This is a genomic window from Nocardia sp. 348MFTsu5.1 (genome assembly GCF_000383535.1).
In the GTDB taxonomy this organism is placed as follows: Bacteria; Actinomycetota; Actinomycetes; order Mycobacteriales; family Mycobacteriaceae; genus Williamsia; species Williamsia faeni.
Window position 1 is genome coordinate 1 of sequence record NZ_KB911512.1, and the last position, 57671, is coordinate 57671.

Consider the following 57671-nt stretch of genomic DNA (forward strand, 5'->3'; position numbering starts at 1 on the left):
CGCGGATCAGCGCCGCTACCAATGCCCGGGACCGAGCCGGCCGGCGACCACGTCCAAGGAGTTGCCGGGGCAATCAGGCTGAACGCACCCGCCGCCCCGACCACCCCGCCGGCCTTGAGCATGTTGCGCCTATTGAATTTGTCCATCTCGACTCCCCGTCCCCCGATACCAGAATGTGGCATTGATACGGTTTCCGTATCTTCGTCTCATTGGAGCATCTCTGTGTCGTGATGACAAGCGTGGGTTTCTGTGTCCAATCGGCGCGCCGTTCGCTGCTGAGGTGTTGGTGCGTTTCGGCCTCGGGTCGGGTGCACCCGGCGCCAGATGGCCTGCGGCGAGGCTGCCTTTGGCGCGCACACCTCTCGCATACCTGACGTGGTTTCGCGGGTGATCGTTCATTCATATGACATATATCGAGCAGAGTCTCGTATGGTGATGTGAACGAGATGCGCTACACACAAGCGTATTTAGTTTCATCTGCAACCAATCTTGGGAATTTGCACCATATTCGGGTGTGGTGGTTGCAATGGAAGCCGAAGTATGTGCACTGAGTACGGTGAGCAGAAGGCCACCACCGGAACAAATCATCGAACGAATCTGAGGTCTCGTGCCCCAACAGCAAACGCCCAAGGCCCTCAATTCCAAGGCGTACAGCACTTTCATCAAACTCGGATCCCGCTTGAACGCGCGGGTTTACAAGATGAGCGGGGGCAGGTTCGGATCAAAGTGGCGGCTCGGTGCCGGCTTCAAGAAACCGGTACCGGTCATCCTGCTGACGACCATCGGGCGCAAATCCGGGAAAGCGCGCACCGTCCCACTGCTCTACTTGCGTGACGGCGCCGACGTCGTGGTGGTCGCATCGCAGAGTGGCTTGGCATCGAATCCGGCGTGGTACCTGAACCTGACCGCAAATCCCGATGTCACCATTCAAGAAGGTTCGACCACAACGGTCATGCGGGCCCACGAGGCCACCGACACCGAGCGTGAACGACTGTGGCCGCAACTGGTGGAGATCTACGCCGATTTCGACACCTACCAGAGCTGGACCGACCGAAAGATCCCGGTGATCATCTGCCAACCGAAGTGACCTGTTCACTCCGACCGGCCGGGTCTGCGTCAGAAATCGGTCGCCGATATCACGCCGATAAGCTATTCTGACTACGGATGTTATCAGAATAAGGGGGCGGGCGAATGACGGGAAGCAAGCGCGCGATGTCGCGTACCGAGATGGACCAGATCGATAGCAGATTGTTTGCGCGGTCCCTACTCTCGATGGGACGGACGATGACGACCGCGAATGTGATCATGCAACTCGCCAATCCTGCAGTCGGGTACGGAGTGGCACGCAGCAAGGTAGAGAACGGCCGGCTCGATCGCCATCCGGTCAAGAGAGCACGAACCACGACGTCCTACCTCGCGGTAGCCGCATTGGGCAGCGCCGCAGATCGTCGGCGCTACCGGCAGGCGGTCAATCGCCAGCATGTGCAGGTGCGATCCGACAACGACAGTCCCGTTGAATACAACGCAATGAACCCGGAACTGCAGCTCTGGGTCGCAGCATGCCTCTACTTCGGCTGGGAGGACATCTACGAACGGGTTCACGGCCCGCTTGTCGGTGTCGAGCGGGAAACGTTCTACCAACAGGGGAAAGTCTGCGGAACCACCTTGCAGATGCCTTCGGAACTGTGGCCGAGGAATCGCACGGCGTTCAATGACTACTGGCACCGACAGATCGCGAACATCGAAATCAGCGATGAGGTGCGCGAATTCCTGCTCGGCATTGCCCATTTCGAATACGTTCACCCAGTCATCGCGCAGAGGTATGGGCCCGTCAAGTTTCGTCGCACCATCGGCTATCTACCGCCGGAGTTCAGGAACGCGCTCCGGGTGCCGTGGACAGACGCCGATCAGGCATGGTTCGACGGGTACATTCGGCAACACGTCGAGCGAGAACGACATACGCCACTCTGGTTGTCACAGTTCCCGTTTCGCGCCCTGCTGTGGGACGTACGAGTACGTGCGCGCCTAGGACGCCCACTCGTCTGATAGCCGCGTCATAACCCTGCCGTCCTCGCCTTTGTCGACCGGGGGATCCCGATCCCGAAGCGGAAAGCTACATGGTGTAGCTTATTGCCTATTAGGGTTCGACGGGATGAGGTAGGGGACAGTGCGATGACTCGTGTAGGTCTGACGGCCGACCGTCTCACCTCGGCGGGCGCAGAGTTGGCTGATGAAGTCGGTTTTGAACACGTCACCCTCACCGCCCTGGCCCGTCGATTCGGCGTCAAATCCGCGAGCCTGTATTCGCATGTCCAGAGCACTGATGACCTGAAAACCCGAATAGCGCTTCTTGCTCTCGATGAACTCGCGACGCAGGCGTCGGAGGCGTTGGCGGGTCGTGCGGGTGGAGATGCGCTGATTGCGCTGGGCAGTACCTACCGCACGTACGCTCGAGAACACCCGGGTCGATTTGCTGCGGCCAACCACCGGGTCGATCCGCAGACCGCAGTCACGAGCGCCGGCCCGCAACACAGCCAGATGATGCACGCGATCCTGCGTGGGTACGGGGTACCGGACGAGGATTTCACGCACGCGGTGCGGCTGCTCGGGAGTGTGTTCCAGGGATACGTGACCTTGGAGTTGGCGGGCAGTTTCGACCACAGCGCCCCCGGTCCCGATGAGTCCTGGACCCGGATTCTGGACGTGCTCGACGCGCTGCTGCGGCACTGGCCGACTCCATAGATCATCGGGTTCACCACAATGAAAGCAGAGTCATGTCCCTCTCGAACGTAGGCTTCACCACTCCGATCACCTCGGACATTGTCCGAGGCGCGATTGAATTGGAACGGACAGCGGGCGGCGGCACCCTCATTCACCGCCTTCCGGCGTGGGCTCGTGCTCAAGGCGCTGATTCACAACTGACGATGGCGGAGGCCCAGCCATCGGGCGTGCGACTTGCCTTTCGGACCAGCGCGACGGTGATCGAGCTCGTTGCTCTTCGATCGAGAGTCGTCTACGAGGGTCTGCCGCCGCGTCCTGATGGCGTGATCGAACTCCTCATCGACGGTGTGTTCGTGAGTCGCGCGACCACCAGCGGTGGCGTCTCGAATACCGTCAACATGGCGACGGGTTCCGTTGAGAACCAACAGGGTCCGGCCTGTACGATCACGTTCTCCGAGCTCCCGGCCGATGACAAAATGGTCGAAATATGGTTGCCGCACAACGAGGTGATCGAACTGATCTCGCTGCACTCCGACGCACCACTGGATGCCCTGACTTCGCGTGAAAATCCGGTGTGGCTGCACCACGGAAGCTCGATCAGCCAGGGCTCGAATGCGGTGTACCCCACGGACATCTGGCCGGCGGTAGCCGCCCGCGCCGGCACCGTGGACCTGATCAACCTGGGTTTCGGCGGTAGCGCACTTCTCGACCCGTTCACTGCGCGCACCCTGCGGGACACCCCCGCAGACCTGATCAGTCTCAAACTGGGCATCAACATCGTGAACACCGACGTGATGCGTCTTCGCGCCTTCGTACCGGCCGTGCATGGATTCCTCGACACAATTCGCGAAAAGCATGCTGACACTCCACTTCTCGTGGTCTCACCGATCTATTGCCCGATCCACGAGAACACTCCCGGCCCGGCGTCGTTCGACGTCGACGCTCTCGCCAAAGGATTGGTCCACTTCGTCGCCACGGGACGCCCCGACGAAGTGGCTCAAGGCAAACTGACTCTCGGTGTCATCCGCGACGAACTCGAGCGCCTCGTTCGGCAACGGCAACAAACTGATCCGAACCTGTGGTATCTCGATGGGCGCGCACTATATGGAGAGACGGATTCACAGAAGCACCCACTTCCGGACAACCTGCATCCGGATTCGTTCATCCATTCGCTCATCGCCGAGCGTTTCAACGCCCTCGCCTTCGGCGCAGGCGCACCACTCGATCCGAGTCAGGTCTCAGAGCCGAGTTCATAGCCGGGACCTGACGCGGGTCAGGATGACAATTCGTCGACTGTCAATCGTGGCGGTAGAGAGCCGTGTGGAATCGATGGTCCGACGGCCAGGCGACTGCCCGGTGTGCGGCCGTTGCCCCAGCCGAGTTCTGCTCGGTAGGAGCCGACTTCGGCATCGAGCAAAACAGACCGGTCTTGCAAGGGCGTGGACTCCGGCCACACGAAGAGCGCGTCGGTAGGGCAGTACGCCTCACACATGAAGCATGTTTGGCAATCACTCTGGCGCGCGATCTGCGGAATGCCATCGGGGCCGCGGTCGAACACGTCGGTCGGGCAGGCGTCGATGCATTTGTCGCACCCGATGCAGGCCTGCGCCAGTACTAGTTCGATCATGAGGCTTGTGCCAATGCAGCCGAGTCCGCTGGGCTCGTTGACGTCCACACGCTATCGAGTCCACCCGTGAGGATGTGGTGATGCTGATGCGGATCCAGTCCGGGATGGTCGTCGCGCTTGCTCATCCCTCGAGATTCGGTGCGGGACAGCGCAGAACGGTACATCCATCGTCCGACTGCGGTGATCGCCGCGGCCTGCCGGGAACGAATGCGCTCGATCCCGTCCGTGGGCGCCAGCCCAGACGAGAGGTCGATCCAGAGTTGGTCCAGTTGGTCCGCCGCATCGACCATCCGATCGCCGTGGCGCAGGTAGTTCTTGTCGAACGGGAGAAGTTGGGACTGGGCCGCGGTGATCACCTCATCTGCCTGCAGGGTTCGCTTCCCGGAGGGATGCAGTCCGGCACGGCCGGCGCCAAGGACATCGGCGGTGGCAACCTTTCTGGTTTGGCGGAGTGCGTGGGCGGCCGCACCGGCGCCGGCCCATGTTCCCGACGACATCGCCCACGCCGAGTTGTGGCTGCCCCCACCGGTGAAGCCGCCACAGATGCGTTCCCGGGTGGCCGCGTCGCCGGCCGCATACAGCCCCGGAACAGTGGTGGCGCAGGAGTCGTCGATGACGTTGATGCCGCCGGTGCCGCGGACCGTACCCTCGGCGAGCAGGTCGACCTCGAAACGGTCGGTGAACGGATTGATCCCCTGGCGATCGAACTGCAGGAAGAAGTTGGGCTGACCCCGTCGCATTTTCTGCTGGACGTCTTCGTTGGCCCGGTCCAGTTGCGCAAAGACCTTTTCTTGCAACAGGGTTTCGGCGATCACCGATCGCCCGTTGAGCGACCCGGCCCCCTCGATCACCCGGCCGTCGCCGTGGAAGAAGGTGGCATAGCCGTAGTACGCCGTCTTGGTCACGGTCGATCCGGCGGCGGCAATCCCGTACGCGTTCGAGAACTCCATCCCGGACAGTTCGGCCCCCACCTCTGCGGCCATGAGTGCGCCGTCGCCGGTGTTCACATTGGTGCCGAGAGCTCTGGACAGAAACGCACAACCGCCGCTTGCGAGAACCACTGCACCGGCGAGGATTGTGTAGTCGCGGTTCTCGTGGCGTTGGTATCCGGCCGCGCCACGAACCGAACCGTCAGTTTCGACCAGCAGCTCCAAGGCCGGGGAATGGTCGAAAATCCGAACCCCGGCTCGCTGGATCCAGGCCCGCATGCGTCGCATGTACTCCGGTCCCTGGAGTCCGGAGCGGTCCGGCGCGCCGGTGTTCGGGTCGATGGGGAAGGGGTAACGTCCCTCGGTTCCGATTCGCTTCATGTTCGTGAAAGTCTGTGCCAGAACCCGATCCATCCAATGATGAGAGGCCAGGTGGCCACCGAGCGCTTCGCGGCCGGCCTTCGCGGCGCTGCGCAGGTCGGGGTCAGGGGCGACGTACCAGACGCCGGTTCCGGCCGGTGCGGTCGCACCGCTTGTTCCGCAATAGCCTTTGTCCACCAGGATCACTCCGGCACCGCTCTCACGGGCGTGCAGCGCGGCCCAGGCGGCGGCCGGACCGCCTCCGATCACGAGCACATCGGTGGACAACTCCAGTGGTGTGGACATGTATCTCCTGACAAAGGCCGCTCACCTGATCGGCGACATGGGGTGTTTTGGGAATACTAGGACCGGGATTGCGATGCGGGCATGGTTGTGGTCAGGGTGATTCTGTTCGACCAAGGGCAGGACTCGCGATCGAATCAATTACCGCACAGAGGTTTTAAGGCTGGTACTAGCGGCGGTATTTGGCAGCATGGTCCACCATGAGCCTTCAATCGATCGAGCTAGCCGCCGGCACGAGCATCCCGCAGCTGGGACTGGGCGTTTTCCAGGTGGTACCAGAAGTGACCGAGTCGACTGTCGAGGAGGCGCTGCGCGCCGGATATCGGCATATCGATACGGCGGCGATCTACGGCAACGAAGCCGAAGTCGGCAGGGCTGTCGCAGGATCGGATCTCGACCGCTCAGACATCTTCGTGACAACCAAGCTGTGGAACAGCGAGCAAGGCTTTGAGACCACGCTGGCGGCGTTCGAGAAGAGCCGAGCCGCGCTGGGGCTCGACGTGATCGATCTCTACCTCATCCACTGGCCGACGCCGGAACGCGACAAGTTCGTCGACAGCTGGCGCGCGCTCGAGAAGTTGCAGGCCGACGGCGCTGTGCGAGCGATCGGTGTGTCGAACTTCCGCGTCGTGGATCTGCAGCGGTTGCTCGATGAGGGGCTGTCGACGCCGTCGATCAACCAGGTCGAGTTGCATCCCTATCTCGCCCAACCGGAACTGCGCGAGTTCCACCGGAAGCACGGGATCGTCACCGAAGCCTGGAGTCCGCTGGGCCGGGGCGGCGCAATTCTTGCCGACCCCGTTGTCACGAGTATTGCCGCGGAACTCGATGCCAGTGCGGCGCAGGTGTTGATCGCGTGGCAGCTGGCAATCGGGAATGTCGTCATCCCGCGATCCACCAACGTCTCACGGATTGCCGAGAACCTCGCTGCAGCTGAAATCACCTTGACGACAGACCAATTGAATCTCTTGAACAGCTTGGACCGGGCTGAGCGGATTGGGCCGGACCCCGCCGACCTCAACTGAGGGCGTCAGGTCCGCCGGGTGGCACGACGCCGGTCGCCAGGTTCCGTGCGCTGGTGAATCGGCCGAGTGCTGCTGTCTCCTGGTCCATCAGCGGAAGGGTCGTCGGTACCGTCTCGGCGAGTTGACGACCGACGGCGGCGGATGAGAATGCAGGCTTGAACCAACGCATCAGGCCGACCCAGCGTGGCACGTAAACACGGCGCTTGCGCCGTTCGATCCCGCGAACAAATGCGCCGGCACAGTCTTCCACCGGCACCAGCTTGCTCAGCGGCCCGGGCAAAGAGTCGAGCATCTCGGTGAACGTGGACAGATCTCGCTGAGAGTCACGCACCAGCGGGGTATCGATCCACGACATGTGGGCGCTGCCCACCGCAACACCCTGATGTGCGACTTCTAGCCGCAGGGCGTTGGCAAAGTTCTCGACCCCGGCTTTGCTGGCGGCGTAGGCGGCCATCCCCGGCCCCGCTACGTAGGCGGCCATCGATGACACCACCAGCACGTAGCCCTGTCGTGCGATCAGGTGTGGCAGGGCTGCCCGGACCGTATGGAAAACCCCGGTGACGTTGATGTCGATCACGCGGCGAAACGTCACCGGATCGACGTGCAGCACCGACCCGTAGCTCGCTATTCCGGCGTTGGCCAGGACCGCATCGATCCCTCCGAAAGCATTCACGCCGGTGTCTACGGCGGCCTGCATTGCGGCCAGATCGGTCACGTCCGCGACCGCGGAGATGGCGGCTTTCGGTCCGAGTTCGTCGGCCAGTTGACGGAGCGAATTCTCGTCGACGTCGACGAGGATCACTTTCGCGCCACGAGCGGCCAGCGCGCGGGCGGTGGCGGCGCCGATACCGCTCCCGGCCCCGGTGATGAAAACGACCTTGTTGCGCAGTGTCGCCATGGCTGCATCCTTTGCCGAGGTGGGGGCGATCTCTTGCAGGTGTGGACAGCTAGATCCTAGTAGCCCGCCGGGGTCGGAAAACAGGGAAAACGTCGCAGATCGGTAGATCCGGCATCCTGTAGTTGTGGATGCGTTCTTCGAGTTCGTGGGCAACTACTTCTGGCTGGTGTTCGTGTTCGGTGGCGCCATCGGTGGTGGTCTCAAGGCGATCGGTGCGGCCAATGAGCGTCGCGCCGAGCGCAGACAGGAGCGGTACCGCCTCAAACAGCAGACGAAGCTTGCGGAACTCGAGGCGTCCGGTCAACGGCGGGTGGACGCCGAAGCTGTGCGACGGGACATCGCGAAGAGTCTCGATCAGCACAACCAGACCGATGTGCGCTGGTTCGCCTACGAACTCGATGCGGCGACCTTGCTCGACTTCCCGATGATGATCGACCTGCGTGAACCGCTCACCATCGAGTTCCACCGGGCGAAACGCAGGACCGATTTGTTGCGGCCGGACAGCGTCGATGACCTCGTCGACGACAGTGATCGGCGGCGTGAATATCGCGATGCGGTGCACGCATACGCCACCGCCTTCGATGTGGCCGAGACCGAAGCGAAACGGCGTCGCCGGTCGGGGTTCAGTGACGAGGAGCAGCAGCGTTTGCAGCGGGCGCAACGTCTGCTCCAACTGGCTCAGGATGCCGGCGCGAGCCCGGAGGAACGGCGCAGTGCCTATGCGAGAGCCCGCAAAGAACTCGACGGGCTGATCGTGTTGCCGGCGGCCACCACGCAACAGCTCGAGCAGCGGGTGGCAGGTCAGCTCGAGCGGTGAGGTCCGCCGATCACGATGCGGTGGTCGGGACGCGTTTGCTCAGGAGCCAGGCACCGATGCCCACGGCAGCAAAAACCACGGACACCGTGATGAGGGTCAACACGAACCCTTGGTCGCCGCCACCGTAGACGGCCATCAGGGCAACGCTGACCGCGCTTCCCACGGTGAATCCCAGGTACCGGAGCACCAAGTTGAAAGCCATTGCGCTGCCGGTCTCTTCGCTGGGAATGTGCGGAATGATCAGCACCGCCAGCGAAGAGAAGCTGAATCCGCTTCCCAGACCCCCGATGGTCATCCAGAGCACTGCCCAGGCGACGTGGTTGTGAGCCACGGCCAGACCCACGGTGGAGCACATGAAGATCGCGCAGCCCAACGGCAGCACCAGGTCTGGGCCGAATCTGCTCACCGCAGCCAGCGACAACCGACTGCCGACAACGCTCATCAGAGAGTAGGGCGTCAACATCAGCCCGGCGACGGTGAGCGATTTGTCCAGCCCCCAGTCAGGGTTCTGGACGAGCACGATGACAAGCGTCAGCAGCGTGTACATCGCGATACCACCGCCCGCTGCAACAAGGTTCGGTGCCGCAACCCCGGGCCGGACCGCGAGGCGCAGGTCGACAAGTGGCTGGTCACAGCGCAGCGACCACACGATCCACAGCGTGAACGCGGCGACACCGACGACTGCCAGACCGAGCGTACGAGCGGAGAGCCATCCCCAGGTCTCACCATGGCTGACAGCGAGCAGGAAGGTGCCGGTACCGCTCGACAACAGCAGCGCGCCAATCCAATCCACCGGCATCCGGGTGGAAGCACGCGATGAAGGAATGTATCGGAGGGCCAGGATCAGTGTGATCAGGCTGAGAGATGCACCGAGCCAGTAGGCGGTATGCAACCCCCACAGGTCTGCGACGGTTGCGGTGATCGGATAGCCGAGTCCGGCTCCGGCGACACCGGCCACCGACAATATTGCGATTGCCGGGGCCAACCGCGACACCGCAAACGATTCACGGGCAACTGCCATCGCAAGGGGTACCAGCGCCATGCCGACTCCCTGGAACGTCCGGCCGATCACCAAGGCCACGAAACCCAGTGGCAGAGCGGACAAGACGCAGCCGGCGGTCACGATGAGAAGTCCGACAAGAATCGTCGGACGTCGCCATGAACCGCCACCCAGCCGGCCGAGGACCGGCGTCGAGATGGCTGCCATGAGCAATGTCGCAGTCAGTGTCCACTGGGCCTGGGTGATCTCGATGTCGAACTCGGTGGAGATCTTCGGGACCAGGGGCGCGCCGAGACTGCTGACGATGGACGTGATCGTGGTGACCAGGCTCAGGGTGAACAGCAGGACGCCATACCGGGGCGGTTGGCTGTTCGCGGTCATCAGTGAACGGGACCCACCGAAAGTGTCACCGTGCTGAGTCCCACTGTGCCAACACCGTTCTCAGGATGGCCACCAGCGGCAGCGGCTGATCAAACATCGGGTGATGACCGGCATCCGGGAGGTCGACCACCGTTGCCGGGTTCGCGAACAGGCCAGCGATTTCCTGGGCCATTTCGGGACTGACCATGCCCAGCTCGCACCGGATGTACAGCGACGGGGTCACGATTTGGGTGAGCAGTTCGCGCAGATTCACCATGCGACCGGCTTCGTGCCGTTTGCGGAACATCTCCGGATCGAACTTCCACACCCACCCGGCCTCGGTCTCTTTCACCGATTCTTCGGCGACATGCCGGGCCACGTAGGGCAACAGGGTGTCCTGCCGTGGCTCGGTCCGGAACCGGACGCAGATCTCCTCCTTGTTCGGATGCGCCTTCGGGACGCGCGCGAGCTGCCGGATGATGATCTCCTCCGGCGGTTCGTCGAACAGGGGTGAGTCGATGATGACCAGGCCTGCCGCGGCATCGTTGTGAGTTGCGCCGAGTATCGCGGTCACCCATCCGCCCATGCTGTGCCCGACCACGTAGGGCTTGCCGGAAATCCCGCCGGCCTTGGCCACCTCGATGACCTCGCTCGTCCACTGGTCCATCGGGTACTGCTCGCGGATCTCGCTGTCACCGTGGCCGGAGAGGTCAATCGCGACCACTCGATGCGACGACGCGAGGAGCGGGGCGATGTGGTCCCACCAACCGGAATGAGCCGAGCCACCGTGGACCAGAACGACACCGGGCCTGCCTTCGTCGCCCCAGCAGCGCAGGTGCACGCGCGAGCCGTTGATCTGCACATCGCGGTGTTCGGGCTTGTTGGCCAGCGCGGCGGCAAACCAACGCGGCTCCGTGATCGGGCTGGATGTGTCGGCCGTCATCAGTTACTCCTTCGCCACGCAAATGTTCCCTCAGCCTATCGACCAGCGGAAACCGGTTGTTTGTCGGGACGCAACTTCTTGAAATGGTTGCCTCGGGGCTCAGCTGCGCCCACGATTGATCGATGGCGAGTGATCTCGACAAAGACGAGTGGGATGACAAGGAACGCAACGAGACCCCGACTGAGCGACTCGACCGCAACTGGTTGAGCCTGCTGCAGGAATTGCGTGTGGTGCAGACGGGTATCCAGGTACTCACCGGCTTTCTCCTCACGATTCCGTTCCAGAGCCTCTTCTACGATCAGGACGATTTCTTCCGGACCGTCTACCTGTTGACGCTGTCGGCATCTGTCGGCGCAACCGTGCTGTTGCTGGCACCGGCCTCGATGCACCGCATCCTTTTTCGCAGGCACCGGTTGGCGGAACTGGTGCAGTCCGCGCAACGCTTTGCGCTCGGTGGCCTGATCCTCATCGGGGTGGCGATGACCGGGGTTGTCATGATGGTGTTCGAGCTGGTGGTGGGGCGGATCGCAGGGTCGGTGGCAGGTGGGGTGGCGGCGCTGTCGTTTGTCTACTTCTGGTTTCTCTTTCCGTGGCGGTACCGCCACATCGACTAGTTTTGATCATGACGGTCATGAACCCGCCGAATCCTGGTGTGCGTCACGACCCCGGTGGCATGCTCGATTCATGGCCATCGACTTGCCCACGGCTCGGCGACTGTGGCGGTTCCTCGAACCTGTGCATGCCGTCACCTACTTCTCCGACGAAACCCGTGAGGCGCTCTCGGCGGCCGGGTACCGCGGATTCTGGATGGGCTACTTCGCTGCCCGGGCCGCACCACTCGGACCGGTGGGTCCGGAGATCGTCACGGCGCTGTTCTACAACTTCGCGCCGTCCCACGTAGCGCGGGCCATCCCGGACGCGTGGGACTTCGCCCCTCCGGAGACGGCATTGAAGGTCCGTCAGGATGCCGCGGTGGCGACGCTGTCGCGCATGCTCGGCGACGGGGCCGCCGATGCCGTCGATCGGGCGGTCGCGGTGCTCTACCCGGTGGCGCAGAACGCGGACCTCGGCGGGCGGGCACTGTTTGCCGCCAACGCGGCGTTGCCCTGGCCTGCCGATCGGATCGGTGCCCTTTGGCATGCGGCGACCCTGTTGCGCGAACACCGGGGCGACGGCCATGTGGCAGCTCTGACCACGGCCGGGATCACCGGGCGGGAAGCCGGTGTCCTGCATGCCACCGCGACGGCGATCCCACGGTCGGTTCTCGAAACCAGCCGCCATTACACCGAGGAAGAATGGGAGTCGGTGACGGCAAGGCTGGCAGATCGTGGTCTCCTCGACCTCTCCGGCGCGATCACACCTGCCGGTCGCGCACTCAAGGCGGAGATAGAGAACACCACCGACCGGCTCGCTGCACCCGCGTACGCGCGACTGACCGACAGCGACGTCGACGATCTGACGACGTCATTGATGGAACTCACCACAGCGGTGGTGGCAAGCGGTGAGATCCCGTCGGTGACCCCGATCGGTCGTGGACTAGACGAGGTGGGGTGATCACCACTTACACTCGGCACCATGGGTTTCAATGACGACATCATTGCCGAGTTCCGGACCAACGACGGCAAAGTCGGTGGCAACTTCGAAGGCGCGCCACTGCTGCTGCTGCACCACAAAGGCGTCAAGAGCGGCAAGGACTACGTAACGCCGCTCGTGTATCAGGCGGGGGAGGGCGCCAATTACATCTTCGCCAGCTACGCCGGACACGAGGAGGATCCGCAGTGGTTCCGCAACCTGAAGGCCAACCCGGACACCACCATCGAGATCGGTGGCGACACTGTCGCGGTGACCGCCTCCGAGGTCACCGGTCCTGACCGCGACCGGATCTACGAGCAGCAGCGGTCAGTAATGCCCGGCTTCGCCGACTATGAGAAGCGAACCACCCGGGTGATCCCGGTGGTTGCGCTGACTCCGGCCTGAGGCCCCGGCGTTCATCGGCCGGCGTGCGTCAGGCGGCTGCTTTATAAGGCGGGACCAGGGCGCCGCGGTCGGTGTCGACGATCTCCGCACCGAGCGGGAGCAGTGAGACCGGGATCATCTTGAAGCTGGCGATACCCAGCGGGATGCCGATGATGGTGCAGCACAGAAGGATCCCGAAGAAGATGTGCCCGATGGCCAGCCAGATGCCGGCGAAGATGAGCCAGATGACGTTGCCGATCGCTGATCCGATACCGGCGGTGGGTTTGCGAACAACTGTCCGGCCGAACGGCCACAGGGCATAGGCGGCGATCCGGAACGACGCGATTCCGAAGGGGATGGTGATGATCAGGATGCAGCAGATGATGCCGGCGGCGATGTATCCCAACGCCATCCAGAATCCGCAGAGCACGAGCCAGATGACGTTCAGAATGGTCTTCACTGGGTTCATTGTGCCAAAGTTCCCTGAGTTCTGTTCGGGTGAATAATTTTTCGGGAGTGGGGCGATGAGCCGGGCGGGGGTTCAGACGCCGAGGTAGGCGAGGACAGCCAGTACCCGACGGTTGTCGTCGGCGGAGACCGGCAGGTCGAGTTTGGTGAAGATGCTGTTGGAGTGTTTGCTCACGGCCTTTTCGGTCACGAACATGGCGTCGGCGATCGCCGCATTCGACCGGCCCTCGGCCATCAGCGACAAAACTTCTCGCTCGCGGGTCGACAGCCGATCGAGGGGTCCGTCGGAGTGCTGGCCGGTCAGCAGCTGGGACACCACTTCGGGGTCGAGGACCGTGCCGCCGCCATAGACCTGACGGACCGCATCGATGAACCCGGCAACGTTGGCTACGCGGTCCTTCAGCAGATATCCGACCGCACCTTCACCGCTTTCCAGCAACTCACGAGCGTAGAGCTGCTCGACGTACTGGGACAGCACCAGCACCGGAAAACCGGGGCGCTTACGGCGAATCTTGATGGCGGCCCGCAAGCCCTCGTCGGTGAAAGTCGGGGGCATCCGGACATCGAGGACCGCAAGGTCGACGGATCCGTCGGCGAGTGCGGCATCGAGTTCGGTGGCATTGTCCACGGCGGCAACAACATCCATCTGGTGAGCGGCGAGGATGCGCGACAGTCCATCCCGTAGCAGGGCGTGGTCTTCGCCGATCACGACGCGCATGGCACCTCCATGGAGACGATCGTCGGACCACCGACCGGACTGTGCACATACAACGAGCCGTCGAGGGCCTTCAGCCGCTGGGTGACACCGTGCAATCCCGATCCCGTGGCCACGGCCCCGCCGATCCCGTCGTCACCCACCTCGACTCTGAGCACACCCTCGAAGATACCCATGTAGATCCAGGCGTTCCGGGCGCGGGAGTGTTTGCCGATGTTGGCCAGGGCCTCGGCGACCGCGAAGTACACCGCGTTCTCCATCGCGGCCGGAAGACGTTCATGGACAGCAAGATTCAGGGTGATCGCCATTGGCATGTCGAGCGCGAGGGCTTCGACGGCGGGGCCCACCCCACGATCGGCGAGTACCGGTGGATGGATTCCGCGCACCACCGACCGCAGATCGCCCAGTGCGGCGATCGCAGAAGCCCTGGCCTCCGCCATCAGTTGTTTGGCGGCGTCGGGATCTTTGTCGAGCTGACTCTCGGCCAGGCCGATGGTCATGCCCAGCGCCGCGAGCCGGGCCTGGGCCCCGTCATGCAGATCCCGCTCGACGCGGCGTAGCTCTTCGGCTGCCGAATCGACTGTCGCAGCACGGGATTCGGTCACCTCGTGGACCCGGGCCTCCAAGACCTCGGCGCGGCTACGGTTCAAGATCCCCAGATCCATGGCGGCCCGGGCCTTCATCAGCGGTTCGACAAACGGCAGCAGGATCAGGGTGGCGGCGAAGATCACGCCGACGAGCGAGATCGCGAAGCCGACCGTTGATGCCAGCGCGAGCCATCCGAGATCCCGCCAGCGCAGTGAGTCCGAACTCCACACCGACAGCAGGTGAAAGATCCCGCGGCGGTTGTGGAGAGGTTTGTAGTCGCCAGGCCGCCACGGACGATCCAGTACGCCGGCCGAGATCCGGCGATGGAGGTTGCAGAAGGCACCGACGATCGGGACCTCGACGTACAGGACCAGGGCACCCACGGAGATCAGTACCAGCGGGATCGCGACGATCTGCACGATGAACAGCACCAACGCCACCGGGGCCAGCAGCGTGGTGATCAGGGCGAACATTGCCGCCCGCAACCACCGGACCACAAGCGTGGGTTCCTCGTGGGCGTTCACGGTGTCCTCTCCGACCTCGGCGCTGGTGCCGTGCATCTGGTGTTGCTGTGGTGCAAGAACTCCATGGTGCAGGGCTCCGCGGCAGAAAGCAGTAGTGCTGGGTCTACCTCCATGGTGGACAATTTCGCCGCCGCCCGGGGGCTTATCGCTCCTGACCTGGCCGGCTGCAGCGAACAGGGTGGTAGTTGCCCGGTGTCCACCGGGAAATTCCATCCCGAGGCAGATGCCTCACAGCATCAGGAGCTCGACATGAGACAGATGACGCGAGGGCCACAGGCGGTGGCCCGGTGGAGTGCGCACAATCCTTGGCGCGCAATCGGACTCTGGCTGGCACTGGTGGTGGTCGCAGTGGCGCTCAGTGCGCTGATCCCCACCCAGGAGACCGACGACGCCGACTACCGCGTCGGTCAGTCCGGGACCGCCGACCAGATGATCCATGACGCCGGCCTGGCCGCGCCCGACACCGAGTTCGTGTTGATCACGGGTGATCAGAACGACGCGGTGCTCGCGGCGGCAGAGCTACACGAGTACCTGGCAGGTTCGACGGAGGTCCAGGAGGTGACCGGTCCGGTTCAGTCGCCCGACGGCGCGACCCAGCTCGTGTCGATCTCCCTTCGGGCGCCGCCGGGCGAAGAGGAACCGACCATCGCCGACATCAACGCAGCGGTTTCGTCGGTCAGTGCACAGCATCAGAACCTGCAGTTCGGGCAGACCGGCGACGTCACCCTCGACGAGGCGGTCAGTGAGCGCGTTGCCGACGATCTCGCTTCGGCCGAGGCCATCAGCATCCCGATCACGCTGGGCATCATGCTCTTTGCGTTCGGCGCCCTGATCGCTGCCGGCATTCCGGTGTTGTTGGCCATCACATCCGTGGTCGCGACCATCGGTATCTACGCGCCGATCTCGTATCTGGTGCCCTCCGAAGAAACCGCATCGTCGATGGTGCTGCTGATCGGAATGGCTGTGGGCGTGGACTATTCGCTGTTCTACCTGAAACGAGAACGGGAGGAACGGCGCAAGGGACACGGGACGCTCGACGCGGTCGGTATCGCCGCGGCGACCTCGGGGCACTCGATTCTCGTGTCCGGTGCGGCGGTCATCGCCTCGCTCGCCGGTGTGTACGTGCTCGGAAGCGCGACCTTCAATTCCCTGGCGACCGCCGCCATCATCGTCGTCGCCGTCGCGGTGGTCGGTTCGCTCACGGTGTTGCCGGCCCTGCTGGTCAAGTTCGGACGGTGGGTCGATCGTCCACGGGTACCGCTGCTCTGGCGTCTCAATGCGCGCATCGGTGAGGGCGGGATCAGCTCCCGTATCATCGGGCCGGTTGTCACCAGGCCGGTTGTCGCCCTGGTCGCCGGGCTGGCGGTGATGCTGGCCCTGGCTGTTCCGGCGCTGACGATGAACTTGCGCAGCGCCGGTTTGGAGACGCTGCCGCAGGACATCCCGGCAGTTGCGGTCGCACAGCAGTTGGATGCCGAGTTCCCGTCCGAAGGTTCATCCGCCAACGTCGTTGTCTCCGGCGGTGATCCGGCTGCGATGTCCGCGGCACTGACCGAAGTGGGTGAGGAAGCGACCGGGAGCGGCGCCTGGACCGTCACACAGGAGCCGGTGACCTCGGTATCCGGGACAACTGCAGAACTGCGGCTTGCCAGTACGTTCGAGCAGAACGACGCCCGCGCCGACGACGCGATGCTCGAATTGCGGGACAGTGTGGTTCCCGACAAGGTCGACGGCATCTCCGGTGCCGAGTATGCGGTCGGTGGTCAGATCGCCGAACAGTACGACAGCACCAAGGCGCTGTCGGACGGACTGCCGGTGGTGGTCGCGGTGATCCTGATCCTGACGATGGTGATGCTGGTGGTCACCTTCCGGAGCCCGGTGATCGCATTGGTCTCCACATTCCTGAACCTGTTGTCGGTGGGCGCGGCGTTCGGTGTGCTGGCGCTGGTGTTCCAGCACACCTGGGCCGAGGATCTGCTCGACTTCACATCCAACGGGACCGTCGTCGAGTGGATCCCGATGTTCATGCTGGCGGTGCTCGTCGGGCTGTCCATGGACTACCACGTGTTCGTGCTCGGCCGAATCCGTGAGGGCATCGACAAGGGCCTGCCGCCGAAGGTTGCGGTGCGGGCCGGGGTCACCCAGACGGCCGGCGTCGTCACCAGTGCCGCGCTGGTCATGGTGTCGGTGTTCGCATTGTTCGCTTCGCAGAGCCTGGTCGAGATGAAGCAGATGGGTGTCGGACTGGCCGTGGCCATCCTCCTCGACGCCACCGTGGTTCGGCTGGTGTTGCTGCCGTCGATGCTGGTGCTTCTCGGCAACCGCGCCTGGTGGCCACGTCATACCCGGACCGAGCAGCCGGTGATACCAAATCGGGCGGTCGTACCTGCGACGATGTGACGTGGTGCACAATTGAGGGAGTCGGGGCGGTATCGACCGAAACGGAGGTGACGCGGTGGGTGAGCTGCAGGCACCTGCGCGCGACTTCTGGACCGCATTGGAACCAGGCGAAGACAAGGCCACCAGGCTGAAACAGGTTCGCCGGGCCCACGAACTCTTTGTCCAGACAGGCACGTTGTCCCCGGCCACCGGCCCCACCTCGGTGAGGTCGGTGGTTCGGGATTCGTGGATGCGTTCCGCCAAAGGTGGCGTCAACCCCTCGGGGATGACGGATGACAGCAGCATGTCGTGGAACGACTTCCTCGAGTACCGCAACGGCCATCCGATGGCCGCCGCGTACCCGCTGGTCCGTTCGCTCATGCTCGACGAAGTGTCCGACTCAGGTGTTGTGGTGGCTCTCACCGATGACGTGGGTCGGCTGTTGTGGGTAGAGGGTGACCACAAAGCGAGAGACCAGGCCTGCGACATCAACTTTGTCGAAGGGGCGTTGTGGGCGGAGCAGGTTGCCGGCACCAACGCCCCGGGTCTGGCTCTTGAGGTGGACCACGGCGTGCAGATCTTCGGGGCAGAACATTTTGCGGTGCGGGTGCAGGACTGGAACTGTGTGGCAGCGCCGGTGCACGACCCGGTGACGGGTGCGGTGATCGGCGTCATCGATGTGACCGGTGGCGAGCGGGTGGCCACACCGTTTGCCTTGTCGATGGTGAAGTCGGTGGTCGCCGCGGTGGAGGGTGAACTGCGGATCCGTTCACTCACCGGTGAGTTACCCCGTGCGGCGGCGCCACCGTCCGGTCCGGACCTGACCGTGCTCGACGGTGATCGGTACTTCTGGCGGCCGGTTGGTGGTGGTCCGTCGATGCGACTGTCGCGTCGCCATGCCGAGATCCTGGTGCTCCTCGGTGAATATCCCGGGGGACTGGGTACCGAGCAGGTCGCGACGATGCTCGCCGAAGACGGCATCGATCCTGTGACGGTCCGAGCGGAGATCTCCCGGCTTCGCCGCGACGTCGGGGCCGATGTTGTTGCGTCCCGGCCATATCGATTGACGATGCCCATCGACTCCGACATCGGTCAGGTGCGCCGCATGCTGCGGATCGGCGAGATCGCCCGTGCCATCGAGAAATTCGGTCGCGGTGGACTGCTCAGTGCGTCGATGGCGCCCGGTATCGCCGAGGTCTTCGAGGAACTCAAAGAGGATGTCCGATCGGCAGTCCTGACCTCCGGCAACCCGGAGTTCCTGCGGGCCTGGACCGCGTCGGTACACGGACGCGAAGATCTGTCCGCCTGGCGCCGGTGGGGTCAATCGTTGCCCCCGGGCCATCGGGACGAAGCCCTCGTCCATGGGCGTCTGCGTCTGCTCGATCGCCGCTTCGGTATGTGAACCAACCCCGGCCGGGCGCTTCAAAAGTGTTGTGAACAACGGAATTCGACTTCGGTTGTGCCTTTCGTCCTATTTCGAACCGATGTTCATCGGGCCGTTGATGAGTGTTCGTGTCGAGTTGTCCGACGGCTGCCCAATTCGGCGTTTACTTCTTCTCGCACCCAGTGTGTCGCCAGAGATGTTGGCGGGCACTCAAACACGCACGTTTCGAGTTCTGGCCCGCGCCGGAGCTGACCCGAGGGGAACACACCGCAATGAAGTTCAGGAACAGGCTCGTCGCCGTATCGGTGATGGTGGTCGCATCGATGAGTGTGGCGCTGGGCGCCGCGTACGCCGACCCGGCTCCGGCACCGACCGAGGGCACCAATTGGCAAGCGGTCCGCGATGGATCGTCGGTGATCATCACCACCGACAACGGATCGCTCTCCAAAGAAGGCAATCAACTCGTTCTGCATGACAAGCAGGGCGCGGTGGTCGAGTCGGTACCGCTGACCCTGGCCATCGACGACTTCCAGCGGCCGGTCAACGCGAAGGTGACGCCTGCCTCGGCGACACTGTCGGTGGACGCGAACCCGTTGGCCTTGACCTTTGCTCCGGTCAAACACAATGTGGACCTGGCAGCAGCGGTGGCGAGCGTGAAAGACAACATCACGCTCACCGCTGCGGTCGGTGGATTCCTCGGTGCGGCAACCGGATTGGTCGGCGGATGCCTCTTGGGTGCCGTTGCTGCCGGCGTCGTTTCCGCGCCCGTTGCCCTGCTGTTCGGTGCCGGGCCGCTGGCCGGATGCATCGGCGGCGCGATCCTGCTCGGATCGACCTTCTCACTCGCCGGCACGGCCATCGGCGGGCTCGGTGCGGTCGCCGCCAACGTGGGACCGTTCATCCAGCTGCTCAACGCGCCACCGAAGGCAAAGTAGGCGACCCCTCACACCTGGTTTGCCCTTTCCCGTCAGGTCCGTCCGGAACACCGGGCGGGCCTGGCCTCGCTTTGCAGCGGGCGTGATTAAGCTGCCTCCATGGAACTACTACGCGACGTCGTAATACTTCTGCACATCGTCGGTTTCGCGACCACCTTCGGCGCTTGGGTGACCGAAGCGGTCTCTCGTCGATTCCGGACCACCCGGGTGATGGAATACGGCCTCCTGCTGTCACTGCTCACAGGCCTGGCGCTGGCCGCGCCCTGGCCTGCGGGGATCGACCTCAACTATCCGAAGATCGGGTGCAAACTCGTGATCCTGGTGATACTCGGCGCGGTCCTCGGCATCGGGAATGCGCGCCAGCGTCGAACCGGCGAGCCCGTGCCGCGGCCGATGTTCTACGCGGTAGGCGCGTTGTCCTTGCTGGCAGCGGGTATAGCCGTCATTTGGTGAGTTCTGCGGATCAAGCTGCGATCCACGTCGCGACCTCGGAGGCGAGTGCCAGCGTCGCCGGATCGTCGGTCGCAACGTAGCGATCGGCTGCGGCGTCGTAGGCGGCACCGGCGATCGATCCGTGGTCGGCGCCGAGTTCGATCAGTTCGACCGGCCAGCCGTTCTGCTTGAGCGTCAAGGCGAAATCACGACTCGCGGTGGGCGGAACAACATCGTCACGCAAGCCATGGATCAGCGTGAAGGACGACCGATGTGCGGCGTCGGGTAATTGCTCGGGTAGGTGTTGACCGGTGATCGGATCGGTCGCCATGAACGCACCGGCGAGACAGATCGTACGGAGAACGCGAATGCCGAAGTCGTCGGCGTGGAGAGTCAATCCGGCCGCTGCCAGACCTCCGAGGGACCAACCGACCAGAACCAGGTCAGCCAGACCACCGGGCTTGTCGGCAGCGAAGTGCGCCGACGCGAGCAGGTCGGCTTTGCCGCCGTCCGGGGCGTGCGAGTTCCAATCAGGTGCGACGACATGGAAATCCTGATCTGCCACGCGTGCCGCAAGCGGCCGCACCGCAGCGCGGGCGTCGGTCTGCATCCCGTGCCAGAGCAGCACGGTCTGGTGGCGTGGGTCTCCGAATACGTCCGCCGCGCGGCCCGGAGCATATTCGGTGGTCTTCATGTCCCGAGTCTGCCCGACGAGCCAAAGAACCAAACTCCGAAAAGCCAGAATGATATTCTGACCGAACGTGAGGCGACTGGTGGGAGTGCACATGAATGCTGCGGTAGAAACCCTGACCGGGCGTCGAATCATCGTGACCGGCGGTGCCAGTGGGATGGGTGCCGGACTGGTACGCGCATTGCCGAAACTCGGTGCGTCGGTGGTGTCGTTGGACAGCGCGGCCGAGGCCGGAAGTGTGGTCGCCGCCGACGCGGGAGTGAAATTCATCGAATGCGATGTCAGCAACCCGGTCGAGGTGACCGCTTCGGTGGCGGCTGCCGTCGATCATCTCGGCGGTCTCGATGTCCTGGTCCATTCAGCGGGTATCGCTCCGGGCGCGCCCGCCGGTGAATTGCCGATCGAGCAGTGGAACGCCGCGATGGCCGTCAATGCGACGGGCACCTTCCTGATCAACCAGGCCGTGCTCCCCGCGTTGATCGAAGCCGGTGGCGGCCGGATCATCAACTTCGCATCGGCGGCCGGGATCACCGGCTATCCGGGCAAGGCCGCATATGCCGCATCCAAGGGCGCAGTGGTGGCCTGGACCCGCACGGTTGCGCTGGAATGGGCAACCTACGGGATCACGGTCAATGCCATCGCGCCCGCGATCTGGACGCCGATGTATGACCGCACCCGGGCGTCGATGACTCCAGAACAGCTGGCGGCGCACGACGCGAGCATGGCCAAGACGGTTCCGCTCGGTGGCCGGCTCGGTGATATCGACCGTGACCTGGTGCCGGTGGTTGCGTTCCTGGCCGGTCCGGGTTCGGGCTTCATGACAGGTCAGGTCTATTCGGTGGACGGTGGCAAACTGATGCTGCGCTGACCACCGATCGGTGGTTACGCGACTGACGCCGACCTCGGAGGTCAGGTCAGCAGCAGCATGGTGACGTCGACACCCGCGATGGCGATGGCACCGTAGAAGGGGGCTCGGCCGGATCGGCGCATTGTTGTCAGTGCGATGACGACCACCACGCCCAGGCCGATCCACAGCCACATCACCTGCGAGTTCGCGACGACAGCGATGGCAGTGGCGCCGATGAGCAGGCCGGCCGCGACGCCCGGAATCCGCCGCGCACCCAGCCGGTGGGGAAGGCCCGTGATGCCGGTGGCGGCATCATCGTCGAGGTCGGGCATCACGTTGAGCAGGTGTGCGCCGACGCCGAGCAGTCCGCTGACCGCGATCATCCAGACCGGCGGCAGGTATGTCGGGTCTGCCGTCAGCGTGACAACGACCGGCAGCGAACCAAATGCGACAAAGTAGGGAAGCCAGGACAGGTAGGTCGACTTGAGCCCGGCGTTATAGGCAAGGGCAGAACCGATGCCGAGCACCAGATGTACAGCGGCGGCGGCCAGGCCGCACGCCAGTGAGGCCACTACGCACACAACACCGGCGACCCCGACGGCGACCACTGCGGTCGTCGGGCTCAGGTCGCCGGACGCCAGTGGCTTGTCCGTCCGTCCCACCTGGCGATCCCGCTCCCGGTCGATCAGGTCATTGGTCCAGCCGACGACGAGCTGGCCGCTGAACACGGCGACCATGAGGATGGCAATCGAGCCGATCTCCAGATCTTCGGCGACGCCGACCGCTGCGGTCAGCAGCGTCACCGCAGCCGCCGGGATCGTGTGCCCGGCCACCAGCAATCCGACGGCGGACTTCAGCGGAGACCGCGGATCACGATTGCGGGGACGAGTTGTTCGGCACTGTCCCAGGAACCGTGATTGCCGACAAGTGTGGACTCGAGTGGTTCGGCCACCGAGCGGATCATCGCGGTATCACCGCGGGCAGCGGCCACCACATCTCCGATGCGAACGCGGATGTTGCCGCGGACCGACTGTCCGAACCAGGCCGCGTCGATGGCGTCGTCGCGCCGGAGAACCGTTGCCCGATCGGCGAGCATCGTCTGCCAGGCCTCGTGAACATCTTCTGCCGCACCGTCTTTCGCGTAGACATGCCGGACCCGAGCTTCGCCGGCGATCGCGGTGGTGCCGGCCGTGAGTTCGTTGTGTAGGTCGATGTCGAACCGGCCGGCAGATGTGTCGACCATGCCGTGATCGCCGGTGATGACCAGCACGCGACCCGCCGGGAGTTGCTCGGCGAGCTCTCCGACCATCGCATCGATCAGACGCAACTGCTCGCGCCAGGGCTCTGAACCGGGACCGGTGAGGTGGCCGGCGAGGTCGAGCCCGCCGTAATATGCGTAGCCGAGTGTTGCTGCAGGCGTGCTCATCTCGGCAAGAATCGAGGCCCGCAGATCATCTAGATGCTCGGCGGCGACCACCTTGGCGGCACCACGCAAGGCTGCCCGCGACAATCCGGAGTCGATGTGCAGTCCCGGCACGATCTGCCGCGTGGCGAAACCCTGGGCATGGCATTTCTCGAAAATTGTTGTGGTGGTCTGGAAGTCCTCGGGGACCACCGTTTTGATGAGGCTGTGATCGTGATTGCCGTGCACACACCAGCGCAGGGAATTGAGAATCGGCGCTTCCGGGATGAGCCCCCCGGCACCGGCCCGGAATGTGTATCCCAGGATGCCGTGGGTGCCCGACGGGCGTCCGGTGGCCAGGCTGGTGAGACTGACCGCGGTGGTGGCGGGAAATCCGGCGGCGACGGTCGTGGAGTTGTCCAGGGCGGCGGCATTGAGGTGGGGTGCGTCGTCGGGGTGGGAGGCAACGAGTTCGGCGCCGAGACCGTCGATCAACAGCAGTGTCGCCGACTGCGCCGGCACCATCTTCAGGTGGTTGTCGAGGTCGGCGGCACCGAGGGAGGCCGCCATCGATTCGAGGACGGCCGACAGCGGTGGCAGGCTATGGCGCGGATCCAGATCACTCATCATCGATGACGCTAACCTGTGGCGTCACCGCGCAGGGGGGTATGTGGCTGCCGGACGTCATGGCGTGGCGGCGACAGTCTTTCGCGGCAGGGAGATCAGGGATGCGACCAGGAAGCACAGCGCACCGATGAAGGTGCCGCCCTGGCTGAGGAGCGGCTTGATCGCCTCTCCGGAGGTATCCACGTATGCGCCGATCGCGGAGAAGCCGAAGGCAATCGAGCCGATGGTGTTCAAAACGGTCGCCGACCAGCCGGGTGCGTCGGGTTCGTCGCGGCGCCGGTAGATCTCGGTGGCGAACACCGCCAGCGCCGAGCTGACGAGGAAGGCGATCGACCCGTACACGTCCGGACGCCAGCTGTAGTGGTTCGTGTTGACGATCGAATGCACCACCAGGGCCGCCCCGGTGCTGATGTTGAAGGCGATGGTGCCGAACTGTTGCACCGCGGCCGACAGCCATTCGGAGCGGTGGACCTTTCGTCCGACCCGGGCCGATCGGGCGATGGGTTCGGCGGCAGCACGGAATGGCCCGCATAGCTGGAGCTGGACAAACGCCGCGAACGTGAAGAACCACGAACCGACGAAAAATGAGCTGTTGGCCACCGTCGTTCCGGCCCACTCGGCAAATCCGGGTGCCGAACCCAGTGCGAAGAGCGCCGACCCGATGGCGAAACCCCAGCATTCGGTGCGCTCTGAGTGGCGGATCACGAGTTAGACATTAGCGCCCAACCCCGGATCAGGCGTCCTCTGACCACCGAAGATCCTCATTGCAACTTTGATGCAACGGCCCCGCTCGTAGTGTGTGTTTCAGGTCACAAGGGGCCGACCGCTGCGGGTCGGTCACCGAGAGACATATAAGGCGAAGAGGAGCTCAGAAATGACCGTTTATGCCAATCCCGGAACACCCGGTGCCGTGATGAACTACGAATCACGGTACGAGAATTGGATCGGTGGCCAGTGGACGCCGCCGGTCAAGGGACAGTACTTCGAGAACCCGTCACCGGTGAACGGCAAGACCTTCTGTGAGGTCGCCCGGTCGACGTCCGAAGACATCGACCTTGCTCTCGATGCGGCCCACAAGGCTGCTCCAGGGTGGGGCAAGACGTCGGTCGCCGAGCGTTCACTGGCCCTGCTCCGCATCGCGGACCGGATGGAAGAGAACCTCGAGAAGATCGCCGTTGCCGAGGCCTGGGACAACGGCAAGGCTGTACGCGAGACCCTCGCCGCCGACATTCCGCTCGCGATCGATCACTTCCGCTACTTCGCCGGCGCGCTGCGCGCCCAGCAGGGTTCGCTCTCGCAGATCGACGAAGACACCGTGGCCTACCACTTCCATGAGCCGCTCGGTGTTGTCGGACAGATCATTCCGTGGAACTTCCCGATTCTGATGGCGGTCTGGAAGCTCGCACCCGCACTGGCCGCCGGCAACGCGGTGGTCCTCAAGCCGGCCGAACAGACACCTGCCTCGATTCTGTTCCTCATGGAGCTGATCAAAGATCTGCTCCCCGCCGGAGTCCTGAACGTTGTCAACGGGTTTGGCGTCGAGGCCGGCAAGCCGCTGGCATCGAGCAACCGGATCCGCAAGATCGCGTTCACCGGCGAGACCACCACGGGCCGTCTGATCATGCAGTACGCCTCGGAGAACATCATCCCGGTGACCCTGGAACTGGGCGGCAAGAGCCCCAACATCTTCTTCGCCGATGTGATGGCAGAGGACGACGGCTTCCGTAATCGTGCGCTCGAGGGCTTCACGATGTTCGCCCTCAACCAGGGTGAGGTGTGCACCTGCCCGAGTCGCGCGCTGATCCAGGAGTCGATCTACGACGACTTCATCGACCTCGCGGTGGAACGGACCAAGAAGATCAAGCAGGGCAACCCGCTCGATACCGACACGATGATGGGTGCGCAGGCGTCGAACGATCAGTTCGAGAAGATCACCTCGTACCTCGCGATCGGTAAGGAAGAGGGTGCCAAGGTCCTGACCGGCGGCGAAGCCGTCTCGCTCGATGGCGATCTCGCGGGTGGCTACTACATCCAGCCGACGATCTTCGCCGGAACCAACCGCATGCGGATCTTCCAGGAAGAGATCTTCGGCCCGGTGTTGTCGGTGACGAAGTTCTCCGATTACGCGGACGCGATGTCGATCGCCAACGACACGCTCTACGGCCTCGGTGCCGGTGTGTGGACGCGTGACGGCGCCACCGCCTACCGCGCGGGACGTGAAATCCAGGCCGGCCGGGTGTGGACGAACACCTACCACGACTACCCGGCGCACGCGGCATTCGGTGGCTACAAGCAGTCCGGTATCGGCCGCGAGAACCACCTGATGATGCTCGAGCACTATCAGCAGACCAAGAACCTGCTGGTGGGTTACGCTCAGGATGCCAAGGGCTTCTTCTGATCCAGCTCTATCCTCAAGCGTTACAAGCAATTTCATCAAGAAGGTGAACACAGATGACTCCCGCAGACAGAGTCGTCGCAACTGACTCCGCCGTGGAGCTCTTGACCAAGTTGTCGGAGCTCCACGGCGGCCTCATGATCCACCAGTCCGGTGGATGTTGTGACGGCAGCGCCCCAATGTGTTACCCGGCAGGCGAGTTTCGTGTCGGCAGTCGTGATGTGCTGCTCGGTGAGATCGAACTGCCCGAACTGTTGCCGCCCGTCCGGGTGTGGATCCAAGGCGACCAATACGAACTGTGGAAGCACACCCAGCTGATCCTGGACGTGGTTCCCGGACGTGGCGCCGGGTTCAGTCTCGAAGCGCCGGAAGGTGTTCGTTTCCTCGCTCGCTCGCGGGTTTTCGACGAGGCCGAGAACACCTGGCTCGACGCGTGCCCGCCGCGTCGGGGCGCGGACGTCACCATCGAATAGCAAATCCGGCCCCGTCCGCGGAGGCGAGTAGCCAGGCTCCTTCGGCAGACTGCCTGGTCATGTCATATTCTTCCCCCAGCCGTTCATCGCCGTGGTGGACGCCACCGCAGGCCGGCGACCTTGATTCCCGGCTGCGCTGCCCCGGGAAGGAACGTTGAGAATTGGTACAGGTCGAGCTGTGACCGCGCCCGGACCGACCAGGTTTCGTACCGCGCTCCGAAGTCTGGGCCCTGCCAGCGCCGCCGGTCAGCCGCGCGAGGTTGTTCGCGCCGGGCTCGGGGTGATGATCGGGCTCGGTGTGACCGGTCTGATCTTGCTCAGTCCCGGGGTGGATCTCGAGCTCGGGCTCTACATGATTGCCCCCTTCGCGGCGACCGCTGTGCTGGTGTTCGCGGCGCCCAGCAGCCCACTGGCCCAGCCCTGGTCGGCCGTTGTCGGCAACACACTCTCGGCGGTGGTCGGTGTCGCCGTGACGATGCTGGTCTCCGACGTCACCTTGAGGGTGGCCCTCGCCGGCGGGCTGGCGGTGGCCGCAATGATTCTCGCTCGCGCGGTGCACCCTCCCGCCGGTGCAGTCGCGATGACGGCGGCGTTGTCGCCGGATGCCGTTGATGCTCTGGGATTTCGTTTCGCTCTCGCGCCGGTGGCAGTCGGCACCGTCCTGATCGTGATCTGCGCGGCCCTCTACGGCCGCGCGACCGGTAGGCACTATCCGTTTCGGCAGTTCGATGCCGCTCCGCCACCCTCGGAACGTCTCGGTCTCAGCGAAGACGAACTGGCGGGAATTCTTCAGCATTACCAACAGACCCTCAACCTCGGTGTCGCCGACCTCGCCCGCCTGATCGGTGCCGCCGAACTGCAAGCCGCCACTCACCTGACCGGACCGCTGAACGCGGCCGACATCATGTCGCGCGACCTGGTGACCGTGGGACCCGAGGCCACGCTCGACGAACTCGCGGAACTGTATCGGCTGCACGGGTTCACGTCGTTGCCGGTCGCGGCCGAGAGCGGTGAGTTCCTCGGTGTTGTCTTCCAGATCCACCTGATCGTCCGACTCCAGGATCCACAGGCTCGCGGTGGATTCGGGAAGGCGACACTGTCGTGGGCAGATCGACGTCCACCGGTGGTGAGGGCGAGCGACATCATGGCTGTGAAACCGGCTGTCGCGTCGCCGGCCACCCCGGTCGCCGCACTGTTGCCGTTGCTGTCCCAAAGTGGTTGCCATGCAGTCCCTGTCCTGGACGGCGACCTGATCGTCGGAATCGTCACACAGACCGACCTGATCGCTGCGCTGTCCCGGCAGGCACTGAGGTTGGACCCCGACCTGATCTGAGCGGCCTGCGACTCACTCGACGAGTGAGATGGCCTGTCGTGGGCACTGCCGCACGGCTTCCCGGATCCGTGTTTCGTTCTGCGGGGTCACGTCGGGTGAGCGCACGTGGAGGTCATCTCTCTCGTCGAGGTCGAACACCTCCGGGATGAGGCCCGCACAGATTCCGTTGCTTTCGCACAGGCCGAGATCCACTTCGACCCTCATCGGAGAACCCGGACAGGTACGTTGCTCCATCCCGCGACGTTCTGCATGGTCACCCGCTTGCAGCCGTCCCAGTCAACCGTGTAGCGGGGCATGAAATCGAGCAGCTTGTCCAGGGCGATTGCACTTTCCATGCGAGCCAGCGCGGCACCGAGGCAACTGTGGATCCCGTAGCCGAACGCGAGGTTCTGCGCTTCGGTCCGGTCGCGGTCGATGTCGAACACATCTGGATCTGTGAAGGCCTCGGGGTCGCGATTCGCCGACCCGCCGAGGAGAAACACGGGTTTACCCGCCGGAATTGTTACGCCGTGGAGGTGTACCTCCTGGAGCGAGTAGCGCACGTTGTACTGGGCCGGGGCCTCGTAGCGAAGGAGTTCTTCGACGGCGGCCGGAATCTTGCTGCGATCGGCGAGTAGCAGCTCCCACTGATCGGGGTTCTGCGCGAAGACAACTGCCGCATTGCCGATCAGCTTTGCCACGGTCTCCGCTCCCGCACCGCCCAACAGCGTTGCGAAACTGGCGATCTCGATGTTGTCGAGGCCGGTCATCTCGCCGTCTTCGCGCTCGATCTCGGCACCGACCAGCTTGCTGAGCATGTCGTCCTGCGGGTTGTCGCGGCGCTCCTTGGCCAGGCCGTAGTAGAGCATCGCGGATTCGATGGCCGCCTGCATACCGGCCTCCGACATCTCCACCTGGCCGGGTTCGCGGTGCAGCAGTTCATCGATCCACAGCCGCACCTGCTGGCGGTGTTCGGCCGGGACGCCGAGCATCCGGGTGACGACCTCCACCGGGAACAACACCGAGAAGTCCTGGACGAGGTCGAATCCGTCGGGGTCCACCTGGCCGAGGAAGCGATCGATCTGCTCGGAGACCATCGGCTCGAGGGAGCTGATCGCGCGCGGGGTGAACACCTTGCTCAGCAGCCCGCGCATCTGGCGATGCTCGGGCGGGTCCATCACGATGATCGACTTGTGCTCCGCGATCCCACCGGTACGCACCTGGGCCAGGTCCACTCCGCGCGACGACGAGAAGGTGGCGAAGTCGGTGAGACCCCGCGACACATCCGCGTGGCGGCTGAGCGCGTAGAAGTCGTATTCCTCGCTGTAGTAGACCGGCGCCTCTTCGCGCATCCGCCGGTACACGTCGTACGAGCCGTTGAAGAACTCCTGCGAGAACGGGTCGAATACGAGTTTTGCCTTGGTCATGCATCCTCCTTGGGGCACGAAGCGATCGGCCAACTACCTGGTCACTTCGGCAAAATTTCCGGCCGACTCACCCACCATACCGGTTACCGTAAGCCATACTATAGGTAACTCCCATCCGCCGCGAGTCGGATATCGCCGGATTGGGGATCCTGGGGCCCGACGGGCATCGAATCGTCTGGAGGAGTGCAGTCGAGGGGGTGTTGCCCGGGTCACAGGATGAGGTTACAGTTGTGCTTACAGTGAATGCTTCGAGCGATGGGATTCTGACAAACATGGGTACTGGGCAGCGGAGAGTCATCGTCGTCGGCGCCGGATCGGGGATCGGCGCGGCCACCGCGGCCCATTTCCATGCGCGCGGGGATTACGTTCTCGCAGTGGATGTCAGGCCGAACGAAACCCCGGCGTCGAAACACTTGCAGGTTGATCTGCGCGACCCCGAGGCGATCACGGCGCTGCTGACCGAGATCGGTCCGGGCTGGGATCTCTTGGCGCATGTCGCAGGAGTCCCGGGGACCGCGCCGGCGAACGACGTCTTGCTGGTCAACTACCTGGGCATGCGGTTGATGACCGAGGGCATCCTGCCGCTGATGAACCACGGAGGTGCGATTGTCGCGGTCGCCTCGGTTGCCGCCCTCGGCTGGGAGCAGCGGGCCGGCGACCTCGCCGGGCTGCTCGACGCTACCGATCCCGAGGCAGTGGTGACCTGGCAGGCGGGTCAGGACCCGGCCTATCCGGTGTACAGCACGTCGAAGCAGGCGCTGATCCTGTTCGCCAAACGTATTGCGGGCCCGGCCTGGACGAAATACGGGGTCCGGGTCAATACGGTGAGCCCCGGTCCGACGGACACCCCGATCCTGGTCGACTTCGAGGCGTCGATGGGCAAGGACGTGCTCGACATGGCCAAGGCCGCGGTGGGCAGACATGCCCGGGTGGACGACGTCGTTCCGGTCATCTCCTTCCTCGGGTCGCCGGATGCCGGCTGGATCAACGGGCAGGACCTCCACGTCGATGGCGGGTTCCTGTCGTCGCTCACCGCGGGTACCCCGATCCAGCTGTAGGCGAACCCCGGTTCGGTAGCGGCAGACCAACACATCACCCCAGAGGAAATCCATGACGATCGACAGCCCACCCACGTCGCCGCATCTCTATCACCGACTTGACATCTCGGACGAGAACTTCTGGAAGACCGGTGACTTCCGCACGCGCGATGAGACCTTCGCCCAATTGCGTTCGGAGGAGGGGCTGAGCTGGCATCAGCCGATGTCCGCGGTCTTTCCGCACGAGGAGACCGGCTACTGGGCGCTGACCCGGCACGCCGACATCCGTGAGGTCAGTCAGAACAACGCGGTGTTCGGATCCAGCCTCGGCGTTGCGCTCGATCCCATGCCCGCCGAAATTCAGCGCATGACAACGTATTTCCTCTCGATGGATCCGCCGGATCACACCCGCAACCGGCGCCTGATCAGTTCCGCATTCACTCCGCGACAGGTCAAGCGCATCGAAGGGCAGATCAAGGAGAATGCCCGGCAGGTTGTCGACGACCTACTCGTGGACCTGCGGACCGGCGATCAGCTCGACTTCGTGTCGGCGTGCTCGGCCAAACTTCCGATGAAAACGATCTCGGACATGATCGGCATCGAACCGGAGGATCAAGAGGCGGTCGCCTACGCTGCCGAAAGCCTGTTCAGCAGTAGCGATGACGAGTACGCGTCGTTGGAGGAACGTGCGATGCACGTGATGGGCCAACTCGGCATTCTCCAGAATGCCGGGATCGAGCTCGCCAAACTCCGGCGAGAAGATCCGCGTGAGGACCTCATGACGAACATCGTCAACGCAGAGGTCGACGGACACAAGGTGTCCGACAACGACATCGGATCGTTCATGGTGCTGCTCGGCTCGGCGGGCAACGACACCACCAAGCAGACCACCACGCACGTCTTCAAGGCACTGGTCGAGAACCCCGATCAGCGGGCCTGGCTGCTCGAGGACTTCGACGGCCGAATCAACACCGCCATCGACGAATTCGTCCGTTGGTCCACACCCGTCGTCTCGTTTGCCCGGCACGCCCTGGTCGACACCGAGCTGGCCGGCACCCCGATCGCCGCCGGTGAAAAGCTGGGCATGTTCTACTGCTCGGCGAACCGGGACCAGGACGTGTTCGACCGTCCGCACGAGTTCGACATCACCCGCACCCCGAACCCGCATGTGGGCTTCGGCGGCGGCGGTGCGCACTTCTGCCTGGGCGCGCAACTCGCGAAGATGGAACTGCGCCACCTGTTCTACGAATTGCTCACGCGCGTACCGGACGTCACGCTCGGTGAGCCCGAGTACCTCAACAGCAGTTTCGTACACGGCATCAAGCGGATGCCGGTGAGTCTGGCGTAGCGCCGGCCTCCGTGTGCTGATGAATCACCTATTCGAGGTCGAACCTTGTCGAGACGTTGGGAGATGTCCATGTCGGTCGTGACCGAGCAGCACGGGTCTGTCCTGATCGTGACGCTGGATCGGCCGTCGCGGCACAACGTCGTGGACGTCGAGATGATGGCGGGTATCGGCGGCGCGCTCGCCGATGCCGAATCCGACGATTCGGTCGCCGCCATCGTGATCACCGGCACCGGTGAGCGGATGTTCTGTGCCGGGCTGGATTTGAAGGCGTTTGCCGCGGGTGGTGCACGTCGTCCGGTGGGTGGCCCGGGGCTCGAGGTTCTCCTGGAGCGGACGTACCCGAAGCCCATCGTGGGTGCCGCGAACGGCAGCGCATTCGCCGTCGGCTTCGAACTCCTGCTGGCATGTGATCTCATCGTCGCCGCCGACCACGCCACGTTCGGCATCCCCGAGGTGAAACGCGGTCTCGTGGCCGCGGGCGGAGGAATTTCTCTTCTGCCGCGGCGGATTCCGCTGGCGATCGCGCTGGAGATGGGCTTGACCGGCGAGCCGCTCGATGCCGTGCGAGCGCATTCTCTGGGCCTGGTGAACCGGGTGGTCCCCGCCGAACGGGTCCGGGACGAGGCAGTGGGACTGGCCGAGTCCATCGCGGCGAATGCGCCGCTGGCGGTGCGTTTCACCAAGGAGCACATGTACAGCGCCGTTGCCGGTGATGAATCGGCACGCCGCCGCATGCACGAACTGTCCCAGGATGTGTTCGCGAGCGTCGACGCCAAGGAGGGCGCGCAGGCATTCGTGGAGCGTCGAAAGCCGGTGTGGCGTGGTCAGTGATACCGCAAGAGTGCAACTATCGAAGTTATTCGGAACCATTGACAACATCGACGCCCTGGAGGTTTTCGTATGAGCCCGAGCCAGACAACCGGGTCCGCCCGCGAGGTGACCGCCGCGGATCGCCCGCTCGACGAGCTGGGCTACTACCTCCTGGCCGGTGCCGGAGGCTTGGGGCCCGCGACGCTGGTCGACGAGGCCCGGCAAGGCGAACAATTGGGTCTGGGCACCGCATTCATCTCCGAGCGATGGAATGTCAAGGAGGCCTCGTCGCTCGTCGGTGCGGCTCTGGCCGTGACCGACCGAATGCAGATCGCCACTGCCGCAACAAATCACAACACCCGGCACCCGCTGATCACCGCATCGTGGGGAACCACCATGCACCGGATGTCCGGTGGTCGATTCACATTGGGTATCGGCAGGGGTGTCGCGGCCATGTACGCGGCGTTCGGTGTGCCGGCGGTGACCACCGCACAGATGGAGGACTGGGCGCAGGTCACCCGCAGGCTGTGGCACGGCGAGATCATCCTCAACCATGACGGACCGATTGGTAAGTACCCGGTCCTGTTCCTGGACACAGAGTTCAATGAGGACATCCGATTGGCGATCGTCGCCTTCGGCCCCAACACCCTCAAGCTCGGTGGCCGGGAGTTCGACGACGTCATCCTGCACACCTATTTCACCCCCGAAACCTTGCAGCGGGCCGTCAAAACGGTGAAAGATGCCGCGGAACAGGCGGGACGCGACCCGGCCAGCGTACGGGTGTGGTCGTGCTTCGCCACCGTCGGCGACCATCTCCCCGAAGAGCTGCGCCTGAAGAAGACCGTCGCGCGACTGGGGACCTATCTGCAGGGCTACGGCGATCTGATGGTGTCGACCAATGGCTGGGATCCGGCTGTGCTGGAGCGCTTTCGGGCGGACTCGGTCGTGACGTCCATCCCGGGTTCGATCGATGGCAAGGCCACTGCCGAACAGATCGAGCACATCGCCACACTGATCCCCGACGAATGGCTCGAACCCTCGGCCACCGGGACGTCGCAGCAGTGCGTCGATCGGATCCGCAAAGAGTTCGAGTACGGAGCCGACCGGGTGATCCTGCACGGCGTGACACCCGAGGAACTCGCGCCCATCATCAAGACCTACCGAGAGAGCTGAATTCGGTGACGCGGCCAGAGGATCTACCGTCGTCGACGGTTGCGGGGGTCGGTGACGCCGGACGGGGGTTCGGTGAGAAGCCGCTCGCCCAGACGGCGGTCGCGGCTGCGGCCATCCGGGATCTGATCGGCACGCTGCTCTCGCTCGAGCACGATCACCCGGCGGCAGACGAGGTCATCGCCCGCTGCGCCGAGTGGCAGCGCGAACTGGCGCCCGTGACACCACCGGACAACGCGCCCAGAATCGGGGTGGGTGCCGAGGACCCCACGCGGCGGCTCTATCTCGACCACGCCTTCGACATCGGTTCCTTCAACCCGTGTTTTCCCGAGTACCGGTTCGATCACCTCGATGCCGAAACAGCCTCCGGCACAGTGACGTTCCCGATTCCGTACGAGGGACCACCGGGCCTGGTTCATGGTGGATTCCTGGCTCTGTTCTTCGATTGTGTTACACAGCAACAGAATTGCGCCGCAAGACTGTCGGGCAAAACGCGGTCACTGACCACGACCTACCGGCGTCCGACACCGATTCTGACCGAGTTGACATTCGATATCGTCCGCACGGCGGAGGACCGCAACGTGGTCTCGACCGCTCGGTTGTTGCTTGACGGGGAAGTTCTCTGCCGCGCCGAGGTCGTCACGGTGGCCTTGGCACCCGAACAACTTGCCGGTAGCGCATACGGCAGACGCCGGACAGCGCACCGATGATCAAAAAGGAGATTGACAGATGACCTTGTCGAGCGTTGGAGGTGATCGGATCCTCTTCGATGTGGATCGTGACACCCGGATCGCCACCATCACATTGAACAACCCGGAGCGCCGCAACTCCTATGACGCGGCGATGCGTGATGATCTCGCCCGTTGCCTCGATCAGGTCGCCGAGGACGACGACCTGACGGTGGTGCTGCTGCGTGGAGCGGAGGGAGTCTTCAGCACGGGGGCCGACATGAACAACGCGTACGGCTGGTACGGCGAGGAAGGCGGCACCGCCGCCACCAACGGAGCGAAAGCGGCGAATCGTCGCCCGAGCCAGCGCCGTCGTCTGACCGTGGACCGGAAATCGTTCGGTTTCTACCACGAGTTCATGGGGTTCCCCAAGGTCACGGTGGGTGAGATCGGTGGGTTCGCGCTCGGCGGCGGTTTCGAGATGGCGCTGATGTGCGACATCTCGGTCATCGCCCGGGACACCCGGATCGGTATGCCGGCCACCCGCTTTCTCGGCCCGGCGCTGGGCAGTCTGCACATGTTCTTCCACCGTCTCGGACCGGTGCTGGCGCGCCGGATGTTGCTGACCGGCGACATCATCAGTGCCGGTGACGTCGAGCATCTGGGTGTTTTCACCGAGACCTGTGAACCTGCCGAGTTGCAGGCGTCCGCCCGATACTGGGCGCGGAAGACCGCCAAGATGCCGGCAGATGGCGTTGTCATCGCGAAAGAGGCGTTCCGGATGGTAGAGCAGAGCCAGGCATACCAGGGAGAAGAGGTGGCCAGCTACCTCTTTCACGCATACGGCACCAATCTGCAGTTCGCGCCGGGTGAGTTCAACTTCGTCAAGACGCGCGCCGAGCACGGAACCAGAGAAGCATTCCGGCTGCGGGACGAGCACTTTCACGTCGACCGCGAAGAACTGGATCAGGACTGATCCGTCCGTTCGTACGTAAACCCAACAGTCCCGGTCACACCCACTGCAACTCGTGGGTCTGACCGGGACTGGTTGGGTTTGTCGTTCAGGCGGGGACGGCGGCCGGGGTCAGGACACCGGTGAGGAACCGGACCTGATGTTCACTGATCGACTCATGCCACGGCTTGCCCGGGTACACGTCGAAGTGGTCGCAGGGGTAGTGCCGGATCTGCGCACGCGCCTGGACGGCGGCCTTGACCGCGGCGCCGACCGAGACGCAACGGTCGAAGTCTGCGATCTGAAACAGGATCGGCACCCGCAAGCCCTTGGCGAATCGGTTGGGGCGGTGCCGCATGGCCTCGATGGCAATCGACGCGTTCACCTCGTTGCGCCAGGTCGGTCCGGCGATCGAGGCGTAGTCGTCGTAGGTGCCGGGAAGGTTGAGGAGCGCAACCTCGCCGGGACGTCCGACCGCAGGCAACAGAACGCGTGCGCGACCGGCAGCTGCGGCCCGCTTGTCTCGAATCCCTTGTGCCAGTAGGCGTGCGGTTGTCGCAGCGCGATTGGTCGGCAGCCCTTGGTCAGGCGCGGTCAGCGGCGCCGCCGGTGCCGGCTTGTCAGGGTTGCTCGTCACGAGCGGAGTGAGCGCGATGACGGCGGCGATGTCGGTGCGGCCGGCCGCGACCTCGAGTACCAGACCCCCCGACATCGACACTCCCCAGAGCACCAGGCGATCGGGGTCGACGCCGGGCAGCTGCGCGGCGGTTCGAAGTGCGGCCTGATAGTCCTCGACCTGCCCCGAGAGTGAGATGACCTGCCGCGGTTCGCCGGCGCTCGCGCCGAAGCCGCGATAGTCGAAGGCCAGGACATCAAGCCCGGCTGCGGCGAGATTCTCGCCGAAGGATTCCAGTCCGCAGTCCTTGGTCCCGGCGAAGCCATGTGCCATCACGACACAGGGACGCCCGGCGGGGGTGGCGAGCCGGTCGTCGACGGCCGGGAAGTGCCAGGCGTCGAGTGCGACACCCTGTGATTGAAATGTGGTTGATGTAGGCACTATTCGGTCTCCGTTCCGTAGATCGCCCGTAGCCAGATGGTGACGAGCGTGGTGATGCGCTGCTCGAGATCGAGGTCGTCGCTGCGCGAGATCGATTCGATGGATCGGTCGTTGAGTTCGAGGAGGACCGTCGCCAACGCGGTGCTGTCCGGGCCGTCCGGTGCGGTCCCGGCCGCCCGTTCTGCATCGATCATCACTGCCAGCGGCTTGATGAATGCCTTGCGGCCGGTCTCGAACTGCTCGTGGACGGTCGTGTTGCTGTACCGCGCATCGAGCATGGCCCGGTACAGGTAACGGTGGTCGGACCAGGCTGCGACCAATCCGCGGATCAGCGTCTCGAAACGGGTGCGCGGTGGACCGGTCATCTCGAACACATCTCGAGCCGCTCCGGCCGCCTCGTCGTTCATCTGCGCCGACAGTGCCGCCACCGCGTCGGCCTTGCTCGCGAAATAGAAGTAGAACGCCGACCGCGTCACGCCGGCCCGCTCGGAGATCTTCGCGATGTTGATCGATTCGAGGGTGCCGTCGCGCAGTAGGTCGTCGAGAGCTTCCAAGAGTCGCTGCCGGCTTCGGTCGCCGCGGTCGGTGCTCGTGCGGTCGGTGCCGGTGCGCTCCGAGACCGATTCGCTCACACCCGGCCCCGGCTTTGCAACGCCGGCCCGAGTTGGTGTGCGCGACTGCGTCCTTCAGGGAGTTCCTGGACTCTCATCTGGCGCTCGTAGTCGTAGAAGTCCACCTGCTGGGTGTGGCGCGGCCGATCGAGAACGTGGCCGATGTACATCTGCTCGTCGGTGGTGATGATCTGCTGCATCTCATCGATGGCAGGTGGGCGGTACTCGCCCGCGGCGTAGGCGGCGATCAGGCGCGACTGGCATTCCACGAATGGGAACAGGGTCGGGACGGACTGCGCGAATCCGGCGAAGGCCAGATCGTCGAGGCCCGGCTTGAGGATGCGCTTGTAGAGCCCGAGGCGATTGTCCACCGCACTGATGAAGTCGGGGTCGAAGAACGGGAACGTGATGTTGTAGCCGGTGGCATAGATGATCACGTCGAAGTCGGCGGAGGTGCCGTCATCGAAGTGGACGGTATCGCCGTCGAGCAGGCGGACATTCGGTTTGGGCGTCACGTCGCCGGATCCGAGCCGGAGCGGCAACTCGACCGACTGGGTCCCGTGCGCATCCATGAAGCGGTGCTGTGGCTTGGGTAGGCCCCACTGTTCCGGATTCCCGGAGATGAACTCGGCAAAATTGTTGATCAGCTTGCGCTGCAACTTCTTCGGTACGAAAGGCATGGCGCCGCCGTACTTGTCGACCGGGCGCCCGGCCATGTATTTGGGAACGATCCACGAACCGGACCGGGTCGAGAGGTACACGGTGTTCTCGATCGAACGAGACGACACCTCGACCGCGATGTCGGCGGCGCTGTTGCCGATGCCGACGACGAGGATTCGTTTGCCGTGCAGGTCAAGCGGATTGAGTGGATCGATGTAGTGATGCGAGTGGATCGTCTGCCCGTTGAACTCACCGGGAAAGTCCGGGAAGCGCGGGTCCCAGTGATGTCCATTGGCCACCACCAGGAAGTCGAACTCCCGGGACGATCCGTCGCCGGTGTGCAGATTCCAGCCGCCGTCGTCGCGGTGCTCGGCCCGGACGACACCGTTCTCGAACTCGATCTTGTCCAGCAGACCGAACGCGTCGGCGTAGTTGTCGAGGTACGCCTTGATCTGCGAATGGTGCGGGAAGTCCGGGTATTCCTCCGGCATCGGGAAGTCCTGGAACGAGAGCTTGTACTTCGAGGTGTCGATGTGGAGCGAACGGTAGGCGCTCGAATGACCGTTCGGGTTGCCGAATGCCCAGTTGCCACCGATTCGGTCGGAGGTCTCGAAACACGTATACGGCACACCGTAATCGCCTAGCATCTTGCCGGCCGTCAGGCCGGCGATACCGGCGCCGATGATCGCGGTGGACGGGGCGTTGGAATGTAGGGCCATGTATCGGATCCTTGTCTGAAGCTCAATCAGAAGCGTTACTGTGTGCCATACTATAAGTCCAAATTGACACGCGTCAATTGTATTGGGCGCATGTGGAGAAACGAGGATTTCGGGATGAGTGAACGCGTGGCTGTAGTAATCGGCGGAGCGTCGGGTCTGGGCAAGGCGACGGCGCTTGCCCTGCACGCGGAGGGATATCAGGTGACCGTGGCAGATCGCGACGGCGATGGGGCGAAAGCCGTCGCGGCAGAGTTCGGCGGGATCGGCGAAGCCGTCGATGTGACCGATGAGGCCGGTGTCGAGGCACTGTTCACCGGCGTCAAGAAGCGGGACGGCGCCGTACACACCGTCGTCAACACGGCCGGCCTGAGCAGCTGGTCGCCGATCGTCGACCACGACGTCGCGGAATGGCGACGGGTCGTCGACATCAACCTCGTCGGCGCGTTCATCGTCCTGAAGCACGCCGGCCGGGTGGTTGCCGACGGCGGCACACTCATCTCTCTGACGTCGCTCAACGGCAGGCAACCGGGCGCCGGCCTGTCCGCCTACTGCGCCGCCAAGGCGGGGCTCTCGATGCTCACCCAGGTTGCCGCGCTCGAACTGGCGCCGCGCCAGGTCAGGGTCAACGCCATCGCTCCGGGCTTGGTGATGACTCCGCTGACCGAGGGCATGCAGGGAATCCCCGGCGTGACAGAGGATTACGTCGAGAACACGCCGCTCGGCCGCGCCGGGACACCCGAAGAGATCGCAGCCGCCGCCGTCTACCTCAGTTCCGATCAGGCCCGATGGATCACCGGTGAGGTTCTCGACATCAACGGCGGTGCGCACATGCTCCGCTACCCGAATCTCCAGAAGCACTTTGCGGGGCTGATGTGAACGCGAAACTGGTCGAACGCTTCGAGGGTCGCACCGCGATCGTGACCGGAGGCGGATCCGGGATCGGTGCCGCCCTCACCGCCGCACTGGTCGGGGTCGGGGCCCAAGTCTGGTGTGCCGACATAGATCTCGCGGCAGCCAAGGCAGTGGTGTCTGCTCTGACCGGACCGGGATCCGCCGAGGCGGTTGCGCTCGACGTCACCGATGCGGCCGCCGTCCAAATCCTGGTCGACGACGTCGTCGCACGATCGGGCAAGCTGGACCTGATGTTCAACAACGCCGGAATCGTCATCGGCGGCGAGACCCAGCTGCTGACCCTGGAACAGTGGAACCGGATCATCGACATCAATATTCGTGGCGTTGTCCATGGTGTCCATGCGGCATATCCGCACATGATCAAAGCCCGGAGCGGGCACATCATCAACACTGCCTCCGCAGCGGGGCTGATGGCGTCGGGGTTGCTCACCAGCTACTGCGCGACGAAGTTCGCCGTGGTCGGTTTGTCCAACGCACTGCGGTCCGAGGCAGTCAGATACGGCGTCGGTGTCACCGTGATCTGTCCGTCGGCGGTGGAGACCCCGATTCTCGACAAGGGTGCGGTCGGCAACTTTGCCGGTCGGGACTTCTTCCTGGGTGCCGAGAAGTCGAAACAGGCGTACTCACCCGAACGCCTCGCCACGGAGATCCTCACCGCGGTTGTCAAAGACGAACCGTGGCTCGTTGTTCCGCGCAAGACCCGAATCGGCTGGACCATAGGCAGGTTCGCGCCGAAGTTCATCCAGAACAGGCTGACCCGCTACATCGCCAGTCAGAGTCCCGAATTGGCCCGGACCACGAGCGACCGCTGAGTCGACCGGTCCGGTACCGCTAGCGCGCCGCCGCGGCCTTGCTGCCGCGGCGGGGCGCAGCCGCCTTCTTCTGAACCTTCGTGTTCGCTTCGATGAGACGACCGGCGTGATCGAGGATGCAATCGAGGCCGTAGTCGAAGTTCTTGTCGTCGGGTGCGCCGATGCTGTGCCCGCGACTGATTCCTTCCGCGAGATTGGGTGTGGTCTCGGGCGTGATCACCAGTTGCTCGTAGTAGGCACGCGATTCAGGATCAGCGGCCTTCTGCTTCTGCTGAAGCCGCGCCAACACCACCGAACCCCGGACATGCAGTGCGACAGCCGAATACGTGTCGAAGGCATCATCGAGTGGGAGCCCGGCGTCGACCAGGTTTGCCACTGCCTTCTCAATCGGTGGCGAACCGAGCTGAGCGACCTTCGGACTCAGATTTGCCCTGATCAAGATGAGGTCACACAAGATCGGGTTGCCGAGGAACGTCTCACGCATCGAATGCGCATGCCGGCTCAGCGTCTCGCGCCAGTCGCTGGCCTCGATGTACGGGGTGGCGAACACGTACCGCTTGAGTGCGCGGTCGGTCATGGCATTGAGGAGGTCGTCCTTCTTGCGGAAGTACCAGTAGATGCTCGTGACGCCGACGCCGAGGTGTTTGCCGAGCAACGGCATGCTCAGGTTGTCGATCGAGACCTCTTCGGCCAACTCGAATGCGCCCTCGATGATGTCGTCCGGATCGATGGACCCGCGCTCACGCCGCTGGCGCTTCTCCGGGGCGTTCTGTTTCGCCATGCCCAACCACCTCCGTGTAACCGTTCCCGACGTAGCGCGACCGCCGGCTCATCGTGGGCGGGTCGCTCGCTTGAATCAGATGCGAAAACCCGACCATGTCACCTGCGTGACACGATGACTCGAAGGTCACACCGTAAACCTTACCGAACGTCCAGCCATACATTTGGTATCCGTATTGTGACATCCATCTCGGCTCACCAGTCGCATTTACCGCGCGTTTCACGTGCGCGACGCAGTGCACGGTCCGGTCTCGCTTCCAGTATGCCACCCTCCACGGCCACGAATGAGGCTGCGACGACCGGATCCGCGGCTGCCGAATTCGGTCACTCCGATCGGGGGCACACCCGCCGGCCGGCCGGACGGGGCCTCCGAAAGACAATGCGAGGCAACTTGTCACGGTGCTCCGGGATCAGGGCTACGTTGAAGATCAGTTGGATCCGGAACTCGTTCGCCTCGCTTGTGAATCGACAATTCCGGAATGTCTTGAAAACGTAACTATTGTCCTTACAGTTCCTGCTACGGTACTGTAATGCGCATCACAAGTCCCCGGTTGAACGGCCTGCATCACGCGACCAGCACGTGTAGGTCGAATCCCGGATCTTCAACGGATGGTTTGCGCCCACACATCATCGGTGCCCGCCCCGGATTCGAAGGAAGCCGACCATGACAGAACATCTGCAGTTCCTCGTCCTCGGGATCAGCGGAGGAGGTGTGTTCGCGGCGCTCGCCGTGGCGTTGGTCGTGATCTACCGGAGCTCGGGCGTGGTCAACTTCGCGACCGGTGCCATCGCCCTGTATGGCGCATATGTTTACGCATTCCTCCGTAAGGGCGAGCTCGTCATCCTGATCCCCGGCTTTCCGAAAACGATCGACGTGGGTTCGGATCCCGGCTTCTGGTTGTCGACGATCTTTTCTGTCGTCTTCTGCGCGGTCCTCGGACTGGTGATGTACCTGCTGATCTTTCGGCCGCTCCGCAGTGCGCCGCCGATTGCACGAGCTGTCGCCTCCATTGCGTTGATGATCGTGTTCGTCGCCATCGCGGTCCAGCAGGTCGGCACGAATCCCGTTGGCGCGGATGCCATCTTCCCCACCGGGATCTGGAGCGTCGGCGACATCCGGATCCCACAGGACCGGATCTACTTCGGACTCACGGTCATGCTGATCGCGATCGCCGTGGCCGCCGCGTATCGGTTCACCCGGTTCGGGCTCTTCACCCGGGCCACCTCCGAAAGCGAAGAGGGTGCGTTCGTCAGCGGTGTCTCGCCGGACCGGATCGCCGCCTTCAACTGGATGATCGGCTCCGCGGTGGCGGGTTTGGCCGGCATTCTGATCTCGCCGATCGTGCCTCTGACCCCGACCGCGTACACCCTGTTCATCGTTCCGGCTCTGGCTGCGGCGGTCATCGGTCGATTCACCTCGGTCATCGCTGCGGCGGTGGCCGGCATCGCGATCGGAATGCTGCAGTCCGAGGCCACCTACCTGCCGCGGGTCTACGACTGGCTCCCGTCGACCGGACTGGTCGAGTTCATCCCGCTCATCCTGATCTTGATCGTCCTCGTCGCCTGGGCGAAACCGCTGCCGTCGCGGGGCGGGGTGATCGTCGCCGAACTCGGAAATGCGCCGTATCCCAAGCGATTGTGGTCGACCACGATAATCGCGACAGCGGTCGCCGCAGTAGGGCTGATCGCTCTCGGGGGCGACGTCCGGTCGGCGTTGATCACCAGCCTGATACTCGGTGTCATCGGGCTGTCTCAGGTGGTTGTCACCGGCTACGCCGGTCAGGTTTCGCTGGCGCAGTTGGCTTTGGCGGGGGCTGCCGCATTCCTCGTCGGTCCGATGACTGCGGACTGGGGGATCCCGTTCCCGTTCGCACCCTTGCTGGCGGCGTTCGGAGCGATGGTCCTCGGTGTTGTCGTCGGGTTGCCGGCACTGCGAATACGCGGCCTCACCGTCGCGGTGGTGACACTCGCGCTGGCCTACGCCATCGAAGCCATGTGGTTCCGGAACACCGACCTCGTCGGGTCCATGGGTATCGACGTCCCGTCCCCCAAGATCTTCGGACATGACATCGGCATCGGCATCGGTGACAGCTATCCCCGGGTCGAGTTCGGTCTGCTGTGTCTGTTCGTTCTCGTGGTCGTCGCACTCGGCTTGGCATTCCTGCGCCGGAGTCGACTCGGGACCAGGATGCTCGCGGTCCGCGCGAATGAGCGTTCCGCGGCGGCATCGGGCGTGGACGTGGTTCGAACGAAGTTGTTGGCCTTCGCAATCGGAGCCTTCATCGCGGGCCTCGGCGGATGTCTCTATGCGTACCAGCAGACGAATGTCTCGTTCCAGCCCTTCATGGCGATCGCCGGCCTGACCCTCTTCGCAACCGTCTACCTCGCGGGTGTCACCTCCATCTCGGGAGGTGTGCTGAGTGGACTCCTCGGCGCCGGCGGGCTGGTCTTCTACGCGATGGATCGTCTGATGGGCGACAGTGGCGGCGATTGGTATCAGGTGGTGGTCGGAATCGGGCTGGTGCTGGTTGTTCTTCAGAATCCCGAAGACCTTACCGGTCCCGCACACCGTGCCATCGCCCGCGTCGGCAGCAAGACCGACCGCGGCCGTATCGGTTCCGTGGTCACCGCGGATGTTCCCGGTGCCGTCGACACCCCGGTTGTTCTGGGGGAGCCGATACTCGAATTGAGGCACGTGAGTGTGCATTACGGCGGTGTCGTGGCGATCGACGACGTGAGCTTCGACGTACCGCGTGGCGCGATTCTCGGCCTCATCGGACCCAACGGTGCGGGAAAGTCGACACTGATCGATGCCATCACCGGCCTCGCCCGATCGAGCGGCAGCATCACGCTGTCCGGCAACCGGATCGACGGCCAAAAAACTCACCAGCGGATTCGTGGCGGGCTGGCCCGGACGTTCCAAGCGATCGACCTGTACGAGGATCTCAGTGTTCGCGAGAACGTGCTGGTGGGTCTGTCGGCGGACCGCCCGGGCGCCGGATCGACAGGTGCGCCAACCGATATCGACGACATCTTCGAACTGCTCGGACTCACCGAAGTCTGTGAAGTGCGGGCCGGCGAACTCTCGCAGGGCCAGCGTCAACTGGTATCCATCGCCAGGGCATTGGCCGGGCGCCCCGAGGTACTGCTCGTCGACGAACCGGCAGGCGGCCTGGACACTGTCGAAAGCCATTGGCTCGGTGAACGTCTGCGGGCCATCCGGGCGAGCGGTGTGACGATTCTGTTGGTCGAGCACGACATGAGTCTGGTTCTCGGCATCTGTGACCACATACAGGTCCTGAACTTCGGTCGAACCCTCGCGGCGGGTACACCCGAAGAGATCCGACACGACCGCGCTGTCACCGAGGCATATCTCGGAAGTACCTTCGCAGGGGAGACGGTCAAATGAGCCTTCAAGTCAGCGGTCTCGTGGCAGGCCACGGCAAAGTCAAGATCATCCACGAGTTGGACCTCGATGTTCCGAGCGGTTCCGTCCTCGCGATTCTCGGGCCGAACGGTGCGGGCAAGTCGACGTTGATGTTGACCCTGGCCGGCCTCCTTCCGAGACTGGGCGGATCGGTGTCGGTCGATGGACACGAGCTGCCCAGCGGTCGCGCGGTGAGCGCCAACCGCGCGGGTCTGGTTCTGGTACCCGACAGCCGGGCGCTGTTCAGCGGGTTGTCCGTCGAAGATCACATCTCGATTGCGCGGCGCAAGGGTGGGCCGACCATCGCAAAGATCAAGGAGTTGTTCCCGGCGCTGGAACCGCGGTGGCAGGTGGCAGCCGGGTCCCTGTCCGGTGGCGAGCAGCAGATGCTGGCCATTGCACGTGCTCTGGTCCAGATGCCGAAGGTGCTGCTGATCGACGAGATGAGCATGGGGCTCGCCCCGGTCATCGTCGAGAACCTCTTGCCGGTGGTGCGCGAGATTGCCGAGAGTACCGGCGCCACAGTGGTTCTTGTCGAGCAGCATGTTCGGTTGGCACTGGAGGTCGCCGACCAGGCCATCGTGATGGTGCATGGTGCAGTGACCCTTCGTGGCTCCGCGACCGAGCTGACCCTGGCGCCGGAGCGGCTCGAAGCCGCCTATCTGGGAGGTGACGTCGTCACCTCTGCCGAACCAAATTGATTGTCCTTCAACATAGTTAGACCTTGTCAGCCCTGAACTACCGAACCGCGAAATCCCAACCAACAAACAGGAGATCGATCAATGTCACTCTCATCGAGGAAGCGGTGGGCTTTGCTGCCCTGCGCCGCACTTGCAGTGGCGCTTGTCGCCACCAGCTGTTCGAGCGACGACAGCGGCTCATCCGGCGACTCGGCAACGGTCGACTTGTCCGTTCTGGGTACGGAGAATCACGCCACCGGCGACCCGATCAAGATCGCGTTCGCCTGGACGGGTGAGAACTCGGTCACCAACGTGAACGAATTGAAGCCGGCACAGGCAGCAGTCGGCTACATCAACGACTACCTCGGCGGCATCAACGGCCGGCCGATCGAGCTGATCGACGTTTGTGAGGACCAACTCCAGGTGAGTGCGGCCCGCGAGTGCGGTAACAAGTTCGTCCAGTCCGATGCGGTCGCGGTGGTCACCGGCGAGTTCTCCAACGCGGACGCAATGGCGAGCATCACCTCCGCGTCGGGTATGCCGTACCTGACAGTGGCAGGTGGGCAGCAGTCGATGTCACTGCCGAACACGTATGTGCTCGGCAACTTGCTCGCTCCCATCATCGGTACCCCTGCTGCGTATGCGAAGGACAAGGGCTACAAGAAGGTAGCCGTCTTGACGATCGACAGTCCGACAGCGGTCCTGCCGCTCAAGGCACTGGGGCCGATGGCATTCGGAAACGCCGGAGTCCAGATGGATCTCGTCCCGGTACCGCCCGGCACCCCGGACATGACCTCACAGGTGCAGGCTGCGTTGGAGAAAGACCCCGACATGTTCCATATCCTTGGCGACGCGCCCTTCTGCGCGGCCGCACTCAAGGCGATGAACACGCTGAACGCCAGCCAGGAGACGATGCTGATCACGCAGTGCATCGGTGACGACGAAATCGGCGAGCAGATTCCGGGCGGGTACGCCGACATGCCGATCGCCGCATCACGCACCCTGGACCCGACCAACGAGGACGTCCAGATCTTCCAGGCGGCTCTTGAAAAGTACAACGGCAAGGGTTCCGAAGAAGGCGCCTCGGCCTACGTCGGTCTGCTCGGACTGCAGCGCGCGTTGGAGGGCATGGAAGGCGAGATCACCCGGGAGACCATCGCGGCCCGCCTGGCCGCGATGCCGGAACCGCTACCGCTGCCGTTGGGCGCCGGAGTCACGTTCCAGTGTGGCACCAAGCCGATCCCGATCACGCCGAACATCTGCACCAAGGAGGGACTCGTCGGTAAGTCCGAGGAAGACGGAACGATCGTCGACCTGAAGCCCATCGACGTCGGGTACCTGTTCGTCCAGCCGACGACCTGATCAACTGACGGAAGTCGCAAGCATGCTCTGGCGCCGAAGGAGATCTTCGGCGCCAGAGCCTTTTCCGAACTGTTCACCCAGAGATGAGGAGGGCTCAGATGGCTGACTCGATCGAGTACCGACCAACGTTCTGCCGAATCTGCGAGCCGCTCTGCGGAATGATTGCAACTGTCGAGGATGGTCGTCTGACCGCGCTGCGGCCCGACCGTGATCACCCACTGTCCACCGGCTTCGCGTGCCAGAAAGGCATCGCGTTCACCGAGGTGCAGAACGATCCCGATCGCGTCACGGTGCCGTTGCGGAAAACCGGTGATGGCGGATTCGAGGAGGTGTCCTGGGAGGAGGCGATGACCGACATCGCGGCCCGCCTGAGCCGCATCGTGCGGCGGGAGGGGTCGGGGGCCGTCGGGTGGTATTTCGGAAACCCGGGCGCCTTCAGCTATTCGCACCTGATGTGGGCGGGCATCTTCATCAAAGGACTCGGTCGCCACACCCACTTCTTCACCGCCGCCTCCCAGGACGTCGGCAATCGCATGGTCGCCAGCCAACTGCTGTACGGCACGCCGACGGCTTTGCCGATCCCGGATGTGCTGCGGACGGAACTCCTCGTCGTGATCGGCGCGAATCCCGTTGTCTCCCACGGCAGCGTCCTGACACTGCCCAGAATCAAGGACCGGATTTCGGACGTCGTCAAGCGCGGCGGCCGAGTGGTGGTGATCGACCCGCGCAAAACCGAGACCGCCTCGGCGTTCGAGTGGCTCGGTATCCGGCCGGACGGTGATGCCTACCTGCTGCTGTCGGTGCTCCAGGTCCTCTTTGACGAAGGTCTGGTGGCGTGCGACGCCATCCGCCGACAGGCCGACGGCCTCGAGTGGCTGCAGCTGCGGTGCGCGTCGTTCACCCCTGAGGCGACGTCGGCACGGACCGGTGTCGAACCGGAGGTCGTCCGGGCGCTGGCCCGTGATCTCGCGCGCGCCTCCAGTGCTGCCGTGTATGGCCGATTCGGCACCAGCACGGGCCAGAGTGGAACTCTCACCACGTATCTCATCGATGCGGTGAACATTGTGACCGGCAACCTCGACAGCGCCGGCGGAACCCTGTTCGGCGATCTGGGTATCCCGGGGCAACGATGGTCGATGAAGCTCACCGGCGCGTATCTGCGCCGGGCATACCGTACGAAACGGTCCCGGGTCGGTGGATTCCCGCGGGTGATCGGCGCCGAACCCGCGACCCTCATGGCCAAGGAGATCACCACACCGGGTCGGCGGCAGATCCGGGCGCTGTTCGTCAGCGCCGGAAATCCGGTGCTCTCGGTACCGAACGGTGACGAACTCGAGTCCGCGGCAGCGGAATTGGAATTGATGGTCGGGCTCGACCTGTACGTCACCGAGACGACCGCGCACTGTGACTACATCCTCCCGGTGACCACGATGTACGAGCGCGACGACTTCCCGGTCACCTTCCAGACCCAGCAGACCACGCCGTTCCGGCAGGCCACGGAAGCAGTCGTCGACCCGGTCGGCGATGTCCGTCAGGAGTGGGAGATCATCGATGATCTGATGCAGCGGATGGATCCGCGGCCACCGGTCTTCGCCGTGTTGAGTGGCGTGCGAAAACTACTGGGATGGTGCGGTGTCGAGTTCACACCGCGAACACTCATCGATGGGATCATTCGCATGTCCGCCGGCGGAGATCGCTTCGGCATGCGCCGCGGCGGACTGACATTTCGCCGACTGACCGCCGATTACCCCCACGGGAAGGTTCTCGAACAGTTCCTGCCCAGTGGCATCGCGAAAACGGTCGTGGTCTACCGCGGCGGCCGGGTTCACCTCGAGCATGCGAGCATCGCGACTGAGATCCAGAAGCTCTCGAAACGAACTGCGCCCGAAGGGTTCCCGCTGCTGATGATCGGACGGCGCGAGCCGCGCTCGGAGAACTCGTGGATGCACAACTCGGAGTTGCTGATGCGAGGAGAGCGAAGTCATCAAGCCCTGATGAACATCAGGGACGCAGCGGTTCTCGATATCTTCGACGGTGACCGGATCGGTGTCACTTCGCCGTACGGGACCATCGAGATCGGGGTGAGGACAACCGAGGACATCATGGCGGGCGTGATCGCCATCCCTCACGGTTGGGGTCACCGGGGTACCGGCGGGTGGCAGGTCGCCAACCGCGCGGGCGGCGCCAATGTGAATCGGCTGACGTCGAGTTCACCCGAGGACATCGAGGCGATCTCCGGGATGGCCTGGCTGACCGGTGTTCCGGTGCGCGTCGAGCTGCTCTGACAGGGCGGCCACCAGCGGGTTCAGCGGATAGGACCGTCCTCGCGCCAACTTCATTGTGCGTTCTTACTGTAAGGTCTACAGTTAGTCCTACCACTACAGCGTGCCGATCGGCGCGCCGGGTTCGCCGCCACAGGTGCGACCCGCGAAGCGTTGTGAGGCAAAGGAGAAGGATGAACGAGCTGGAAAAGTCGATACCGGTTCCGGATCCGGTGACGCAGTTCTATTGGGACGCCGCCCTGCGCGACGAACTGGTGATCCAGGGCTTCGAAGGCACGGACTTCGTTCAGTTTCCACCCGAGGCGGTTGCCGAGGGAATGCCGGATGCGGGTGCGAGCAAACCGGTTCCGGTCAGCGGCCGCGGCCGGCTCTACGCCTATACCGTCCTGCATCAGGCTTTTCATCCGGCATTCGCTGATTCTGTTCCGCTGATCATCGCGCTGACCGAACTCGACGATGCACCGGGCGTGAAGGTCCTGACGAACCTGGTCGATGTCGCGCCTGCCGAATTGGCGGTTGGGATGCCGCTGGAGGTCACCTTTCAGAAGCGCGGTGAGTGGAAGATCCCGCAGTTCCGCCCGGTCGGGTCGGGGGTGGGGGAGTGAACCCGGCAAAGGCGAGTGTCGTGGGTGTCGGCTATTCGCCGGTCTACCGGGAAAAGGGGATCGACTGCCGGCCGTTGGTCGTCGAGGCAGCCAGGGCCGCCATCGCCGACGCGGGCCTGACCGTCAGTGATGTCGATGGCGTGTTCGAATATGCCGGAGACGAAGGCGCGCAGGACATTGCCCGGATGCTCGGCATCGACAATCTCACGACGTACGCCGACTACACGGCGCGCTGCCCGTCGGCGATCACTGCGGCATTGGGTGCGGAGATGGCGGTCAGATCCGGGGCCTGCGAGGTGGCGCTGGTTGTCCGATCGGTGACCCGTGAGTGGGGGACGATGAGCGGGCACAGCGCGCCGGTTGCCTCGGGCCGGGCCCAGTTCGACCTCCCCTACGGGGTGATGGGCGGCATCATCCCGGTGATGGGCATGCGCAAGCAGCGGCGGTTGGCCGAACTCGGCGATACCGAGGAGTCCTACGGCCACGTGTCCGTCGCGGCCCGCACCTGGTCTGCGCTCAATGACCGTGCCGTATTGCGTGATCCGATCACCCTGGACGACTACATGGAGTCCCGGTTCGTCGCGGACCCGCTGCGTTTGCTCGACTGTGACTACCCGGTGACCGGTGCGGTTGCGGTGGTGATCACGTCCGCCGAACGCGCCGCCGACCTCGCGCAACAACCGGTGACGATCGACGCGAGTTCGATGGGCACCGGGGCGCGGGCAGACTGGACGTTCACACCGGACTTTCTCTACGGCGGCACTCTCAAATGTGCCGAGAACATGTGGCGGAAGTCGTCGGTGACGCCCGCCGACGTCGACGTGGCTCAGCTCTACGACGGCTTCACCCACATCACGATCTCCTGGACGGAAGCTCTGGGCCTTTGTGGCAAAGGTGAATTCGGCGAGTGGGTCGACAAGGGACGCATGATTTCGCCGGGTGGCTCCATGCCGATGAACACCACCGGTGGCCAACTCGCCGAAGGCCGGCTCCATGGCTTGAGCTTTCTCGCCGAGGCGGTGCTCCAGCTACGTGGGCAAGCCGGTGAGCGGCAGGTTCCGGACGCCGAGGTATCGGTGGTCGCGAACGGCTTCGGTCCGCAATGTGCGTCGATGGTTCTGACGCGATGATGGCGACCCCTATCCGGGAAGCTCCGACAACGAGGAGACAAGTGTGAGCGACGTCAGCGTCGAAAAGACCGAGTCCAGCCTGGAATTGGGCGAGCGGGCGGCCGGCCGGGCCGAGCGCCGCATGCTCATCGACGGGCAGTTGGTGATGGCCGCGAGTGGAGAAGAGTTCGACAACTCCAGTCCGGCCACCGGCCGGGTGCTCGGCAGCACCGCATCGGCGGGTGCCGAAGACATGCTCCGGGCGATCGGAGCGGCCCGGCGGGCATTCGATGAAACCGACTGGTCGACCAATCGTGAGCTTCGCCGGCGGTGTCTGCTCCAACTCCACGCGGCGCTGGAAGTCGAGAAAGAGGACCTGCGAGAAGAACTGATCGCGGAGGTCGGCTGCCCGGTGTCGACGACGCAGGATGCTCAATTGGATTGGCCGCTTGCCGATTCGCTCCGATACCCGGCCCAGCTGATCGAAGAGTTCGAGTGGGAACGTGTGCTCGCCGGTGGCGGACTGTTCGGTGATCGCAATGTGCGCACGGTGGTCAAGGAACCGGTCGGTGTCGTCGGCGCGATCTGCCCGTCGAATTACCCGATCGAGGTCATGCTCAACAAGCTCGGTCCGGCGCTGGCGACCGGCAATACGGTTGTGCTCAAACCTGATCCGAACACACCGTGGAGCGCGACACGACTGGGCCGGTTGATCGCCGAACACACCGACATCCCGGCCGGGGTGGTGAATGTGGTGCCCACCGCCTCCAACGAGGTCGCAGGTCTGCTGTCCACCGACCCCCGCGTCGATATGGTGTCGTTCACCGGGTCCACCGCGGTCGGCAAGATGCTGATGCGCGAGGGCGCCGGCACGATGAAGCGCACCTTCCTCGAACTCGGTGGTAAGTCGGCCCTGATCGTTCTCGAGGACGCCGATCCCGCCCGGATCGTCTACGGCGCACTGGCATCCGCATCGCACGCGGGTCAGGCCTGTGCCCTCACCACCCGGCTCCTGGTCCACCGGTCATTGTTCAGCGATGCGGTCGCCTCTGTGACCGCCGGGTTCGAGATGTTGCCCGTCGGTGACCCGGTTCTGCCGGGCACCTTTGTCGGCCCTGTCGTCAGCGCCGCCCAGAAGCAGCGGGTGCTCGCGCACATCGACCGGGCCCGCCGGGACGGTGCGGAGATCACGACCGGCGGAGGTCTGGCGCAGAACCTTCCCGCGCATCTGTCCGGTGGTCACTTCGTCGCTCCCACTGTCGTTGTCGGCGTGGACAACAGCGCGGCCATCGCCCAGGACGAGATCTTCGGCCCGGTCTTGGTGATCGTCCCGTTCGACAACGACGATGAAGCCGTTGCCATCGCCAACGACAGCCCGTTCGGGCTGGCCGGTGCGGTCATGGCGGGATCGACCGAACGAGGGCTCAGTGTTGCCCACCGGGTTCGCACCGGCTCGATCGGCGTCAACGGCGGCATGTTCTACGGCGCCGACGCGCCTTTCGGCGGATACAAGAACAGCGGAGTCGGAAGGCAATGTGGCATCGAAGGTTTCCAGCAATATCTGGAGACCAAGACCATTGCGCATCGTAAGTCCAGGCGCGCCTGACCCGGCGAGACCGCCGGCACCGTCAATCAACCAGGAGGAAAGGTTTCACAATGGGCAAACTCGACAACAAGGTCGCGGTGGTCTCAGGGGCCGCACGTGGGCAGGGACGTTCACACGCGGTCAATCTGGCTGCCGAAGGTGCGAGCATCATCGCTCTCGACATCTGTGCCGATCTCGAAGGCAATACGTATCCGCTTGCGCGGCTGGAGGATCTCGAGGAGACCGCGCGTCTGATCGAGAAAGAGAACGTGCGCGTTTTCACCGCGGTGGTGGACGTGCGCGAACGGGCCGCGGTCTGGAAGGCGATCGCCGAAGGTGTCGACGAGCTGGGCCGGCTCGACATAGTCGTGGCGAACGCCGGAATCTGTGCGATGGGCGACGGTCAGACGATGCAGTCCTGGTCGGACACCATCGACACCGACCTCTCCGGAGTATTCAATGTGATCCAGGCCAGCCTGCCGCATGTCGGTGACGGCTCGTCCATCATCGCGACCGGATCCCTGGCCGCCCAGCTCGGCAGCTCGACCAAACAGGGTCCCGGCGGCTCGGCCTACAGCTTCGCCAAGCAGATCGTGGCACATTACGTCAACGACCTCTCCGTCCAGCTGGCGAAGCGGAACATCCGGGTCAACGCGGTGCATCCGACGAACGTGAACACCGACATGCTGCACAACGAAGGCATGTACAAGGTGTTCCGCCCGGACCTGAAGTCCCCGACGCGTGAAGACGCCGAACTCGGCTTCCCGGCGATGCAGGCGATGCCGGTGGCATACATTGAGCCGCAAGATGTCTCGGATGCCGTGGTCTTCCTCGCCAGCGATCAGTCGCGTTACATCACGGGCACCCAACTGCGGATCGATGCGGGCGGATACGTGAAGGTCAAGCCCTGGCAGGGCTGATCTCGGCCGACTTCGGACCGTGGTCGAGGCCGGTCCGCTGAACCTCTCCTGATTGGATTTTGGACATGAGTACAACCGACCAACGCGCGGAATCCGGCACTGAGACCGGGCTGCCGGATCCCGAACTCCACGCCGTCCTCGACCGGCTGCGCAAGTCATTCCTGGAGGACGGGCCACCCGGAATCGAGATCCGCCGCAACCGAATCGATCGCTTGATGGCGCTCGTCCTCGACAACACCGATGCCTTCGTCGACGCCATGGTGGCGGACTTCGGCTCCCGCTCGCGCACCGCGACGCTGATGACCGAGATCTTCGGCATGGTTTCGGTGATCGAACACACCCGCTCGCACGTCGGCCAGTGGATGCGGCCGACGAAACTGATGCGGGCCGGACGACTTGTCGGTCTTTACGCTGAGGTCCAGCCGACGCCGCTGGGAGTCGTCGGGATCGTCGGCCCCTGGAACTACCCCCTCAATCTCGTGATCCTACCGGCGGCAACGGCTTTCGCGGCCGGCAATCGGGTGATGATCAAGATGTCGGAGGTCACCGCGAACACCGCCGGGCTCCTGAAGAGCCTGGCACCGAAGTACTTCGACGACACCGAGCTGGTTGTCGTCACCGGCGGACCGGACGTCGCCGCCGCATTCGTGTCTCTGCCCTTCGACCACATCTTCTTCACGGGGTCGCCCGCTGTGGGCAAACTCGTCCAGCGTGCCGCCGCCGAGAACCTGGTACCGGTCACCCTCGAGCTCGGCGGGAAGAACCCGGTGGTGGTGGCCCCCGACGCGGATATCGCTCGTTCGGCTGCCCGGATCGCCCGCGGGCGGATGGTCAACGGCGGCCAGGTATGCGTCTGTCCCGACTACGTATTCGTGCAAGAGGACAAAGTCGACGAGTTCGTCGACGTCGTGCACAAGACCTTTCGCGAGATGTTTCCGACGGTCCTCGACAATGACGACTACTCCTCGAACGTGAATCAGGCGAACTACGACCGAGTGGTCGGATTGCTCGAGGACGCGCGGGCACTGGGTGCCCGGATCGAGTCGGCCACTCCGGACGGAGAAACCCTCCCCGATGCACGCACCCGCAAGATTGCACCGACTGTTGTACGAAACATCGACGCCCGCATGAAGATCGCGGACGAAGAGATCTTTGGCCCGGTGCTGGTCGTCATGCCGTACTCGACCCTGTCGGAGGCCATCGACCACGTCAACCGGGGCCCGGCGCCGCTGGTCGCCTATTGGTTCGGCCCGGACGGACACGACTTCCGTGAGTTCGTGCGGAGCACCCGCAGCGGCGCGGTGGCCCGGAACGACTTCGCGATCCACATGATGCCCTCAGATGCCCCGTTCGGCGGGGTGGGTAACAGCGGCATGGGCGCCTACCACGGGAAAACCGGCTTCGACACCTTCAGTCACCAACGAAGCGTCGTCGGCACCGACGTCCGGTTCACGATCACAACAGCGGTTGCCACCCCACCCTTCGGCGGGTTGATGCGCAAATTCGGCGATCTCTCCATTGCCTCCGTACGGCGCCGAACACGTCGCCGACTGAAGAACGATGCCCGCCAGAGTGATTGACGGCGGGCAGCCAGTATTGATGCTCCTATTGATGGCAAGTGCTGGTTAGGTGGCTGCTGCGGGCGCCTCCCTGATTCTCGGGCTGAGTAGGGTTCGACTGTGCAGGTCATCCGGGCGAACGAACTCGAGATCGCTTACGAGCGGGTCGGCGAGGGACCGCCCCTGGTCTTTGTCCACGGCGCGGCGGAGGACTGCCGCGTCTGGCAACCGCAGCTTGCCGACCTGGCCGACGAGTTCACGGTCGTCGCCTGGGACGAGCCGGGGGCCGGCCGGTCCTCCGATCTGCCTGAGGGCTTCGGCCTGGCGGACTGGGCGGACTGCCTCGCGGCGCTGATCGAGTCCCTCGAGCTCGGTCCCACGCATGTCGCCGGCCTCTCCTGGGGCGGCACCGTCGTGCTCGAACTCTATCGCCGTCATCCCGGGCTCGTCGCGACCCTGATCATGATCGACACCTACGCCGGCTGGAAAGGTTCCCTGTCCGCAGACGAGGTGCGAGAGCGGGTCGCCGGCGCCCGCCAGATGCTCGCCGCGCCGCCTGAGGAATTCGACCCCACCTTTCCTGGCCTTTTCGCCGGCAGCCCGCCGGCGAAGCTCGTCCCGCTGCTCGCCGACATCGCCGCCGACGTACGCCCCGCGACGCTCGGGCACCAGCTGTCCGTGATGGTCGAGGCCGACCAGCGCGACCTGCTGCCTCGCATCGCTGTCCCGACCCTGCTGATCTGGGGCGAGCTGGACGCGCGCTCACCGCTCAGCGTCGCGCGCCAGTTCGAGGAGGCGATCCCGGACACGGAGCTCGTTGTCATCGTGGGCGCCGGCCACATGAGCAACCTCGAGCGGCCCGAGTCGGTGAATGAGGCGGTGCGCGAGTTCTGCCGCGCCCACCCGCCGCGTCCGAGCTGATACTGCCGCGGTACCAATTGGTCTCGCTCGCAAGGGTCGTCTGGGGTCATGCCGCGCGTGGTTGAGCGCTGGGCCGTCTTTACCATCAAAGGCCCGGACGCCACAACAGATCAATGTCAGACCCCATTGGTAGCCTGAGGGGTTTGACTTTCCAATTGCGGTGAAATTGCTTGTAGGACAATAGAAATAGTCCTCTAGAACACTTGTGCGAATCCGGATTTGGCGGTACATTGGAGTCATGGACTTCGGGGGAATGTTCGCCAGGCTTTCAGATCTGGCAGGGGATGCGGCTTTGGTCGCCGGGGATGATGCTCAAGTGTCGTCGCGTACGGTGGCGGTTATTCGACTCAATCATGTTGTGGAACAACTACTTTTCCGACTGGTCGGTGAACTTGATTCTCGCGGGATCGCGAAGAAGTCGGGGGAAGGTTCCACCGCGAGGTTGTTGCAGCAGGCGGGGATGGCGCCGGCGGTCGCGCATCGCTATGTTCGGGTCGGTACCGCGTTGGACGATATTCCGACGGTGGCGTCGTATGGCATCGACGGCACACTGTCAGGTGAACATCTAGATTCGATTGTGAAGGGCCTCAGCCATATTGAGCGACGCAACCCAGAGCTGCCCGATTCAGATCGGACTGATTGTGTGCGTGGCCTGCTGGCCGAAGCGCTGACCACCAGTCCGTCGGCGGTAGCGGCTCGGGCACGGCATATGGCGATCGTGTTGTCGCCACCGGATAAGGAGATCCCCGACGCCGAGAATCACGAGCTCAATGAGTTCTCGTTCGGGACCGGTGACGACGGGCGCAGTCACGGCACGTTGGATCTGGACAACCTGCTGGGCGAGAAACTGCGGGTGGCGCTCGATCCGTTGTCGAAGCCAGTACTTGAACCGGACGGTTCACCCGACAGTCGCACGAGTGCTCAAGTGCGGGCGGACGCGCTGGAGCAACTGTTGGATTCGTACCTCGATCAAGAAGACCGACCCACCCGTGGTGGCGCGAAACCCCACGTCAATCTGACGGTGTCACCCGAACATCTACAGGCACTACAGCTACGCGGGTTGAGTGGTGTGAAGCCGCCGGCGTTGGCAGCCTCGTTTGAATGGACCGGACCCGCCTCCGCATCGACAGCCCAGATGGTGGCCTGCGATTCGGTGATCACGAAAATCTTGGTCGACAACAACATGGTCCCGCTCGACGTCGGTCGAGACCACCGGACGGTGACACCGGCGATCCGCAAAGCCCTCATCGCCCGGGACCAAGGCTGTGCATACCCGGGCTGCGGCTGCCCGCCCGGCCGAACCGATGCCCACCACATCGAGCACTGGAGTAAGGGCGGTGTCACCAGCCTGACCAACACCGTTCTCCTGTGCAAGCGACACCACAGGTACATCCATCACATGCGCTGGGAAGTCTTCATCGGTTTCGATGGACATCCATGGTTCATCAATCCCGACGACGCAAGCAAAACGCATCTGCGGTCCCATGCCCGCCGCACCATGACCTCCGACCTCGCTGCCGCGTAATTACGGCGAGCGTCGGAACTGCAAGACCACAAACCTACGACGACATATTCCAAGTACCCCAAGCAACACAGCAACGGCTGTGTACTGCACGATCTTTGAGAACTTCATAGTGGAATCGTCGGACCGGGACCCTCACGCGCTTGGCATGTCTTTCCAAGTTCGCAGCAGGTCGTCGGTGGTGGTCACCGTGGCCAGCAACGACAACGTGTTGTCGATGATGGCATTGCCGTATTCGGCTGGAAAGCCGGCGACGGCATCTCTCGGCAGGACCACCCGATAGGCGGCGTTGACGGCATCCATCACCAGATTCGGGATCGCCACATTCAGTGATACACCCACGGCGACAATGGTTGTCACGCCTAGGTTGCGGAGAATGGCGTCGAGGTCGGTACCGCCCATCGGGCCGAGGCCGTGCCACCGACTCAATGTCAGGTCGGTGGGTTCGGGCCCGAAGTCGGGGAGTAGGGCGGACCCGGGTGTGCCGGGCTCGATGCCGACCTCACTGCGGCCGATGGCAAACAACTTGGCATTGTGGTTGGAACCGAGCCCATCTGGCCTTCGCTGGACGAGGCAATGTACAACATGCACGCCCGCCGCCCGCGCGGCGGGAAGTAGCCGGGCG

At 63.9% G+C, this 57671-nt stretch carries 56 protein-coding genes (1 of these 56 running past the window's edge); 36 read left to right on the top strand and 20 right to left on the bottom strand.

What is annotated here, in order from left to right; genetic code table 11:
• A partial coding sequence (locus H290_RS30605) for a twin-arginine translocation signal domain-containing protein (protein WP_155976769.1) occupies positions 1 to 146 on the bottom strand: 146 nt, incomplete at its 3' end.
• 461 nt (positions 147 to 607) lie between these two features.
• Between H290_RS30605 and H290_RS0108435 the strand changes: the two genes are divergently transcribed.
• From H290_RS0108435 to H290_RS0108450, 4 genes are all read left to right on the top strand, one after another.
• Positions 608 to 1087, top strand: coding sequence for a nitroreductase family deazaflavin-dependent oxidoreductase (locus tag H290_RS0108435; RefSeq protein ID WP_020106353.1), 480 nt, complete (start codon positions 608 to 610; stop codon positions 1085 to 1087).
• A gap of 104 nt (positions 1088 to 1191) precedes the next feature.
• Entirely contained in the window at positions 1192 to 2046 is an 855-nt protein-coding gene (locus H290_RS0108440) for an oxygenase MpaB family protein (RefSeq protein ID WP_020106354.1), read from the top strand.
• A 126-nt stretch (positions 2047 to 2172) separates the two neighbouring features.
• Entirely contained in the window at positions 2173 to 2742 is a 570-nt protein-coding gene (locus H290_RS0108445; RefSeq protein ID WP_020106355.1) for a TetR/AcrR family transcriptional regulator, read from the top strand.
• A 32-nt stretch (positions 2743 to 2774) separates the two neighbouring features.
• Positions 2775 to 3977, top strand: a complete 1203-nt coding sequence (locus H290_RS0108450) for an SGNH/GDSL hydrolase family protein (protein WP_020106356.1) — start codon at positions 2775 to 2777, stop codon at positions 3975 to 3977.
• Between the two features lie 17 nt (positions 3978 to 3994).
• On the opposite strand, the gene H290_RS0108455 is transcribed toward H290_RS0108450, so the two are convergent.
• On the bottom strand, positions 3995 to 4348 hold the full coding sequence (locus H290_RS0108455) for a ferredoxin family protein (RefSeq protein ID WP_020106357.1): 354 nt from the start codon (positions 4346 to 4348) through the stop codon (positions 3995 to 3997).
• Positions 4345 to 5943: an FAD-dependent oxidoreductase gene (locus H290_RS0108460; protein ID WP_020106358.1), complete on the bottom strand. Its 1599-nt coding sequence runs from the start codon at positions 5941 to 5943 to the stop codon at positions 4345 to 4347. The genes H290_RS0108455 and H290_RS0108460 overlap by 4 nt, the downstream gene beginning before the upstream one ends.
• 197 nt (positions 5944 to 6140) lie before the next feature.
• Between H290_RS0108460 and H290_RS0108465 the strand changes: the two genes are divergently transcribed.
• Positions 6141 to 6965, top strand: a complete 825-nt coding sequence (locus H290_RS0108465) for an aldo/keto reductase (RefSeq protein WP_020106359.1) — start codon at positions 6141 to 6143, stop codon at positions 6963 to 6965.
• Here H290_RS0108465 and H290_RS0108470 read toward each other — a convergent pair.
• On the bottom strand, positions 6958 to 7863 hold the full coding sequence (locus H290_RS0108470) for an SDR family oxidoreductase (protein WP_020106360.1): 906 nt from the start codon (positions 7861 to 7863) through the stop codon (positions 6958 to 6960). The two genes, H290_RS0108465 and H290_RS0108470, sit on opposite strands and share 8 nt — an antisense overlap.
• A 124-nt stretch (positions 7864 to 7987) precedes the next feature.
• Between H290_RS0108470 and H290_RS0108475 the strand changes: the two genes are divergently transcribed.
• Entirely contained in the window at positions 7988 to 8680 is a 693-nt protein-coding gene (locus tag H290_RS0108475) for a hypothetical protein (protein ID WP_020106361.1), read from the top strand.
• A gap of 10 nt (positions 8681 to 8690) precedes the next feature.
• Here H290_RS0108475 and H290_RS28135 read toward each other — a convergent pair whose 3' ends face one another.
• Together H290_RS28135 and H290_RS0108485 are read right to left on the bottom strand one after the other, a co-directional pair.
• A complete protein-coding gene (locus H290_RS28135; RefSeq protein WP_020106362.1) occupies positions 8691 to 10061 on the bottom strand; it encodes an MFS transporter in 1371 nt (456 codons plus the stop codon).
• 25 nt (positions 10062 to 10086) lie between these two features.
• Entirely contained in the window at positions 10087 to 10983 is an 897-nt protein-coding gene (locus H290_RS0108485; protein WP_020106363.1) for an alpha/beta fold hydrolase, read from the bottom strand.
• A gap of 122 nt (positions 10984 to 11105) precedes the next feature.
• Between H290_RS0108485 and H290_RS0108490 the strand changes: the two genes are divergently transcribed.
• The 3 genes from H290_RS0108490 to H290_RS0108500 all read left to right on the top strand — a co-directional run bounded on the left by H290_RS0108490 (position 11106) and on the right by H290_RS0108500 (position 12960).
• On the top strand, positions 11106 to 11597 hold the full coding sequence (locus H290_RS0108490; protein ID WP_020106364.1) for a DUF6328 family protein: 492 nt from the start codon (positions 11106 to 11108) through the stop codon (positions 11595 to 11597).
• A 70-nt stretch (positions 11598 to 11667) separates the two neighbouring features.
• Positions 11668 to 12537, top strand: a complete 870-nt coding sequence (locus H290_RS0108495) for a hypothetical protein (RefSeq protein ID WP_020106365.1) — start codon at positions 11668 to 11670, stop codon at positions 12535 to 12537.
• 21 nt (positions 12538 to 12558) lie between these two features.
• Entirely contained in the window at positions 12559 to 12960 is a 402-nt protein-coding gene (locus H290_RS0108500; RefSeq protein ID WP_020106366.1) for a nitroreductase family deazaflavin-dependent oxidoreductase, read from the top strand.
• A 28-nt stretch (positions 12961 to 12988) separates the two neighbouring features.
• On the opposite strand, the gene H290_RS0108505 is transcribed toward H290_RS0108500, so the two are convergent.
• The 3 genes from H290_RS0108505 to H290_RS0108515 all read right to left on the bottom strand — a co-directional run bounded on the left by H290_RS0108505 (position 12989) and on the right by H290_RS0108515 (position 15270).
• Complete coding sequence (locus H290_RS0108505) at positions 12989 to 13399, bottom strand: YccF domain-containing protein (RefSeq protein ID WP_028462950.1); 411 nt, start codon at positions 13397 to 13399, stop codon at positions 12989 to 12991.
• A gap of 81 nt (positions 13400 to 13480) precedes the next feature.
• A complete protein-coding gene (locus tag H290_RS0108510; RefSeq protein ID WP_020106368.1) occupies positions 13481 to 14125 on the bottom strand; it encodes a response regulator transcription factor in 645 nt (214 codons plus the stop codon).
• Positions 14113 to 15270 (bottom strand): sensor histidine kinase, encoded by a 1158-nt coding sequence (locus H290_RS0108515; protein WP_020106369.1) that lies wholly within the window; start codon positions 15268 to 15270, stop codon positions 14113 to 14115. Before H290_RS0108515 ends, H290_RS0108510 begins: the two co-directional genes overlap by 13 nt.
• Positions 15271 to 15483: 213 nt before the next feature.
• Here H290_RS0108515 and H290_RS0108520 point away from each other — a divergent pair, with 213 nt between their 5' ends.
• The 4 genes from H290_RS0108520 to H290_RS0108535 all read left to right on the top strand — a co-directional run bounded on the left by H290_RS0108520 (position 15484) and on the right by H290_RS0108535 (position 20385).
• The gene (locus tag H290_RS0108520) at positions 15484 to 17634 is read left to right on the top strand and encodes an MMPL family transporter (RefSeq protein WP_196809525.1); all 2151 of its coding nucleotides are present in this window, start codon (positions 15484 to 15486) and stop codon (positions 17632 to 17634) included.
• A gap of 55 nt (positions 17635 to 17689) precedes the next feature.
• Positions 17690 to 19015: a hypothetical protein gene (locus H290_RS0108525; protein ID WP_020106371.1), complete on the top strand. Its 1326-nt coding sequence runs from the start codon at positions 17690 to 17692 to the stop codon at positions 19013 to 19015.
• 254 nt (positions 19016 to 19269) lie between these two features.
• Positions 19270 to 19932 carry a hypothetical protein gene (locus H290_RS0108530; protein WP_020106372.1) on the top strand — a complete coding sequence of 221 codons (663 nt, stop codon included), beginning with the start codon at positions 19270 to 19272 and terminating at the stop codon, positions 19930 to 19932.
• 99 nt (positions 19933 to 20031) lie between these two features.
• Positions 20032 to 20385 (top strand): hypothetical protein, encoded by a 354-nt coding sequence (locus H290_RS0108535; protein WP_020106373.1) that lies wholly within the window; start codon positions 20032 to 20034, stop codon positions 20383 to 20385.
• Positions 20386 to 20395: 10 nt separating this feature from the next.
• Here the strand turns inward: H290_RS0108535 and H290_RS0108540 are convergent, their stop codons facing one another.
• On the bottom strand, positions 20396 to 21058 hold the full coding sequence (locus tag H290_RS0108540) for a S9 family peptidase (protein ID WP_028462953.1): 663 nt from the start codon (positions 21056 to 21058) through the stop codon (positions 20396 to 20398).
• Positions 21059 to 21149: 91 nt separating this feature from the next.
• Here H290_RS0108540 and H290_RS0108545 point away from each other — a divergent pair, with 91 nt between their 5' ends.
• Positions 21150 to 21923: an SDR family NAD(P)-dependent oxidoreductase gene (locus H290_RS0108545; RefSeq protein ID WP_020106375.1), complete on the top strand. Its 774-nt coding sequence runs from the start codon at positions 21150 to 21152 to the stop codon at positions 21921 to 21923.
• A 41-nt stretch (positions 21924 to 21964) separates the two neighbouring features.
• Here H290_RS0108545 and H290_RS0108550 read toward each other — a convergent pair whose 3' ends face one another.
• The 3 genes from H290_RS0108550 to H290_RS0108560 are packed head-to-tail and all read right to left on the bottom strand — an operon-like array spanning position 21965 to position 24636.
• Positions 21965 to 22735, bottom strand: coding sequence for a UbiA family prenyltransferase (locus H290_RS0108550; RefSeq protein WP_231373543.1), 771 nt, complete (start codon positions 22733 to 22735; stop codon positions 21965 to 21967).
• Positions 22736 to 22755: 20 nt separating this feature from the next.
• Entirely contained in the window at positions 22756 to 23931 is a 1176-nt protein-coding gene (locus H290_RS0108555; RefSeq protein WP_020106377.1) for an alkaline phosphatase family protein, read from the bottom strand.
• 57 nt (positions 23932 to 23988) lie between these two features.
• Positions 23989 to 24636 (bottom strand): hypothetical protein, encoded by a 648-nt coding sequence (locus H290_RS0108560; RefSeq protein ID WP_020106378.1) that lies wholly within the window; start codon positions 24634 to 24636, stop codon positions 23989 to 23991.
• 169 nt (positions 24637 to 24805) lie between these two features.
• Here H290_RS0108560 and H290_RS0108565 point away from each other — a divergent pair, with 169 nt between their 5' ends.
• The 3 genes from H290_RS0108565 (at position 24806) to H290_RS0108575 (ending at position 28132) form a co-directional block, all read left to right on the top strand.
• Entirely contained in the window at positions 24806 to 26329 is a 1524-nt protein-coding gene (locus tag H290_RS0108565; protein ID WP_020106379.1) for an aldehyde dehydrogenase family protein, read from the top strand.
• Between the two features lie 53 nt (positions 26330 to 26382).
• Entirely contained in the window at positions 26383 to 26799 is a 417-nt protein-coding gene (locus H290_RS0108570; protein ID WP_028462955.1) for a DUF779 domain-containing protein, read from the top strand.
• 178 nt (positions 26800 to 26977) lie between these two features.
• Positions 26978 to 28132, top strand: a complete 1155-nt coding sequence (locus H290_RS0108575; protein ID WP_020106381.1) for an HPP family protein — start codon at positions 26978 to 26980, stop codon at positions 28130 to 28132.
• A 12-nt stretch (positions 28133 to 28144) separates the two neighbouring features.
• Here H290_RS0108575 and H290_RS0108580 read toward each other — a convergent pair whose 3' ends face one another.
• Positions 28145 to 28336 carry a ferredoxin gene (locus H290_RS0108580; protein ID WP_036518453.1) on the bottom strand — a complete coding sequence of 64 codons (192 nt, stop codon included), beginning with the start codon at positions 28334 to 28336 and terminating at the stop codon, positions 28145 to 28147.
• Positions 28333 to 29538: a cytochrome P450 gene (locus tag H290_RS0108585; RefSeq protein WP_020106383.1), complete on the bottom strand. Its 1206-nt coding sequence runs from the start codon at positions 29536 to 29538 to the stop codon at positions 28333 to 28335. Before H290_RS0108585 ends, H290_RS0108580 begins: the two co-directional genes overlap by 4 nt.
• 272 nt (positions 29539 to 29810) lie before the next feature.
• Between H290_RS0108585 and H290_RS0108590 the strand changes: the two genes are divergently transcribed.
• From H290_RS0108590 to H290_RS0108615, 6 genes are all read left to right on the top strand, one after another.
• Positions 29811 to 30596 (top strand): SDR family oxidoreductase, encoded by a 786-nt coding sequence (locus H290_RS0108590; RefSeq protein ID WP_020106384.1) that lies wholly within the window; start codon positions 29811 to 29813, stop codon positions 30594 to 30596.
• A gap of 52 nt (positions 30597 to 30648) precedes the next feature.
• Positions 30649 to 31923: a cytochrome P450 gene (locus tag H290_RS0108595; RefSeq protein ID WP_020106385.1), complete on the top strand. Its 1275-nt coding sequence runs from the start codon at positions 30649 to 30651 to the stop codon at positions 31921 to 31923.
• 69 nt (positions 31924 to 31992) lie between these two features.
• Complete coding sequence (locus H290_RS0108600) at positions 31993 to 32754, top strand: enoyl-CoA hydratase-related protein (protein WP_028462956.1); 762 nt, start codon at positions 31993 to 31995, stop codon at positions 32752 to 32754.
• A 69-nt stretch (positions 32755 to 32823) separates the two neighbouring features.
• A complete protein-coding gene (locus tag H290_RS0108605; RefSeq protein ID WP_020106387.1) occupies positions 32824 to 33906 on the top strand; it encodes a TIGR03857 family LLM class F420-dependent oxidoreductase in 1083 nt (360 codons plus the stop codon).
• A gap of 5 nt (positions 33907 to 33911) precedes the next feature.
• Positions 33912 to 34613 carry a hypothetical protein gene (locus H290_RS0108610; protein WP_020106388.1) on the top strand — a complete coding sequence of 234 codons (702 nt, stop codon included), beginning with the start codon at positions 33912 to 33914 and terminating at the stop codon, positions 34611 to 34613.
• A gap of 19 nt (positions 34614 to 34632) precedes the next feature.
• Positions 34633 to 35547: an enoyl-CoA hydratase/isomerase family protein gene (locus H290_RS0108615; RefSeq protein WP_020106389.1), complete on the top strand. Its 915-nt coding sequence runs from the start codon at positions 34633 to 34635 to the stop codon at positions 35545 to 35547.
• Positions 35548 to 35632: 85 nt separating this feature from the next.
• Here the strand turns inward: H290_RS0108615 and H290_RS0108620 are convergent, their stop codons facing one another.
• From H290_RS0108620 to H290_RS0108630, 3 genes are read right to left on the bottom strand one after another with little or no spacing between them, the layout of a single operon-like run.
• Positions 35633 to 36580, bottom strand: a complete 948-nt coding sequence (locus tag H290_RS0108620) for an alpha/beta fold hydrolase (RefSeq protein WP_020106390.1) — start codon at positions 36578 to 36580, stop codon at positions 35633 to 35635.
• Entirely contained in the window at positions 36580 to 37212 is a 633-nt protein-coding gene (locus H290_RS0108625; protein WP_020106391.1) for a TetR/AcrR family transcriptional regulator, read from the bottom strand. The genes H290_RS0108620 and H290_RS0108625 overlap by 1 nt, the downstream gene beginning before the upstream one ends.
• Complete coding sequence (locus H290_RS0108630) at positions 37209 to 38570, bottom strand: NAD(P)/FAD-dependent oxidoreductase (RefSeq protein WP_020106392.1); 1362 nt, start codon at positions 38568 to 38570, stop codon at positions 37209 to 37211. Before H290_RS0108630 ends, H290_RS0108625 begins: the two co-directional genes overlap by 4 nt.
• A 114-nt stretch (positions 38571 to 38684) precedes the next feature.
• Between H290_RS0108630 and H290_RS0108635 the strand changes: the two genes are divergently transcribed.
• Entirely contained in the window at positions 38685 to 39446 is a 762-nt protein-coding gene (locus tag H290_RS0108635; RefSeq protein ID WP_036518492.1) for an SDR family NAD(P)-dependent oxidoreductase, read from the top strand.
• Positions 39443 to 40294, top strand: coding sequence for an SDR family oxidoreductase (locus H290_RS0108640; protein ID WP_020106394.1), 852 nt, complete (start codon positions 39443 to 39445; stop codon positions 40292 to 40294). The genes H290_RS0108635 and H290_RS0108640 overlap by 4 nt, the downstream gene beginning before the upstream one ends.
• Positions 40295 to 40313: 19 nt before the next feature.
• Here the strand turns inward: H290_RS0108640 and H290_RS0108645 are convergent, their stop codons facing one another.
• Entirely contained in the window at positions 40314 to 41075 is a 762-nt protein-coding gene (locus H290_RS0108645) for a TetR/AcrR family transcriptional regulator (protein ID WP_020106395.1), read from the bottom strand.
• A gap of 663 nt (positions 41076 to 41738) precedes the next feature.
• Between H290_RS0108645 and H290_RS0108650 the strand changes: the two genes are divergently transcribed.
• The 11 genes from H290_RS0108650 (at position 41739) to H290_RS28140 (ending at position 57049) form a co-directional block, all read left to right on the top strand.
• Complete coding sequence (locus H290_RS0108650) at positions 41739 to 44483, top strand: branched-chain amino acid ABC transporter permease/ATP-binding protein (RefSeq protein ID WP_020106396.1); 2745 nt, start codon at positions 41739 to 41741, stop codon at positions 44481 to 44483.
• Positions 44480 to 45202 (top strand): ABC transporter ATP-binding protein, encoded by a 723-nt coding sequence (locus tag H290_RS0108655; RefSeq protein WP_020106397.1) that lies wholly within the window; start codon positions 44480 to 44482, stop codon positions 45200 to 45202. Before H290_RS0108650 ends, H290_RS0108655 begins: the two co-directional genes overlap by 4 nt.
• A gap of 81 nt (positions 45203 to 45283) precedes the next feature.
• A complete protein-coding gene (locus H290_RS0108660) occupies positions 45284 to 46543 on the top strand; it encodes an ABC transporter substrate-binding protein (RefSeq protein WP_081631528.1) in 1260 nt (419 codons plus the stop codon).
• 98 nt (positions 46544 to 46641) lie between these two features.
• On the top strand, positions 46642 to 48828 hold the full coding sequence (locus H290_RS0108665; RefSeq protein ID WP_020106399.1) for a molybdopterin-dependent oxidoreductase: 2187 nt from the start codon (positions 46642 to 46644) through the stop codon (positions 48826 to 48828).
• Positions 48829 to 48998: 170 nt separating this feature from the next.
• Complete coding sequence (locus tag H290_RS0108670) at positions 48999 to 49430, top strand: Zn-ribbon domain-containing OB-fold protein (protein ID WP_020106400.1); 432 nt, start codon at positions 48999 to 49001, stop codon at positions 49428 to 49430.
• Entirely contained in the window at positions 49427 to 50560 is a 1134-nt protein-coding gene (locus tag H290_RS0108675) for a thiolase family protein (protein WP_020106401.1), read from the top strand. Before H290_RS0108670 ends, H290_RS0108675 begins: the two co-directional genes overlap by 4 nt.
• Before the next feature lie 121 nt (positions 50561 to 50681).
• Positions 50682 to 52145 (top strand): aldehyde dehydrogenase family protein, encoded by a 1464-nt coding sequence (locus tag H290_RS0108680; RefSeq protein WP_155976787.1) that lies wholly within the window; start codon positions 50682 to 50684, stop codon positions 52143 to 52145.
• A gap of 50 nt (positions 52146 to 52195) precedes the next feature.
• Positions 52196 to 53044, top strand: a complete 849-nt coding sequence (locus H290_RS0108685; protein WP_020106403.1) for a mycofactocin-coupled SDR family oxidoreductase — start codon at positions 52196 to 52198, stop codon at positions 53042 to 53044.
• Positions 53045 to 53109: 65 nt separating this feature from the next.
• The gene (locus H290_RS0108690; protein ID WP_020106404.1) at positions 53110 to 54624 is read left to right on the top strand and encodes a coniferyl aldehyde dehydrogenase; all 1515 of its coding nucleotides are present in this window, start codon (positions 53110 to 53112) and stop codon (positions 54622 to 54624) included.
• A 99-nt stretch (positions 54625 to 54723) separates the two neighbouring features.
• The gene (locus H290_RS0108695; RefSeq protein WP_020106405.1) at positions 54724 to 55524 is read left to right on the top strand and encodes an alpha/beta fold hydrolase; all 801 of its coding nucleotides are present in this window, start codon (positions 54724 to 54726) and stop codon (positions 55522 to 55524) included.
• A gap of 238 nt (positions 55525 to 55762) precedes the next feature.
• Positions 55763 to 57049 (top strand): HNH endonuclease signature motif containing protein, encoded by a 1287-nt coding sequence (locus H290_RS28140; RefSeq protein WP_036518456.1) that lies wholly within the window; start codon positions 55763 to 55765, stop codon positions 57047 to 57049.
• Between the two features lie 132 nt (positions 57050 to 57181).
• Here H290_RS28140 and H290_RS0108705 read toward each other — a convergent pair whose 3' ends face one another.
• A protein-coding gene (locus H290_RS0108705; RefSeq protein ID WP_020106407.1) for a cysteine hydrolase crosses the window boundary here: on the bottom strand, positions 57182 to 57671 show its 3' portion. Its footprint extends 140 nt past the window's final position; the window shows 490 of its 630 coding nt (coding positions 141-630); the start codon falls outside the window, past its right edge; its stop codon occupies positions 57182 to 57184.

Coding starts and splice junctions, on each gene's coding strand:
- H290_RS0108440 (WP_020106354.1), top strand. CDS start 1,192: ATGACGGGAAGCAAGCGCGCGATGTCGCGTACCGAGATGGACCAGATC.
- H290_RS0108445 (WP_020106355.1), top strand. CDS start 2,173: ATGACTCGTGTAGGTCTGACGGCCGACCGTCTCACCTCGGCGGGCGCA.
- H290_RS0108450 (WP_020106356.1), top strand. CDS start 2,775: ATGTCCCTCTCGAACGTAGGCTTCACCACTCCGATCACCTCGGACATT.
- H290_RS0108455 (WP_020106357.1), bottom strand. CDS start 4,348: ATGATCGAACTAGTACTGGCGCAGGCCTGCATCGGGTGCGACAAATGC.
- H290_RS0108460 (WP_020106358.1), bottom strand. CDS start 5,943: ATGTCCACACCACTGGAGTTGTCCACCGATGTGCTCGTGATCGGAGGC.
- H290_RS0108465 (WP_020106359.1), top strand. CDS start 6,141: ATGAGCCTTCAATCGATCGAGCTAGCCGCCGGCACGAGCATCCCGCAG.
- H290_RS0108470 (WP_020106360.1), bottom strand. CDS start 7,863: ATGGCGACACTGCGCAACAAGGTCGTTTTCATCACCGGGGCCGGGAGC.
- H290_RS28135 (WP_020106362.1), bottom strand. CDS start 10,061: ATGACCGCGAACAGCCAACCGCCCCGGTATGGCGTCCTGCTGTTCACC.
- H290_RS0108485 (WP_020106363.1), bottom strand. CDS start 10,983: ATGACGGCCGACACATCCAGCCCGATCACGGAGCCGCGTTGGTTTGCC.
- H290_RS0108490 (WP_020106364.1), top strand. CDS start 11,106: ATGGCGAGTGATCTCGACAAAGACGAGTGGGATGACAAGGAACGCAAC.
- H290_RS0108495 (WP_020106365.1), top strand. CDS start 11,668: ATGGCCATCGACTTGCCCACGGCTCGGCGACTGTGGCGGTTCCTCGAA.
- H290_RS0108500 (WP_020106366.1), top strand. CDS start 12,559: ATGGGTTTCAATGACGACATCATTGCCGAGTTCCGGACCAACGACGGC.
- H290_RS0108510 (WP_020106368.1), bottom strand. CDS start 14,125: ATGCGCGTCGTGATCGGCGAAGACCACGCCCTGCTACGGGATGGACTG.
- H290_RS0108515 (WP_020106369.1), bottom strand. CDS start 15,270: ATGCACGGCACCAGCGCCGAGGTCGGAGAGGACACCGTGAACGCCCAC.
- H290_RS0108520 (WP_196809525.1), top strand. CDS start 15,484: ATGAGACAGATGACGCGAGGGCCACAGGCGGTGGCCCGGTGGAGTGCG.
- H290_RS0108530 (WP_020106372.1), top strand. CDS start 19,270: ATGAAGTTCAGGAACAGGCTCGTCGCCGTATCGGTGATGGTGGTCGCA.
- H290_RS0108535 (WP_020106373.1), top strand. CDS start 20,032: ATGGAACTACTACGCGACGTCGTAATACTTCTGCACATCGTCGGTTTC.
- H290_RS0108540 (WP_028462953.1), bottom strand. CDS start 21,058: ATGAAGACCACCGAATATGCTCCGGGCCGCGCGGCGGACGTATTCGGA.
- H290_RS0108545 (WP_020106375.1), top strand. CDS start 21,150: ATGAATGCTGCGGTAGAAACCCTGACCGGGCGTCGAATCATCGTGACC.
- H290_RS0108555 (WP_020106377.1), bottom strand. CDS start 23,931: ATGAGTGATCTGGATCCGCGCCATAGCCTGCCACCGCTGTCGGCCGTC.
- H290_RS0108565 (WP_020106379.1), top strand. CDS start 24,806: ATGACCGTTTATGCCAATCCCGGAACACCCGGTGCCGTGATGAACTAC.
- H290_RS0108570 (WP_028462955.1), top strand. CDS start 26,383: ATGACTCCCGCAGACAGAGTCGTCGCAACTGACTCCGCCGTGGAGCTC.
- H290_RS0108580 (WP_036518453.1), bottom strand. CDS start 28,336: ATGAGGGTCGAAGTGGATCTCGGCCTGTGCGAAAGCAACGGAATCTGT.
- H290_RS0108585 (WP_020106383.1), bottom strand. CDS start 29,538: ATGACCAAGGCAAAACTCGTATTCGACCCGTTCTCGCAGGAGTTCTTC.
- H290_RS0108590 (WP_020106384.1), top strand. CDS start 29,811: ATGGGTACTGGGCAGCGGAGAGTCATCGTCGTCGGCGCCGGATCGGGG.
- H290_RS0108595 (WP_020106385.1), top strand. CDS start 30,649: ATGACGATCGACAGCCCACCCACGTCGCCGCATCTCTATCACCGACTT.
- H290_RS0108600 (WP_028462956.1), top strand. CDS start 31,993: ATGTCGGTCGTGACCGAGCAGCACGGGTCTGTCCTGATCGTGACGCTG.
- H290_RS0108605 (WP_020106387.1), top strand. CDS start 32,824: ATGAGCCCGAGCCAGACAACCGGGTCCGCCCGCGAGGTGACCGCCGCG.
- H290_RS0108615 (WP_020106389.1), top strand. CDS start 34,633: ATGACCTTGTCGAGCGTTGGAGGTGATCGGATCCTCTTCGATGTGGAT.
- H290_RS0108630 (WP_020106392.1), bottom strand. CDS start 38,570: ATGGCCCTACATTCCAACGCCCCGTCCACCGCGATCATCGGCGCCGGT.
- H290_RS0108635 (WP_036518492.1), top strand. CDS start 38,685: ATGAGTGAACGCGTGGCTGTAGTAATCGGCGGAGCGTCGGGTCTGGGC.
- H290_RS0108645 (WP_020106395.1), bottom strand. CDS start 41,075: ATGGCGAAACAGAACGCCCCGGAGAAGCGCCAGCGGCGTGAGCGCGGG.
- H290_RS0108650 (WP_020106396.1), top strand. CDS start 41,739: ATGACAGAACATCTGCAGTTCCTCGTCCTCGGGATCAGCGGAGGAGGT.
- H290_RS0108655 (WP_020106397.1), top strand. CDS start 44,480: ATGAGCCTTCAAGTCAGCGGTCTCGTGGCAGGCCACGGCAAAGTCAAG.
- H290_RS0108660 (WP_081631528.1), top strand. CDS start 45,284: ATGTCACTCTCATCGAGGAAGCGGTGGGCTTTGCTGCCCTGCGCCGCA.
- H290_RS0108665 (WP_020106399.1), top strand. CDS start 46,642: ATGGCTGACTCGATCGAGTACCGACCAACGTTCTGCCGAATCTGCGAG.
- H290_RS0108670 (WP_020106400.1), top strand. CDS start 48,999: ATGAACGAGCTGGAAAAGTCGATACCGGTTCCGGATCCGGTGACGCAG.
- H290_RS0108680 (WP_155976787.1), top strand. CDS start 50,682: ATGCTCATCGACGGGCAGTTGGTGATGGCCGCGAGTGGAGAAGAGTTC.
- H290_RS0108685 (WP_020106403.1), top strand. CDS start 52,196: ATGGGCAAACTCGACAACAAGGTCGCGGTGGTCTCAGGGGCCGCACGT.
- H290_RS0108690 (WP_020106404.1), top strand. CDS start 53,110: ATGAGTACAACCGACCAACGCGCGGAATCCGGCACTGAGACCGGGCTG.
- H290_RS28140 (WP_036518456.1), top strand. CDS start 55,763: ATGGACTTCGGGGGAATGTTCGCCAGGCTTTCAGATCTGGCAGGGGAT.